The following is a 45000-nucleotide window of genomic DNA, read 5'->3' on the forward strand; positions in this document are numbered from 1 at the left end:
AAGTGATGATGGCAAAGAGGTCACACCCGTTCCCATACCGAACACGGAAGTTAAGCTCTTTAGCGCCGATGGTAGTTGGGGGCTTCCCCCTGTGAGAGTAGGACGTCGCTTCGCACACGCAAAACCACTGAGGAATCAGTGGTTTTTTTTGTTTTAAAAACCTCATTTAAATTTATGAGGAGCTCTAACTTGAAAATAAAATGCAGTTTCGTTAAAGTACATACATAGCAAAAGGGAGGAATTGTAATGAAAGCACTTTTTGAAAAGTTTAAATTAAATGAACAGGTTGAGTTACGTAATCGTTTAGTAATGGCACCTATGACAACTTACTCTGCAAATGAAGATGATACAGTTTCCGATGAGGAAATCACATATTATAAAGAACGTGCTGAAGGAGCAGGAATGATCATTACAGCATGCGCATATGTTGCAGCAAACGGAAAAGCATTCCCAGGACAAATCGCCGCTCATGAAGATCGCTATATTCCAAGCTTGCGAAGAATTGCACAGGCTATTCAACAAGGGGGTGCTAAAGCGGTTTTACAAATTCATCATGGAGGCCGACAATCACTACAACATTTAGTACCAAATGGAGATGTTGTTAGTGCAAGTACAGCTGTTACAATTGAGAAAAAAGAAGCACGTGCATTAACTCTTGAAGAAACAAAAGAAATGGTTAAAGCATATGCTGAAGCAACAAGAAGAGCTGTTGAAGCAGGTTTTGACGGCGTTGAAATCCATGGTGCAAATACGTATTTAATTCAACAGTATTTCTCTGCCTTTACAAATAAAAGAGCAGATGAATACGGGGGAACATTTGAAAATAGATTGCGTTTCCCATTGGAAGTTGTAGAAGAAGTAATTAAAGTGAAAAACAAATATGCTGATGAAAAATTTATTGTCGGTTACCGTTTCAGCCCGGAAGAGCCTGAAGAAGATGGTATTACGATGGATGATACAGTAAGATTAGTAGATGAATTAGCGAAAACAGCGCTAACATATTTGCATATTTCACTTGGAGATTTTAAATCTGAAACACATCGTTATAAAAACGGCCAACAAAATCGTATTTCTGTAATTCACAGCTTGTTAAATGGCCGTAAACCATTAATTGGTGTAGGTTCAATTTATACTCGTGAAGAAGCAGATCAGGCATTACAGTTAGGAGCAGATTTAGTAGCACTTGGTCGTGCCTTATTAATTGAACCTCATTGGGTGGAAAAGGTACAGAATGAGGAAAGTGTAGTAACAGCTTATGATAAGGAAATCGATACTGTAATTCCAGGTCCTTTAATGGAGAAAATACTGTCAAGACCAGGTTGGATTCCCGGTATATAAGTTAATAAAGGCTAGTTCATGAATATAAGAGTTTAAGTTTATTTAAATAAGGAGGATGCGAATACGTTCGTATTCTCCTTTTCATTTTAGTAATGTTTGAACCACTTAATTTCGGGAATGGTTTTATAAGGATAATTGAGGGGGATACGAATGAATAAAAAGGGTTTTTATGTCTTCCTATCTATTTGTCTCGTTATGTTGCTGACAATGCTAATAACAGCTTGTCATGATGAAGTTTTAGAGATAGAAGAAAGCAATACATACGTATGGCAAAAATACATGAATGAAGAAGAGTATAAAGAAGTAAAAGAAGGGATGTCTTATTTAGACGTAGTGCGTATTTCTGGGGGTGCCGGTCAGCAAATTAATAACGGTACTTATGAATGGAATGATGAAATTCTTCTGACGAAAGGATATCGCCTAAAATTTGAGGATGATGTATTGGTAAAAAAAGAAATAGTGGAACGCAAAGGAAAATCAAAGCGTTAGTGATTGCAGAAAATAAGGTTACACGTATGTTCTCATAATACTTCTTCACTATCCTTATTGTTCCAGATAATGAAAATTAAATAAAAGAAAGTTCAGGAACATTCACTTTTTCTCAGAAAAAAATGAGTGTTTTTCTTTTTTTCATAGCTACTTTATATTAACGTTATTGAGTAAGGTCAATATAAAAGTGATACATTTTGAACAATTGCCTCAGTTCAAGTAAACTAGAGATAATGGATTTTTTTGTGGAAGGAAGCAATCAAATGATATTTGAAAAAGATATAAATACGCTGGAAGAAACGCAAGCACTTGCGATGAGACTGGCAGAATTAGTCGAGCCACAGTATACGATTACACTTGAAGGTGATTTAGGGGCGGGCAAAACGACATTTACACAGAGCTTTGCAAAAGGGCTTGGAGTAAAACGAACGGTCAATAGCCCGACATTTACAATTATGAAGCAATATGTAGGACGTATACCACTTAATCACCTGGATGTATATCGTCTGGAAGATAGCGATGAAGATTTAGGCTGGGCAGAAATTTTTTATGGGGATGCTGTAACAGTTGTGGAATGGGCACATCTTATTCAGGAAGATTTGCCTGAAGAGCGTTTAGCAATTGAAATTATACGCATCGACGAAACGAAACGTAAATTTGTATTGAAACCGATAGGCGAAAAATATGATCGTCTTTGTGAGGAGTTATTAAAATGATTTGGTTAGGAATAGAGACAGCAAATGCACCGCTTTCTGTCGCCATAGTACAAGATAATAAAGTAATTGCAGAAGTCGTGCAAAATATAAAATTAACACATTCGGTTGGTGCCATGCCGGCAATTGAAGAAGTAATAAACAAGGCAGGCATTACCCCGGTACAGATTGATGCAATTGCCGTTTCTGAAGGTCCCGGCTCTTATACAGGAGTGCGTATTGGTGTCACTCTTGCCAAAACTTTGGCATGGTCACTGCAAAAGCCATTGGTAGGCGTATCAAGCTTGAAAGCATTGGCTGCGAATGCCCGTACTGCTAATTATGCAATCTGTTCATTAATCGATGCCCGTCGTCAAAATGTATATGCCGGTATATATAAAGCAGATACTATGGAACCGATTATTGAAGATCACCATGATCATATAGACGGATTATTACAGAAGCTTCAGCAATTACAACAGCCAATATTCTTTGTCGGAATAGATGTCGATTTGTACATGGGAAAAATTCAGCAAGTATTAGGTGATTTCGCTATCCGTGCTCCATTTACGATGGATTTACCGCGTGCGTCCGAATTAATTGGTTTAGCACAGCAAATGCCATTACCGACAATTGAGGCTGTTCATGCTTTTGTTCCCCAATATCGCCGTATTGCAGAAGCAGAAGCGAATTGGATAAAGGAACAGAAAAAGGAGCAACTTTAATGGTACGGTATCGCAGAATGACAATAGATGATGTTCAGGCCGTTCATAAAATTGAGCTCGCATCATTTCCTACACCATGGACATTGGATTCGTTTTATTACGAAATGACGGAAAACCAGTATGCACATTATTTAGTCGCTGAAGACGAAACAGGTGAAATTATCGGCTTCTGTGGAGTTTGGCTTGTTATTGATGCAGCACAGATTACAAACGTAGCGGTTGTAAAGTCTGTACGTGGTCAAGGCATTGGTGAAACACTTATGCGTGAAGCGATGCGAGTAGCGAAAGAAGCAAATATGGATGTCATGAGTTTAGAAGTACGTGTAACGAATACTGTTGCACAAAATTTATATCGCAAACTTGGTTTCCTAGACGGAGGTCTTCGTAAAGGCTACTATACGGATAACCAGGAAGATGCGTTAGTAATGTGGGTGAATTTATAATGGATAACTATATATTAGCAATTGAAACAAGTTGTGATGAAACAGCAGCGGCCATCATTAAAAATGGCACGGAGATTATTTCGAATGTAGTATCATCGCAAATTGAGAGTCATAAGCGTTTTGGCGGGGTTGTCCCGGAAATTGCATCACGTCATCATGTTGAACAAATGACGATTGTTTTAGAAGAAGCATTAAAACAGGCAAATATGGAACCGAAAGATTTAACCGCTGTTGCCGTAACAGAAGGGCCGGGGTTAGTCGGTGCATTGTTAATCGGTATTAATGCGGCTAAGGCTTTCGCTTTTGTACACGGATTGCCATTGATCGGGACACATCATATTGCCGGGCATATTTATGCGAACAATCTAGTACAGCCAATGGAATTTCCGCTGTTGGCACTCGTTGTATCAGGTGGACATACAGAGCTTGTCCTAATGCGTGAACATGGTTCTTTTGAAGTTATTGGTGAAACACGTGATGATGCGGCAGGTGAAGCATATGACAAAGTAGCCCGTGTCTTGAATATGCCATATCCAGGTGGTCCTCATATTGATCGTCTTGCCCATGAAGCAACAGAAGCCGTACCTTTCCCTCGTGTATGGTTGGAGGAGGATTCATACGACTTTAGCTTCAGTGGCTTAAAATCTGCAGTGATTAACTATAAACATAATATGGATCAGCGCGGTGAAGAAATTATTGCCGAGCATGTTGCAAAAGGCTTCCAAGACAGTGTAGTGGAAGTATTGACGGGTAAAACAGTACGAGCAGCACGTGAGTTTCAGGTAAAACAAGTAATTGCAGCTGGCGGTGTATCAGCGAATAAAGGATTACGGACAGCATTGGAACAAGCGTTTAAAGAAGAAGGTATTCCATTTTATGTGCCACCTTTAAAATTATGTACAGATAATGCTGCAATGATTGGTGCAGCTGCGTATGAAATGTATGAAGCAGGGATTCGTGGGAATTTAGCAATGAATGGGCGACCTGGCATGGAGCTCATGAGCTGGAAATAGGGTATAGAAGCATGGTGAAAGGATGTAGCAGTACATCCTTTCACCATGCTTTTTTTTATAGAAAAAATAACGATCATTTAATTTGTTTTCTTTCAATAATATAAAAAAGTCGAATCTAGTAATTTATGATGGATAAATCTCATTTATAACAAGTTTTTATTGACTGTTCAACTTTTCTGAAAATTATCCACAGATAAAGTTAAATACCCACAAAAAAACTTGCGAACATGCGTACTTATACACAAAGTGTGAATAACTTGTGGGTAACATGTGACTTATCTATATATAGTAGTGTCTTTTTCACACAGCAATGTGCATAACTTTGATTTTAAATGTGGATAATGTGGAAAACTATGTTGATATGTTGATATTACTAGATTTATATTGTGAATAAAATTGTGGAGAAATTTGTTGAAATTTGGCGTATTGACCTATATATATGATTATTATGTAGATTGGATGATAGAAAGGGTTAATATTATACAATAGCAATAAATAAACATAAATTTTTGGAGAAACAAGCTTTTCGTCTGCCTCTAAAAAAAGAGTGCCCATATGTTGATGGACACTCCAAAATTATAGCTGTTCGAGCTCTTCGTTTAGTTCAAGCCATTCCATTTCAAATGTTTCATGCTGTTCTTTCAAATCATTCAGCTCAGATTGAATCGATAATGTCTTTTCATGATCTGAAAAAATGGCAGGATCACAAAGTTGTTCCTCAAAGACGGCGATTTTTTCATCTAAAGCCCCCATCTGCTTTTCAATATCCTCAATAGCACGCCGAATTTGACGTTCTCTTTTTTTCGCGTCCTTATCAATCATCGATGTAGACTTTGTTTGAGCGGTCGATTCAGTCGTATTTTTTTCAATGGCTGCGGCTTTCATTGCAGCTAATTCTTCAAGTTCCTCTTTCTTTTCAACATAATAATCATAGTCACCTAAATATTCGAACGAACCCGTACTTGATAGTTCAACAACTTTAGTGGCAATACGATTAATGAAATAACGGTCATGTGAAACGAATAGCAACGTTCCAGGATAATCAATTAAAGCATTTTCCAATATTTCTTTACTATCCAAGTCTAAATGGTTCGTCGGCTCATCAAGTACTAGGAAATTTGATTTTTGCATCATTAATTTTGCAAGTGCAAGACGCGCTTTTTCTCCACCAGATAGGGAGTTCACTGATTTTGACACATCATCCCCGCTAAAAAGGAAGCGGCCTAAGATGTTGCGGATATCCTTTTCATTTAATAACGGCCATTCATCCCAAAGTTCATTAAGAACAGATTTATTTGAATGAAGTTTCGCCTGTTCCTGGTCATAGTAGCCAATTTGCACATTCGTACCGTAACGGATATCTCCGGCAAGTGCCTCGATATCTTGAACGATTGTTTTCAATAAAGTAGATTTCCCAACACCGTTTGGACCGACAAGTGCAATACGGTCTTCTCTAAAGACACGCATTCCAATATTTTCGGAAATCGCCTTTTTCGTGAACCCAATTGTTAAATTATCCACCGACAGTACATCATTTCCGCTTTGGCGCTCAATAGTAAAGCCGAAGTTGGCACTTTTTTCATCGCCATCAGGAGATTCCATCCAACTAGTCTTTTCCAAAACTTTGCGACGTGACTGTGCCATCTTTGTAGTTGAAGCCCGGGCAAGGTTTTTTTGAATAAAAGTTTCGAGCTTGGCTTTTTCATCCATTTGACGTTCATACATTTTTAAATCACGTTCATAGTTCTTTGCCTTTTCATCTAGATAAGCACTGTAGTTCCCTGCATATTTCGACACTTTTGTTCTGGATACTTCATAAACGATCGACACGACCTGATCTAGGAAATAACGGTCATGCGAGACGATTAAAATAGCTCCATCATAACCTTTTAAATAGCCTTCCAGCCATGACAGTGTTTCAATATCAAGATGGTTGGTCGGTTCATCTAAAATAAGGAGGTCGGGCTTTGACAAAAGAAGCTTTGCGAGGGCCAGTCGTGTCCGTTGTCCCCCGGATAGAGAACGAATCGGCTTTTGATAATCTTCAGGGAAAAATTGCATACCATGCAAAACAGAACGGGTATCGGCTTCATACTGATAACCGCCTGCATCTTTGAAATCATGCTGCAACTGGTCATACTCTGCCATGATACGTGCATATTGTTCGCTATCTTCATAAATGGCAGGATCGGCCATTTGCTGTTCAAGTTGACGCAGCGTTTGTTCCTGGTTTTGCAAGTTTGCGAAAATTGTCATCATTTCGTCCCAAATTGAAAGTTCAGAGTCGATGCCTGCATGCTGCTCCAAATAGCCGACTTGAATATCTTTTGGAATAATAATTTCACCAGAGTCGTAGCTCATTTGTCCGGCAATTATTTTTAATAATGTGGACTTGCCGGCACCGTTTCGCCCTACTAATGCCACACGATCACGGTGCTGCACTTCTAATTTTACACCGCTTAATATTTCATCTGTAATAAAGGATTTATATAATTGATTTACTTGTAAGACAATCATTGTTTACACCTCAGTTTCTCCTATTTAGTTTAATGGATGGGAACATTGTACGCAACGATGGATACTTTACTTGTCGCTCCTTGTTTAGTAAGATTAACTTGCTTCTGCACAAAGAGTGGGGTTTATGTTAAGCGTGTCATATCGCTTGGCGACAACTACTTGATCAAATCGTGTAGGTCATCTTGACACGTTATACAGAGGCATTATTTGAAAAAGATTTCCAAATGTACATAGGAGGAGAATGTGTGAAACAAGAAGTAAAAATTCCACAAGCAACAACAAAAAGACTTCCTCTTTATTATCGATTTTTGAAAAACTTCGCAACTGAAGGTAAAAAGCGTATTTCTTCACAGGAATTAAGTGATGCGATGAAAATAGATTCTGCTACGATTCGACGTGACTTTTCTTACTTTGGGGCACTCGGTAAAAAGGGGTATGGATATGATGTCCAGTACTTACTGGAGTTTTTCCGACAAACTTTAGACCAGGACGAGGTAATGAATGTTGCATTAATAGGAGTCGGGAATCTGGGGAATGGCTTATTAAAGTATAACTTCCAAAAAAATCACAACACGCGTATCGTTGTTGCATTTGATTCGAAAGCACCGATGGAAGGAACGACGATAAGTGATATTCCAGTATTCCATCCAGATCGTTTGGAGGAAATGTATGAGGAATTTGGCGCGGAGTTAGCAATATTGACGGTATCTTCCCGCTCAGCACAAATGATGACAGACCGACTCGTTAAAATAAATGCAAAAGGTATATTAAATTTCACACCAGTACGATTATCTGTTCCTGACACGATTAAAGTGATGAACATCGATCTATCGGTAGAATTACAGGCACTTACGTATTTAGTACGAAACTCAGGTAAGTAACAAAATGTTCATTACTATAAATAGCAAATTCTAGTTAATTAATGTAAAATATACATAATAATAGAGGAGGTGGCTATAGTGATTGTACATTTAAATGCGATTACACCTGTGAGCCTAATAATCATTGGACTGATTGCTTTGCTAATATTCGGTCCCAAAAAATTGCCATCATTAGGTCGTGCAATGGGGACAACTTTACGTGAATTCCGTAGCGCTACGAAAGGCTTGACGGACGACGACGACGATTTCGATACAAAGAAAAAAGTGATTGAACATAAAGAGAACGAAAAAAACGAAGTTAAGTAAAATAAGGATGTATTGCTATGAATTCAAGAGAATTAACCGTAGTTGAACATATGGAAGAGCTTAGAAAACGCTTATTTTTTGTGGCGATTTTCTTCGTGATGGCTCTTTTCGTCGGATTCTATACGGCGAAACCGCTTATTCGATACATTCAACGCAGCGATTTAGCTGCCAGTTTTTCGATGAATGCATTTAGTCCGGCAGATCCTTTAACCGTGTATTTACAAGTCACATTTATTGTAGCTGCCGTTATTGTATCGCCAATACTGCTATACCAGCTATGGGCTTTTATAACACCTGGTTTGCATGAGGCTGAACGTAAGGCAACATTGAAATATATTCCGTATGCTTTTGCGCTGTGTATAGGGGGAATAGCCTTTGCTTATTTTGTGTTATTTCCATTTATTATGCGCTTTATGACGGAATTATCCAATGATTTGAATATTACGCAAACAATCGGTATTAATGAATTCTTCTCATTTTTAATTAAGTTAATAGTGCCTTTTGCGGTGCTATTTCAATTGCCTGTTTTAACGCTGTTTCTTTCACGTCTCGGAATTATTAACCCGAAACTCATGGTGAAATTCCGAAAATATGCGTATTTTGTATTAATCGTGATTTCGGTATTGCTGGCGCCGCCTGATTTAGTATCGAATATCATTATTGCAATACCACTATTTATTTTATATGAAGTAAGTATTGTCATTGCACGTCTTGGTTATCGAAAATATGAAGTGGCTGAAAAAGAGCGGATTTTAGCAGAAGAGGAACGAGGGCGTGAGCTGCAGGTAGAAGAGCTACTCGAAATGCAGCGTCGGCAAATGGAGCAGATGAATAACAGTTAATGGTAACGCTATCGAATTTGGTAGCGTTTTTTTTATTTCCTTTAAAGAAGGTTATATAAAAAACCCGCTATGTAAAATAGCGGGTAAAAGTTATATTTGAAACTTATCGGCATTCATTTGGATAAATGTGACGAAACCATTTAATAAAATATGCGCGATAATCGGTGTGAGAAGGCGCTTTGTTTTATGATATAAAAATGCGAAGATCATACCGCAAATTGTATACAGTAAAATATGCGTAAAATCCATATGAATCGCAGCAAATACAATTGCACTAATAATGCTCGCAATCCAGAAATTATAGTTTTGTATAATTGAACCGAAAATTACACGACGGAATACAAGCTCTTCCAAGATTGGTCCTAATAAGACAGTCGCAATGATCATAACCGGCGCCACCTTTGTGACACTCATAATGGCTTCGGTATTTTCCGATCCCATATCAATTCCTAAAGCAAGTTCAATGTATGCGCCGATTGTCTGCCCTAAAAAGACAAGGAAGAAACCGATGATACCCCATCCAATAGAAGCACCAATTGATGCCTTTTCCCCTTTAAATACATCCCAAAATTGCTTATTGCGGGAGATTAATATAAAACTCACAATAAAGGCAACCGCAAATGAAATAGTTGACCACCAAGCAGATAATTTTATAAGTTGATCCTGCTCAGACATACCAGAAAATAGTTGTAAAAGGGAATCTTTTAAGCCTGGGATGAATATAAGTAATAAGACTGATAACTGACAGATGATATAAGTTATTAACACATAAAATGCGGTCTTCTGCGTTTTGAACTTATCTGATGAACGGGAAGTCACGGATGAAAAACCTTCTTTCTCTTACTGACTAGTAGAATTACACATCCCAAAAAAGTATGTGGAATGCTGTACCTTCTATTATAGAGTTTAATATGGGCTATTATGATAGCCCACTGTTATACATTTAACATTATTGTAGAGGAATTTGCCAATAAATCAAAATTTTTTAGTGCACATACTTGCAAAAAAATATGGAATTCATTAAACTAATAAATGTGTTAGCACTCGACAAATGAGAGTGCTAAAAATAGAAAATTTCTTAGGAGGTTGTTTCAATTGTTAAGACCATTAGGAGATCGCATCATTATCGAACTTGTTGAGGTAGAGGAAAAAACTGCATTTGGTATTGTTTTACCCGACTCAGCAAAAGAAAAACCACAAACTGGTAAAGTAGTGGCAGTAGGTACAGGTCGTGTTCTTGACAACGGCACTCGTCTTGAGCTTGACGTAAAAGAAGGCGACGAAATTATCTTCTCTAAATTCTCTGGTACGGAAGTGAAGTACGACGGCGTAGAATATTTAATCCTGCGTGAGAGCGATGTACTTGCAATTGTCGGATAATTACAAAATCAAAAGAAAATTGCAGCTAGTTATACATACTAAGCATTGCTAGCTGCACATCTTCATAAACAATAAATCAAAAAAATAGATCGTAAAATTTAGGAGGAAAATGAATTATGGCAAAAGATATTAAGTTTTCAGAAGAAGCACGTTCATTAATGGCATCTGGTGTAGATAAATTAGCTAACGCTGTAAAAGTAACTTTAGGACCTAAAGGACGTAACGTTGTTTTAGAGAAAAAATTCGGTTCTCCCCTTATTACAAATGACGGTGTATCCATCGCAAAAGAAATTGAGTTAGAAAACGCATATGAAAATATGGGGGCAAAATTAGTAGCGGAAGTAGCTTCTAAGACGAATGAAATCGCAGGTGATGGTACAACAACTGCAACAGTACTGGCACAAGCTATGATTCGTGAAGGACTTAAAAACGTAACAGCTGGTGCTAACCCAGTAGGTATTCGTAAAGGTATGGATAAAGCGGTTGCTGCTGCATTAACAGAGCTTCAGGCAATTGCACGTCCAGTTGAAAATAAAGAATCTATCGCACAAGTAGCGGCAATTTCTTCGGCTGATGAAGAAATCGGTCAATACATTGCGGATGCGATGGAGCGCGTAGGAAACGACGGCGTTATTACAATTGAAGAATCAAAAGGTTTTACAACAGAATTAGATGTAGTAGAAGGTATGCAATTTGACCGTGGTTATGCATCACACTATATGGTAACAGATACGGATAAAATGGAAGCAGTACTTGATAATCCATTCGTTTTAATTACAGACAAAAAAATCTCAAACATTCAGGAGATTTTACCAGTATTAGAACAAGTGGTTCAACAAGGTCGTCCAATTTTAATTATTGCTGAAGATGTTGAAGGTGAAGCACTTGCAACATTGGTAGTAAATAAATTACGTGGTACATTCAATGCTGTAGCAGTAAAAGCTCCAGGCTTCGGTGACCGTCGTAAAGCAATGTTAGAGGATATTGCAGTATTAACTGGGGGTCAAGTAATTACACAAGATCTTGGCTTAGATTTAAAATCAGCTGATTTATCAACTTTAGGTCGTGCTGCTAAAGTTATCGTATCAAAAGATAACACAACAATCGTTGAAGGTGCTGGTAACACTGATGCAGTAGCTGGTCGTGTAAACCAAATCCGTGCACAACTTGCTGAAACAACTTCTGAATTTGATAAAGAAAAATTACAAGAGCGCTTAGCAAAATTAGCTGGCGGTGTTGCAGTTATTAAAGTTGGTGCTGCAACAGAAACAGAATTAAAAGAGCGCAAATTACGTATTGAAGACGCATTGAACTCAACTCGTGCAGCAGTAGAAGAAGGTATCGTATCAGGTGGTGGTACAGCACTTCTAAATGTTTATGCGGCAGTTGAAAGAGTATTGGATCAAGTAGAAGGCGATGTAGCAACAGGTGTACGTATTATTTTACGTGCTTTAGAAGAACCAGTTCGTCAAATTGCTGAAAACGCTGGTTTAGAAGGTTCAATTATCGTTGACCGTTTAAAACGTGAAGAAGTAGGTATTGGCTTCAATGCGGCAACAGGCGAGTGGGTAAACATGGTTGATGCAGGCGTAGTTGACCCAGCGAAAGTGACACGTTCAGCATTACAAAATGCAGCGTCAGTAGCTTCTCTATTCTTAACAACAGAAGCAGTAGTTGCAGATATTCCAGAACCAGCAGGCAGCGGTATGCCGGACATGGGTGGCATGGGTATGCCAGGAATGATGTAATTCCAATAAGAATCCGACATATTTATAAAAATCGATTGTTTTGTTCTTTGCAAAGCAATCGATTTTTTATTGTTTTGTATTTTAATAATTGATAAATTATAATGTAGAAATGTTCCAAAATAAGGGGGAATTGGATGAAAAAGTTTTCGGTTTTACTTGCACTTGTGCTCGTTTTACAACTCGTTTTACCATTCACAAATATAGTGCAGGCAGAAGATGAAAGTAAGTCGTTTCATTATGTAGCGCTTGGTGACTCACTGGCAGCGGGAATGAATGAAAACGGTGAAATTGGTTTTGGTTATGCAGACTTACTTGCTAAACAGTACCAAGATCAGAAAAGCCAGATTGTATTCAATAAAGGTTTTTCTTATCCAGGTTATACAACAGTCGACGTTTTAAAGGGTATTGAAGAAAATGTCACTAAACCTATTTACGATTTAAATGGTGTTTCGCAAAAATCAGTAGCAATCCAGGAAGCGATTCATCAGGCAGACCTGATTACATTAAGTGTTGGAGCAAATGATATTTTAAAGAATGTAAATCGCTCTGAAACGGGTGAGTTTAGTTTTGATACAGCAGGTGTTATTAAGAGCATTCAGGATGTAGCGGTAAACTATAAAAAGATTTTCGACGGCATTTATAAAATTAATCCTGAAGTTGATATGATCGTCATGGGACTTTACAATCCGTTTCCTTATATTGAAGATCCGGCAATTCAGAAACAGCTAAACATGCTAGTAACGAATTTGAATAATTCAATGAAGCGTATTGTAGAAGATAATGGGGGTATATTTACTGAAGTGGCAGCACAGATTGCAACGGACGCAAAAACGTATTTACCGAACCCTAAAAATATTCATTTAAGTGAAGCAGGTTATCAAGTCGTTGCGGATGCGATGATGAAGGATTATTTGAATGCTTTGTTCAAAGAAACAGAAGAAGATACAACGGATAGCGAGATTGCAAAAGCGCCATTTACTGATATTCAAAACCATTGGGGCAAAGATTATATTGATGTTGTCTATGCAAAGGGTATTATGAATGGGTATGAGGATGGTACATTCCAGCCGAATGCTAATATGACGCGTGCTCAAGTAATATCTGTCATTTCACAGGCTTTTGGATTAACTGCAAAAAATAAAGCACCTTTTAATGATATTAGTCATTATGCACAGCAAACTCAAAATGGGATTGCCGCTGCATATGAAGCGGGGCTAATTAAAGAAAACAACGGGATTTTTAATCCGCAGGGCAAAATTACACGTTCACAGTTAGCATTAATTTTAATGCGTCTATCAACTGTTCAAGCTGGGCATCAATACGAACCGGCAAAACTGGCGCCTTTCCAAGATATAGCGAACTATGATCGTGAAGCACAGTTAGCGATTACTTTTTTATATGATACGGGCGTAGTGCAGGGAACAAGTGCTACAACATTTTCACCTAAAGGCAATGTCACACGTGCTCAAATAGCGAAAATTTTAGTGCTGGCAATAAATAAACAATAAAAAACAAGCGTTAAATGGACGGGGATCCATTTAACGCTCGTTTTTTGCTGACGAGTAAACAAAAGCAAACTCGTCTATATCATTGCAAAAACGGGGATTTTTGCAAGGGGACACAATGTCAATTATCAGCTAAAGTGGTAATAATTATTCTTTCCACTTTAACCCTTCAAAGAAACGGTAAATTTCTTCAAACACTAATTCGCGTTCTTTCCCTAATGTTAATATATGTCCGGAATTAATGAAAGTTTTAACTGATTTAATTCGTGAATTTACTGAACTATAAATTAGATCAGCACTTTCACAATAATATTCATCATCTTCCAAGCCACGTAAAATGTGGACCGGAGTGTTGATAACATTTAGTTTTTCACTTGTTTCATTAATCATATTTTGTAAATAGTTTAATGAAGGCATTTTCACGAGTTCAGCAATTTTATTACGGCTATCAACTGATTCATCATAAGTGCCCGATAACTTTTTATAGTTAATAGCATAGTCAATAATCCGATTTTGTAAACTATCTGTTGATTTGGCTGTTGCTGGAGCAGACATTGTAACAATCGCTTTTGTCGGACGTTCTTCGCCAAGCTTTAAAGAGAAGATGCCGCCGAGAGAAACACCTGCTACTGCAATTTCTTCATAGCCACGATTACGCAATTCATCATAGCCTTCTATAACACTGTCCCACCATTCAGCGGGTTGAGATTGAATTAATAAGTCAGGGCCACCACCATGGCCTTTATATAATGGTGCATGTACTGTATAGTTACGATCCGCTAAATATTTTCCTAAACGTTTTACATCATTTGTATTGCCGGTAAAGCCATGCAGCAATAATACGGCACGTTTTCCGGATTCAATTGTAAAAGGTTTCGGCGCGATGAGTTTCATTGTCAATTAGACTCCTTTTTTTATGTCAATTTTACAAAACTTCAAAAAAACACTTGAAATTTAAAAATAATTTTGATATGAAAACCTGTTGTTATCGACTATTATAAAGAGTATAAACATATAAGTACAATTTATTATTTTTATTATATTGATGCAAAAAAGTTATGAATGATGTGAGGTATGTAAAATGGAGATTGAACAGCTTCAATATTTCAAAACCGTTGCTACAATGCAACATATGACTCGTGCGGCAGAGGTTTTAGCAATTTCCCAACCGGCGTTAAGTAAATCGATTGCGAACATCGAACAACATCTAGGTGTACCGCTTTTTAACCGTGAAGGAAGATCGATTTATCTGAACCGTTTTGGCGAGCTTTTTCTGCAAAGTGTCAATGTCATTTTGGATGAATACGATCGGATTAAAGAAGAATTTGAAGATATTATCAAACCGGGTTCTGGAGAAGTGTCATTTGGCTTTATTCATACACTAGGTATGGAAATAGTGCCAGAACTGATTGCTTCAACGAGCGAGGCGTTTCCGAACATGCAGTTTTCTTTAACGCAGGCGACTTCGTTAAGCTTATTAAAGCGGCTTGAAGAGGGGGCCATCGATTTATGTCTTTCCCAAAAAATAGAATCAAGGGTAATTGAAATAGAGACGGAAGAATTATTTGTGGAAGAACTTTTTGTCATTGTCCCGACAACACATCCGTTAGCACAGCAAGATGCTGTTAAATATGATGAAGTGAAGAATGAACCGTTTATTGCGATTAAAAAGGGAAATTCGCTCCGTCAATTAGTGGATGAGCTGTTTTTAGAGCAGGGCATCGTGTTAAATACAACATTTGCTGCTGAAGAAATGCATACAGTAGCAGGATTTGTTGGTGCCGGAATGGGCATATCCGTAATTCCGAATATTAAAGGGCTTGACCACTATAAAGTAAAACGTTTGAAGTTAGATCCGCCTTGCTACCGCTCCGTTTGTGTTTCATGGGCAAAAAATCGCTATTTGCCTCCAGCAGCATCCGAGTTTAAACAATATTTACTGCAGTATTTTCAGCAAAGAGAAGAGTGAACAATATGGAGCAAAGTCAATTTAGAATATGGCTCAAACAACATGAAATAGAGCATGAGGAAAAGTGGCTTGAGCAATTTATCTCAGCATGTAATGGAGACGAACAGGCGATGGTTAATACTGCCTTATTATATAAAGAGTATGGTCAATATGACGAAATGTACGGATTGCTGTGTAAGGCGAGTGAGCGGCAGAACAGAGAAGCTATGTATGAACTGGGAAACTGCTATTTTGAGGAGCTTGGTGAAAAAGGGAGTGAGCAGCAGGCATTTTTACTTTATAAAAGTGCTGCACATTTAGGCCACCCTGATGCAATGAATAATTTAGCAGATATGTATTTGAACGGTGAGGGAACAGCAGTCGACGAGCAACAAGCGCTCAGCTGGTTTAAGATGGCTGCGCAATTCGGTATTGCTGAAGCAATGTTTACACTCGGGATCATGTATGAACAAGGATTGGGTACCGAATGTGATGAATCACAAGCCTTTACTTACTATTCCCGCAGTGCAGAAAAGCAAGATGAAGAGGCAATGTACCGAATGGGTATGATTTATTTTTCAGGAGAGCTCGGTCAACAGCAAGATAATGAAAAAGCGTTGGAATGGTTTTTAAAAGCGAGCGGACAGTTTCATGTTGATGCAACATTTAATATCGGCTACTGCTATGAAAATGGTCATGGGGTAGCACGAAATAATGAAAAAGCAATCCATTACTATAAAAAAGCAAGCTTGCTGGGAGACATGGAAGCAACAAAAAAAGTAGTAAGCTACTACGAACAGAGGGATATAGCAGAAGCTGCCAAGTGGCGGGAAAAGCTAAAAGTTCTAAATAACGATATATATGAATAATAATGTAATAGATACTAAAAAGTTTTGATTTTCTATTTCCTTGTCATAAATTAGACCTATTTCATTGATAAATATAGGTTTAATTTTAATGAAAAATAGGAAATATATTATAAGGGGAAAGTATTAAGAAGGGGGAATTTTTATGTATATGTTTGCAGTCCAACAATTCTCTTCTGATCATAATGAGGATAGTATTCAAAAACTACAACAAATGCTATTAGAACAGCGGGAGAATCTGACGACGCTATGTACGATTGTCGAATATTTAAAAAGCTATATCCAAACTGGATTAGACCATAAAGATGTTATTAAATACAAACAAAAAATTCAAATGATGACTGATAAACAAAACAAACGTTACGATCAAATTGATGAGCTTATCAATACGAATATTTTGGAATTGAAAAAAGGTAAAACAACAGACAATACCGCACTTGTATATGGAAAAGAAGTTCGGAAAATTGAATCTGGTGTTCGTACTTTAAAGCTATTTGCCAGCGACGCTGTAAATATGCTAGATCTTAACAAACATTTAGAAAACCGCAGCAGTGAACGTATACGTTATTTTGATAAACGTTCAACATCTTTGGAAGCAGAAATAATTTCCCTGACAAAGCAACTTTCTTATAAGTAAAATAGAGGCCATCCTACCTGGGAATATGTCCGAGGTAGGGTGGCTTTTCTTATGAGGTTCTGAAAATTGTAATACCCAGCTGACCATATTCCGTATGAAAAAGTTTATACTATAAGAAGAGAAGCGAACGAAATAGGAGAGAATGGATATGAAAACAGTAGTAGTTGTAGGTGGAGGGATTACCGGGCTATGTACAATGCATTATCTGAAAAATAAAATGCATGAGCAAAACGTGGAAGCGCGGTTAATACTGATTGAAAAGAACGCATATTTAGGCGGAAAAATTCATTCCGAATACGATAAAGGATTTATTATGGAAACAGGGGCTGATTCAATTGTAGCACGCCATCCAGGGGTATTGGAGCTTATTAAGGAGCTTAATTTTGAATCAGAGCTTGTCTATAACGAAACAGGTATTTCCTACATTCATACGAATAACGAGCTGCATGCTATTCCGGCGGGTTCGACATTCGGTATTCCGATGAGTGTAGAATCGCTCATGTCGAGTACGTTAATTTCCGAAGAAGGAAAGAAAAGGGCCCTTCAGGATTTAGAAATCCCGAATACTAAATTTACTAAAGAAAGCTCTATCGGTACGTTTTTAGAGTATTTTTTAGGTGAAGAAATTGTTCGAAAGCAAATTGCCCCAGTATTGGCAGGAGTTTATTCAGGCGATTTATATCAATTAAGCCTGGCATCTACATTGCCGTATTTAGTGGATTATAAAAACAACTACGGATCGATTATTAAAGGCTTCGAGGCACATCGCGAGCAATTCGAAAAAGCTGCGAATAAGAAGTTTATTTCTTTCCGTCCGGGTTTATCAGCATTAATCAATCGTTTAGAAGAACAGCTGCCGGAAGTTGAATTCATGAAAAATACAGTAACAAAGCAAGTTCTAAAAAAAGGTGACCAGTATGAAGTCGTGCTGGAAGATGAAACAATATTGGCAGATATTGTTGTACTGGCCGTTCCAAATGAGACGGTACGTCATGTAATACAGGATGATTCATTAGAGGAACAGCTGAAAAAGTTCACGACGGCATCTACTTTAACGATGTATGTTGGCTTTGAAGTACCGGACGATATATTACCGGCTGATGGTACCGGCTTTATCGTTTCGCATAATAGTGATTTAGTTTGTAATGCATCGACATGGACGAGCCGTAAATGGAAGCATACGTCAGCAGAAGGCAATTTACTCGTTCGCCTGTTTTATAAAGATATTAATCTGCACTATGAAGAGTTGGCAGCCATGTCAGATGAAGAACTGACAAAAGTTGCATTGGAAGACATTCGTCTCAGCTTAGGTGTTGAAGCGGATCCAACTGTCATTAATGTAACAAAGTGGATTGACCAAATGCCGCGCTATGATTTGGCGCATAATGAAGCCTTATCAAAAGTTATACAGCAACTGGCAACGGATTACCCGAATGTTCTATTAGCGGGATGTGCCTATTTCGGAGTAGGAATCGGTGCTTGTATTCAGAACGGCAAAAAAACAGCTGAACACATTATTAGTCGAATTATGTAAAGAAATACTTCATTCAGCTAAAGGGTATTGACGGACGTATTAGATAACGTTATGATTCATTTAAATATTTCAAAAATTCATATTATTTCTTATCAAGAGAAGTCGAGGGACTGGCCCGATGAAACTTCAGCAACCAACATTAAGTCAGGTGCTAAATCCAGTGGCGAATGCCAGAAGATGAGAAGGGATTAAGTCGATAACTACTATGCCTTCTTTTCTTTAATGAAAGAAGGCTTTTTTGTATCTTTAAAATACTGAAAATACTGTAAATGATGGAGTGAAGGCAATGGGTTTACTTGAAGAATTACAAACACGGGTTTTAACAGCCGACGGAGCAATCGGGACACTTCTTTATTCATATGGGTTGGATTATTGCCATGAAGAAATGAATATTGCCCGTCCTGATATTATAGAGAAAATTCATAGTGAATATATTGCGGCAGGTGCAGATATTATTCAGACCAATACATATGGAGCTAACCGCATTAAGCTTGCACGTTATGGTTATGAAAATCGTGTGAAGGAGTTTAATGAAGCGGCGTTAAAGATCGCAAAGCGGGCAGCTTCCCTGGATGGGCAATATGTTCTGGCAACGATTGGTGGTATTCGGGGAATTCGTAAAAGTGATGCAACATTAGATGAAATTTTAGCTGCGTTCCAAGAACAGGCGGAAGTATTACTAGCAGGTGAACCGGATGGATTTTTATTGGAAACGTATTACGATTTTGAAGAATTATCGCATTGTGTCCATCTATTACGTTCGATGACCGATTTGCCGATCATTGCTCAAGTGACGATGCAGGAACCGGGTGTCCTTCAAAATTTAATGACGTTAAATGAAGCGTTTCAAGACTTGGAAAGGTTAGGTGCAGATATTGTTGGGAGTAACTGCCGATTAGGTCCTTTCCATACAATTCAGGCATTTGAAGGGGTTAATTTACCGAATAAAGCTTTTTTATCAGCTTATCCGAATGCATCATTATTAGACATTGAAGATGGTCGAGTAGTTTATGAGTCGGAAACCGATTATTTCGCACGTGCAGCAGTTGAACTCGTAAACCAAGGTGTCCGTTTAATTGGCGGATGCTGCGGGACGACACCGAAGCATATTGCAGCCGTAAAAAAACGTTTGGCGAATATGCAGCCAATTGAAACAAAAGAAGAAAAACACAGGTCTACACAATTTGTCCGAATTCCGGAGCCGCGTAAACAGGAGCCGCTCCACGAAAAAGCAAAACGTGAACGTTCAGTTATAGTGGAACTGGATACGCCACGTCATCTGGAAATTGACGGATTTGTAGAAGGGGCAAAACAGTTATCTAAAGCAGGAGCCGATGTCATTATGATGGCAGATAACTCACTTGCTTCACCGCGCATCAGTAATATCGCGATGGCTGCGATTTTAAAAGAGCACGGAATTCGTTCATTGCCGCATTTAACGTGCCGTGACCGAAATTTAATTGGGCTTCAGTCACATTTAATGGGACTTGATGCACTGGAACTTCATGATATTCTTGTCGTGACAGGAGACCCGACAAAAGTAGGGGATTTCCCGGGGGCGACGAGCGTATATGATGTTTCATCAATGGAACTGATCTCTCTAATTAAGCAGTTAAATAAAGGTGGTTCTTTTACTGGGAAATCGCTGCGTAAACAGGCAAATTTCTCGGTAGCCGCTGCCTTTAATCCGAATGTTCGTGTATTGGACCGTGCTGTAGCCCGTTTAGAAAAGAAAATCGAGCATGGAGCAGATTACTTTATTTCACAGCCGGTTTATACGAAAGAAAAGATTATCGAAATCTATGAGGCGACGAAGCATTTGGAAACACCGATTTATATCGGGATTATGCCACTAACATCTTCACGCAGCGCGGAATTTTTACATCATGAAGTACCGGGCATTAAACTGTCCGATGAAGTACTTGCAAGGATGGCTGCCTGTGGGGATGACAAGGAAGCATCGACAGCAGAAGGAATCGCGATTGCTAAAGAGCTGCTCGATACAGCATGTGAATACTTTAATGGTATTTATTTAATTACACCGTTTTTACGCTATGATATGACGCTGGAATTAATGGACTATGTAAAACAATATGATGTGGAAAGTAAAGGAGTTCAGTCGAATGTATAATCACCCGATTCATGAGCAATTACAAAAAAGAATACTTATCATCGATGGTGCCATGGGGACGATGCTTCAGGCAGAAAACCTAACATATGAAGATTTTGGCGGAGAAGACTTAGACGGTTGTAATGAAAACCTGGTGCTGACAAGACCTGATGTGTTGAGTAAAATTCATCGTGCCTATTTAGCTGCAGGCGCTGATATTATTTGTACAAATACGTTTGGCGGTACACCACTCGTACTGGATGAGTATGACTTAGGGGACAAGGCAGTTGAAATAAATAAGCGAGCGGTTGAAATTGCACTAGAGGCAGCAAAAGAATTTTCGACACCGGAATGGCCGCGATTTGTTGCAGGTGCAATCGGACCTACGACAAAAACATTGTCGGTAACAGGCGGTATTACATTTGAAGAGTTGGAAGAAAACTTTTATATACAGGCAAAAGCGCTAATCGAAGCTGGGACGGATTTGATCTTAATGGAAACTTCTCAGGATATGCTTAATGTTAAAGCAGGGACGATTGCGATTCACCGTGCATTCGAAGAGCTTGGCAAAGAGCTGCCTGTCATGATTTCAGGGACAATAGAGCCAATGGGAACAACGCTTGCCGGGCAATCAATCGAAGCATTTTATATTTCTATTGAGCATATTAAGCCGTTGTCTGTCGGATTAAACTGTGCAACAGGTCCGGAATTTATGACTGATCATATCCGCTCGTTGGCAGAGCTTTCAAATGGTTATATTAGCTGTTATCCGAATGCCGGTTTACCGGACGAGGAAGGCTGCTATCATGAAACACCGGAGTCATTATCAAAAAAACTGCAAGGCTTTGCTGAAAAAGGCTGGTTGAACATCGTCGGCGGCTGCTGTGGTACAACGCCTGCACATATCGCAGCAATCCGCGAAGCTGTGGATGGCTATAAACCACGCGAGCCGAAAGATGTAACGCACGGACATGTCGTATCAGGTATCGAGCCATTGCAATACGATGAATCGATGCGTCCATTATTTATCGGAGAGCGTACGAATGTAATCGGATCCCGTAAATTCAAAAACCTGATTGTTGACGGAAAGTTTGAAGAAGCAGCAGAAATTGCACGTGCACAAGTAAAAAATGGGGCACATGTCATCGATATTTGTTTAGCGAACCCTGACCGTGATGAAGTAGAAGATATGAAAAACTTCATGCAGGAAGTTGTAAAAAAAGTAAAAGTGCCGCTTGTAATTGATTCTACAGATGAAAAAGTAATGGAAGTAGCACTTAAGTTTTCGCAAGGGAAGGCCATTATTAACTCGATTAACTTGGAAGATGGGGAAGAGCGTTTCGATGCCGTTATGCCACTTGTGAAAAAATATGGGGCTTCACTTGTTGTCGGTACGATTGATGAAACTGGAATGGCTATTACACGTGAGCAAAAGCTTGAAGTAGCGAAGCGTTCTTATCAGCTCTTAACAGAAAAATGGGGCATGTCGGCAGAAGACATTATCTTTGACCCGTTAATGTTCCCGGTAGGTACAGGTGATGAACAATATATCGGTGCCGCTGAAGAAACAATCGAAGGAATTCGCCTCATTAAAGAACATTTACCTGGCTGCTTAACAGTGCTCGGTGTAAGTAATGTTTCGTTCGGCTTACCGCCAGTTGGACGTGAAGTATTAAATGCGGTGTATTTATATCACTGTACACAAGCAGGCCTGGACTATGCGATCGTAAATACTGAAAAACTGGAGCGCTATGCATCGATTCCTGAAGAAGAAATCAAGCTGGCGAACGATTTAATCTTCAATACAAATGATGAAACACTCGCTGTATTTACTGACTTTTACCGTGATAAAAAGAAAGATGCAGTCGTAAAAGAATTACCGGCGACAGTGGAAGAACGTCTTGCGTATTACATATTGGAAGGTACGAAGGAAGGGTTAATTGAAGATTTAAATGCAGCACTCGAAAAGTTCGATACACCGCTTGATATTATTAATGGACCATTAATGGCAGGGATGGCGGAAGTCGGCAAGCTGTTTAACGAAAACCAGTTGATTGTAGCGGAAGTGCTACAAAGTGCCGGTGTCATGAAAGCAGCGGTCGCTCATCTAGAGCAGTTTATGGAGAAGGGCGATACGAGTGCCAATAAAGGGACAATGGTTTTGGCGACAGTAAAAGGCGATGTTCATGATATCGGGAAAAACCTGGTCGACATTATTTTAAGCAATAACGGCTATCGTGTTGTAGATTTAGGGATTAAAGTAACACCTGCACAGCTGATTGAAACGATTCGAAGAGAAAAACCCGACTTTATTGGATTGTCAGGTTTACTTGTAAAATCGGCTCAGCAAATGGTCATTACGGCACAAGACTTTAAAGAAGCCGGTATTGATATTCCGATATTAGTAGGAGGCGCGGCATTGTCACGTCGCTTTACTGAGACGAAAATTGCCGATCAGTATGATGGACCGGTAATCTATTCAAAAGATGCAATGCAAGGTTTAGAACAGGCGAATCGCTTAATGAATACTAACGAGCGTCATGTATTCATAGAAGAGCTGCGCGATGCACGAGAAAAGCGTCTGGAATCAGATGCGAAACGTGCGGCACGTCCAGCGGTGGCGGTTCTCGAAAAGCCGGTACGAACAGTTGGGGATGCGGCGGTATGGAAGCCAAAAGATTTAGTACCGCATATTAAACCGGATTATTCGGTAGCCCATTTACATCCGTATGTGAATATGCGTACATTGATCGGACACCATTTAGGGCTTAAAGGGAACTTGGAACAATTGCTTGCCGACCAAGATGAACGCGCGATTTTATTAACGGATTTAGTAAATGGTTATTTAAAAAGCGGCGGATTAAGTGCTTCTGGTATGTATCAATTCTTCCCGGCGCAATCCGATGGCGATGATGTTGTCGTATACAGTCCGGACGATGCAAAAACTGAAATCAAACGCTTTACATTCCCTCGCCAGCAAGCAGCCCCATTTTTATGTTTGTCGGATTATTTAAAGCCGGTAGACAGCGGTGAAATGGACTATATTGCGTTAATGGTCGTTACAGCAGGTAAAGGGGTAAGCGAAAAAGCAAATGAACTGAAACAAGCAGGGAAGTTCTTGGAAAGCCATGCATTACAAGCGACTGCACTTGAACTTGCGGAAGGATTTGCGGAGCGTATTCACCAGGAAATTCGTGACCAGTGGGGCTTCCCGGATGCAACAGACTTTACGATGCGTGATCGATTTGCGGCAAAATACCAAGGGCAGCGATTCAGCTTCGGCTATCCGGCGTGTCCGAACCTGGAAGATCAGGAGAAGCTGTTCTCTCTATTAAAACCGGAAAAGATTGGCGTACATTTAACAGAAGGCTTTATGATGGAGCCGGAAGCAAGTGTATCAGCTATTGTATTTGCCCACCCGGATGCTCGTTATTTTAATGTATAATTGATTTAAAAATACCGCTTTACCTTATTATTAGAGGTAAGGCGGTTTTGCGACCTTTAGGAGGAAGAAATGATGATTCGACGTGCAATAAAAGAAGATATACCGACGATTTTGGAAATATTTAACGATAATATTCTTAATTCCACAGCGATTTACATGTACAAGGAACAGACATTGGAAGACCGTTTGCAATGGTTTGAAGAAAAGCAGGCTTCAGATTATCCGCTATTCGTATTTGAAGATGACGGAGAGGTTGCGGGCTATGCGACATACGGAAGTTTCCGTGCTTATCCAGCCAACCAATATACAGTAGAGCATTCAGTATACGTTCATAAAAATCATTATAAAAAAGGGATTGCGAGTAAACTGATGAATGCAATTATTGAAGAAGCAAAAGCAAAAGGTGTAAAGACGATGGTTGGCTGTATTGATAAAGAAAATATCGCCAGTATTAAAATACATGAGAAATTCGGATTTTTATATAGCGGAACAATCCGCAATGCGGGTTATAAATTCGGGAAATGGCTGGATCTGGTGTTTTACCAGTTAGATTTGGATGGACCAAAAATTCCACAGGAGAAGTAGAGGGGATACTTGTTGTTACCAGGTCATATGACAACTGTCATAAAAAATATATGATGTTTGAGCATTTTATCATGATCCTTCTTTTTATATGATTAGGTTAATAATTTTTGTGGAAAGAGGGATTGACACATGGTAAGCACACATGCAGATAAAACAAAGCAGCTGAGAAAAGATGTTGCACCGTTCGCAAAGTCAGAAACGCGACTTAGTATTCAACAAATATTAAATACGCTTGTACCACTTTTATTAATTTGGGGAGCAGGTTATGTATTACTGCAGTACTCTCCGTGGTATACGGCGTTATGTAGTATCCTTGCTTCAGGATTTGTTATTCGTGCATTTATTATTTTCCATGACTGTACACACGGTTCATTCTTCAAAAGCAAAAAGGCGAATGCCATTATCGGAAATATTACAGGTATTGTGACATCTTTCCCTTACGAAAAGTGGAAACGTGAGCATACGATTCACCACGCAACAAGTTCAAATTTGGATAAGCGCGGGATTGGCGATATCGATATGCTGACAGTTGATGAATACCTTGAAAAGTCAAAATTAGGTCGTTTAGGTTATCGTTTATATCGTAACCCGATTGTCCTGTTCGGTTTAGGACCACTATTTATGGTACTTATATTGAATCGTTTTAATCGTAAAGATGCAAAGCGTAAAGAGCGCTTAAACACGTATTTCAATAACATCGTATTATTAGTTATTTGTACAACCCTTATTTTAATATTTGGTTGGTCAACATTCTTACTAGTACATGGTTTAACATTGTTTGTTGCAGGTTCATTAGGGATCTGGCTGTTCTATATTCAGCATACTTACGAAGATTCATACTTTGAAGTTGATTCGGAGTGGGATTATGTAAAAGCTGCAGTAGAAGGAAGTTCATACTACAAATTACCGAAAGTACTGCAATGGATTACAGGAAATATCGGATTCCACCACGTCCACCATTTGTCACCGCGTGTACCGAACTATAAGCTGGAAGATGCACATGAATCGATTAAGCCGCTTCAACAGGCAACGACGATTACATTAAAGACAAGCTTAGAATCAATTCGCTACAAATTATACGATGCCGACAATTACCGCTTTATTACATTTAAAGAAGCGGCAGAACTTGAGGCAACACGTGACCGAACTGTTACGAACTAACTTTATACAAAAGTTAAGGTACCTCAATTTATAGCTTGAGGTACCTGTTTTATTATAGAATATAGGTAAAAAGAGAATCGAGGCAATTATGCAAACATGGTATAGTATCATCCCGAAAAGTCCGATGTTGAGTATATATATATGGATAATCTTTTGTATAATGCCATTTTTCTTCATTATACAATCGTTCGCATTATGGCAGATTATTTTAGGGATCACTTTAATTTTGAGTTATTTCTTATGTCATTATTTCTCTTTCAGTGCAAGACCTGGGCTGAAATATATGTGGATCAGCTTTCAAATGTTGCTGAATATCGTAATGACACTAGTTTTTGGTTACGTATATTTGGCATTGTTTACGGCATTTTTCATTGGTAATATTAAACAGCCGGTTGGATTTTATATTATGTATGGCTTACATATAGGATTTACCGTTATTTCTATTGTTGGGGGGTATTTCATTTTCCTTGACTTATTTTTATCGCAAACGCCATTTATTATTATTAATATGCTAGGTGTTGTGCTATTACCGTTTACGCTCTTTTCAAGAACGAGACGGGAAAACTTGGAAGGTGAGCTGGAAACAGCGCGGGAACGTATTTCTGAATTGACTGTGTTTGAGGAACGTCAGCGTATTGCCCGTGATTTACATGATACACTTGGTCAAAAACTTTCTATGATTGGTTTAAAAAGTGATTTAGCTGCACGACTGGTGGAAAAAAATCCTGAACAAGCCATTTTGGAAATAAGGGATATTCGTCAAACCGCAAGTGTCGCGTTAAAAGAAGTACGTGAGCTTGTCGCTGATATGCGCGCTGTGAGGGTTGAAGAAGAGCTTTACCGGGTCGAACAAATCTTAAAAGCAGCACAGATTAAGCTGCGGTTAAATGGAGATAAAAGTGAAATTCAAATGCCGGTTTTAGCGGAAAATGTTATTAGTATGTGCTTGAAAGAAGCAGTTACAAATATCGTCAAACATAGTGAAGCAACGATTTGCCGTATTAGCTTTTATCAAAGCGAAGATGAATTCAAGATGACGATTCAGGATAATGGGATTGGCTTTGAACGCTCCAATACATTAATTGGTGGAAATGGTTTAAAAGGGATGTACGAGCGTATTGAATTTATCAATGGTTCACTTGAAATAGAGAGCGATGAAGGGACGACGGTCGTGCTGAAAATACCGTTGGCAATCACGCATCAAAAGGGAGAGAACGTGAAATGATTCGAATTGTAATTGCAGAAGATCAAGGAATGCTGCTTGGGGCGATGAAGTCACTGCTTAGTATGGAAGAGGATATGGAAGTAGTCGGGCTTGCCAAAAATGGGGAAGAAGCCATCGAGATGGTGACAGAACTGAATCCGGACATTTGTATTATGGATATAGAAATGCCGATTAAAACGGGGTTGGATGCTGCCGAAGCGTTAAGAGGAAGCGAATGCAAAATTATTATTTTAACAACGTTTGCGCGACCAGGTTATTTTGAACGTGCAAGAAAAGCGGGAGTGCGCGGCTATTTATTGAAAGACAGTCCAATTGAGGAGCTTGTCAATTCCATACGGATCATTATGGATGGACGTCGCATTTACGCGCCGGAGCTAGTGGATTTTGTTTATGAAGACGACAGTGAAAATCCGCTGACGGAACGAGAAAGCCAAGTGCTGGAACTTGTTGCCGAAGGGAAGACAACAAAGGAAATTGCCGCAGAGCTCTATTTATCTGCAGGTACTGTGCGAAACTATATTTCCGTCATACTTGATAAGCTTGGTGTCGGCAACCGAATCGAAGCAATCGCCCGCTTCAAAGAAAAAGGCTGGAATAAAAAGAAAATGTGATTGTTGTAAGCGCATGAAATTAATTCACTGCTAAATAACCCCTCGTTTTGTCTGTGAACAAAATGAGGGGTCTTTTTAAATTGAGGCAAGGCCAGTTATTTCTTTTTCGTTAATCGTCCAAGGAGGTATGCTCCAGCTGCTACTGCCAGTAAAGTGTTTGTCTTTTTATTGAATACTTGTTTTGTCACTAGGCTAATATTTTGTGGACGTTCAGCTAAGCGGCGCATGAAATAGCCGTACCAGTCTTTACCGTAGGGTACATACACACATACTTGATAGCCTTCACGTGCAAGTTCCAGCTGCAAGTCTTTACGGAACCCGTAAAGCATCTGAAATTCGAATTTTTCTTTCGGAATATCATATTGCTCGACGTAATACTTCACATGCTTAATAATATTGTGGTCATGTGTGGCAATCGATGTAAAATGTCCGTGTGCCAAATGGTATTCAATCAGCTCAATAAAGTTAATATCAATATCAAGCTTATCCTGGTACGCTACTTCTTCCGATTCTTTATAGGCACCCTTTACAACTCGAAGGCGGTAATCCTTAAAGTTTTCTATATCGTCCTTTGCACGGTGGAAGTATGCTTGAATAACTGTTCCGACATTATCGAATGACTTTGCAAGTTCCTCCAGTATATCGAAGGATGGCTGAAGTCGCTTATAATCTTCCATATCAAAATTGACGAAGATTCCATATTCATGGGCGCGTTCTACAATTTCATACAAGTTGTCGTAGCAGAAATCGATATCGATATCCAACCCTAGCTGTGAAGGTTTCAAGGAAATATGTGCATCCAATTCTTTAACCTGAATGGCTTCGATCATAGCTAAAATTTCTTCTTTTGCTTGTGTTGCCTCTGATTCATCAGTAACATATTCGCCTAAATTATCGACGGTGCAAGAAATTCCTTGCTCGTTTAATTTTCGAATGCTTTCGATTACTTCTTCAATTGTTGTCCCTGCAACAACGCTTTGTGCGCCTAATTTTAAACCGTATTGCCCTGCTGCATTGCTAAGAGTTTGGTTTTCAGATAATGAAATGAAAAAGTCACGTAATGCCATAAAAAACATCTCCTTAAAATTCGTCATTTTCTTAAAATTATACCATAGTGCTATTCTCGTAAATTACTCGAAGTGGTCTTAGTCTATACCCCTTTTGATTTTCTGCATGCGATTATTAAATAATTAGGATAAATAGTTTTTGATTGATTCACTTCAAACGATACATTGTTAAAGTGAATAGCTTGTTCAATTATATGTTGCTCCTTCACTGTCAATTTCTATATATTTATTAAGTGTAGAAAGCAAAATAACAAGGAGCTGTCTGAAAAACTTTTCAGAACAGCTCCTTGTTCAGCTCATAATTTATTGAAAGAATGGTTCGAAAATGTGTGGGGGAAGGGGGCACACATTTCGCTTTTAGCTCTTTGTAGAGCTTAAAGAATTCGGGAACCCGGTTTTAGTTTTAGCCCCGCTATCCTGTACATTGGAAGTAGATGATACTCTTCCTAGGTTCGTTAGACGTTGGGCAAAACTGTCATTTGTTTTTGTAAGACCTTTAAAAGTTTCCTGCATTTCATAAGCGTATGCGCCATGTTCGGAAATATCCAAACCTTGGACTTCTTCTTCATGTGTAACACGTAGAGGAATAAATGCTTTAATAATGTAGGTTGCAATGGCAACAGTACTTGCAGTCCATGCGATTACTGCGACAACACCTAATGCCTGCACGCCTAGTAATTCAGCCCCGCCGCCGTAAAATAGACCACCGCCAGCAGTATCGAATAATCCGACTGCTAATGTACCCCAAATACCAGCAACACCATGTACAGCAACAGCACCAACCGGATCATCCACTTTTAGTTTGTGTTCAATAAAGCGGACGGCTTCTACTAACACAGCACCACCTACAGCACCTGCGATAATAGATCCAACGATGCTTAAGTTAGCAGCGCCGGCAGTAATACTTACTAAACCGGCTAGGGCACCGTTTAATGTTAAAGAACCATCGATAAAGCCGTAACGAAGTCTTGTATAAAGGGCGGTAGCAATTACACCGGCAGATGCGGATAAGAAAGTATTTGCAATAACGCCTGGAACTAATGCCGGATCCGCTGCCAATGTTGATGCGCCATTAAAGCCGTACCAACCTAACCAAAGGATGAAAACACCTAATGCGCCAAGTGGAATGGAGTGACCTGGAATAACGTTTACGACACCTTTAGCATATTTCCCGATACGAGGACCAACGATTGCTGCGACCACTAGAGCACCAACAGCGCCGGTTAAATGTACGACTGTTGATCCGGCAAAATCGACGAAGCCTAAAGAAGTTAACCATCCATCACCTTGCCATACCCAATGTCCGACAACAGGATAAATAATAGCTGTCATGATAACGACCAATGCGACATACGCCGTAATATTTGTACGTTCAGCAACAGCACCTGAGATGATTGTTGCACATGTCGCAGCAAACATTGCCTGGAAAACGAAAAATGCGATATCATCTACACCGTTTAAAGCAAAACCGGAAGAACCAATCAATCCACCTGAACTTTCACCGAACATAATGGCATATCCGACTGCAAAGTAGACAAGGCCTCCGATTGAAATCGTTAAAATGTTTTTCATTAAAATATTGACTGCATTTTTTGAGCGTGTAAACCCTGCCTCTACCATCGCGAATCCCGCATGCATGAAGAATACGAAAAACGCCCCGAGCATTACCCAAACTAGGTTAATCGATAATTCCAATGCTTCATTCGTCATTAAAAACTCCTCCTTTTAGGAACATTTTTAGTCAATTGCAATTGAACCAAGTTCTTTAGTGCGGATACGTATCGCCTGTTCTACAGGGTAGATAAAGATCTTACCGTCACCAACTTCCCCTGTAGAAGCTTCGCGCAATAATACATCAATAATCGGTTGAACTTTGGCATTATCAACAACCATTTCGAGTTTGAGCTTTTGCGAAAATTCCATTGAGAAAGAATTTCCGCGAAACAATCCGATTTTACCTTCCTGTCGCCCAGCTCCAGCAATCTCGGAAATACTTAAACCATCAATTCCTTCAAGAGCCAACCCTTCTCGAACTTGTGGAAACACCTCAGGTCGAATAATCGCTTCAATCTTTTTCATGCTCAACAACTCCTTGTGTTATGTTATCTAACATGATAAATTGAATTTTAGGATAAATCAATAACTAATGTAAGGAAAATTAACATGTATTTTCGATTGGTTTTATCGCATTGCGAGATGATGTCAAAAAAAGGAAGAAGGAATAGAGCTTTTAACCAGGTGAAATCCGGTAGTAGGCTGCCCGACAAAATTCCGAGACGTTTTTTATTTAGTCAATTGGGGAAAACTATATAACCAGCACAGCAAAATTAACTACCATGTAAAAGTAGATAACATGGAAGAAAGAATCTTCATACTTCGAATTAATTCAAGATGGTGTATACTATGACTAAATTATGTTTTGGAAGAAGGGAACTTACGATGAACGAAAAGTATGTAGATGACAGTTTTGCTTTGCATACCGATTTATATCAAATCAATATGGCGGAAAGCTATTGGGCAGACGGGATGCATAACCGTAAAGCTGTATTTGAGTTGTATTTCAGACAATTGCCGTTTGGGAATGGCTATGCAATTTTTGCGGGTTTGGAGCGCATGTTGAATTATTTAAAAGACTTTCGATTCAGTGAAACAGATATCGCTTATTTACGTGATGAACTCCATTATAAAGAGGATTTTATCGAATACTTAAAAACAATTCGTTTTACGGGTTCTATGTATTCGATGGAAGAAGGGGAACTTGTTTTTGCTAATGAACCAATTGTACGAATCGAAGCACCGCTAGTGGAAGCACAGCTGATTGAAACAGCTCTATTGAACATTGTAAACTACCAAACGCTGATTGCGACAAAAGCAAGCCGTATCAAGCAAGTTGTCCAAAAGGAAATTGCGATGGAATTCGGTACACGTCGTGCGCAAGAGATGGACGCAGCTGTTTGGGGAGCACGTGCAGCAGTGATCGGCGGTTTTGAATCGACTTCCAATGTTCGGGCTGGGAAGCTGTTTAATATTCCTGTATCAGGTACACATGCACATGCATTGGTTCAAGCGTATAAGAACGATTATGATGCATTCCATTCTTATGCGAAGCGTCATAAAGACTGTGTGTTTTTGGTGGATACGTACAATACATTAAAGTCAGGTGTCCCGACGGCAATTCAGGTAGCTAAAGAACTTGGCGATAAAATTAACTTTATCGGAATTCGTTTAGATAGCGGGGATATTGCCTTCCTTTCAAAAGAGTCACGCCGAATGCTTGATGAAGCAGGGTTCCCGGATGCAAAAATTATCGTTTCAAACGACTTGGATGAATATACAATTTTAAACTTAAAAGCGCAAGGTGCCCGAGTGGATATGTGGGGAATTGGTACAAAACTCATCACTGCATATGACCAGCCTGCTTTAGGTGCTGTCTATAAAATGGTTTCCATTGAAAATGATCATGGTGAAATGGAAGATACGATCAAAATTTCAGCCAATGCTGAAAAAGTAACGACACCTGGTTTAAAAAGAGTTTACCGGATTATTAATAAGAAAAGCGGGAAATCAGAAGGGGACTATATCGCAATGGCTGATGAAAATCCTGCTGCTGAAGAACGAATTAAAATGTTCCATCCGGTGCATACATTTGTCTCGAAATTCGTAACAAACTTTGAAGCGAAGGAATTGCATCGGAAAGTGATTGACAAAGGTGAGATTGTTTATGAAAATCCAACGTTAATGGAGATCCGTCAATATGCGTCCAATAACTTGGATTTACTTTGGGATGAGTATAAACGTTCATTAAATCCTGAGGAATATCCGGTCGATTTAAGCCAAAAATGCTGGGATAATAAAATGCGAAATATCCAGGAAGTGCGCGATATGGTAACAGAACTCGAAGAACGATAAGGAGTGAGGACATTGGCTATGTTGCAACAACAAATTATTGAAGAGTTAAAAGTACAGCCGACAATCGATGTAGAACAGGAAATCCGTAAGTCCATTGATTTTTTAAAGGAATATGCAAAATATCATCCTTTCTTAAAAGGGTTTGTGCTTGGAATTAGCGGTGGGCAAGACTCAACGTTAACGGGTAAGCTTGCGCAAATGGCTATCGATGAGCTGAACGAAGAAGCGGGAGCATCCGCTTACTCGTTTTGGGCGGTAAGATTACCTTATGGCAAACAATTTGATGAAAAGGATTGCCAAGATGCACTCGATTTCATTCAGCCGACAAAAGTGTATACGGTTAATATCAAAAATGCTGTAGATGCAAGTGTAAATGCACTTTTGGATGCTGGAATTACGTTAAGTGATTTCGCCAAAGGAAATGAAAAAGCGCGTGAAAGAATGAAAGTACAATATTCGATAGCAGCATCGAATGATGGTGTCGTACTTGGAACAGATCATGCTGCAGAAGCAGTAACAGGCTTTTATACAAAGTATGGCGACGGTGGTGCAGATTTAATGCCGATTTTCCGTTTAAATAAACGCCAAGGTCGTGCGATGTTAAAACATTTAAACTGTCCTGTACATTTATATGAAAAAGTTCCGACTGCAGATTTAGAGGAAAACCGCCCTGCATTGCCGGATGAAGTGGCGCTTGGTGTAACGTACGAACAAATTGATGATTATTTGGAAGGTAAGGAAATCCCGGAGCAGGCTCGTGAAAAGCTTGAAGGACATTACTTGCGCTCCATGCATAAACGCAATATGCCGATTACAGTTTTCGATGATTTCTGGAAACGATAGTATTCGATAAAATCTGATAAATCACCTTACTTCTCTCTGGAAAAGTAAGGTGATTTTCCAATTTCCGGGTAAACTAGTTGTGCTCGCATTTTGTTTTCGTTATGCTTAAACTACATATAAAAGATGCAACGATTTCAGGTAGGAGGACTATTCATGAATGAGCAGATCGAAGGAATAATTAAAAATATCGAAAAAGTAATGATAGGAAAAAGAGAGATTGCCGAGCTAAGTATTGTTTCATTATTAGCAGGAGGGCATGTATTACTGGAAGACGTGCCGGGCGTTGGGAAAACAATGATGGTACGTGCACTTTCAAAGTCACTGGGTGCAAGCTTTAAACGTATTCAATTTACACCGGATTTACTGCCATCTGATGTAATTGGCGTTTCGATATATAATCCGAAAACATTGCAGTTTGAGTTCCGTCCGGGGCCGATTGTCGGCAATATTGTGTTAGCGGACGAAATTAACCGTACCTCACCAAAAACACAGGCCGCTCTGTTGGAAAGTATGGAGGAGGGGTCAATTACGGTGGATGGTGAAACGATTCAGCTGCCAAAGCCGTTTTTTGTAATGGCAACGCAAAACCCGATTGAATATGAAGGGACATATCCGCTTCCGGAAGCGCAACTAGACCGCTTTTTACTGAAAATAAAGATGGGCTATCCTACGAAGGAAGAGGAAATTGAAGTGCTGAATCGTGCCGAAAAGTCGGTTCCGATAGATGACCTTTTCCCGGTATTAACAATCGAGCAGTTGAACGATTTAAGAGAACAAGCAAAACAAGTACATGTAGAAAATAATATTAAAGAGTATATTGTGTCCATCGCACAACATACACGTCATCATGAAAATGTGTATTTAGGTGTAAGTCCCCGTGCTTCAATCGCATTAATGCGTGCTGCGCAAAGCTATGCCTTTATGAAAGGGAGAGATTATGTTATTCCGGATGATGTTCAATATTTAGCGAAATTCGTTTTCGGCCACCGAATTATTTTAAAACCAGAAACACGCTATGAAGGAATTACGGAAGAACAAGTGATTGAAAGTGTTCTTCGTTATGTCCATGTTCCTGTAAAAAGGTACGTGCCGTAATGAAGGGAATCAAGCAGTTTCTAAAGCATGGCGGGCGTTTAATTACCGTTGTTTCGTTGCTTATAATTACGTATTGCTATGCAATGTTCCAAGGGGGCTTTGTTAGCTGGTTTGTTTTCTTCACGATTTTACCGTTTTTGGTCTATTCGATTTTACTGGCAATTATTCCGATTCGTTTTAAAGAAATATCCCGTACTTTATCGAAAGAACGAGTTGAACGTGGGAGCAATGTTCAAGTTACCGTAACATTCCGCAATACGAGCTGGTTTCCGTTTGTTTTTATGATGGTCCGAGAATTGCCGATGAGGGAGGAACATTTTGAAAAACCGAACGGAAATGTAACGAAACTATTTTTGGTTGGGTGGAAGCGTGAGTTTAAGTGGACTTATGAATTAAAGGAGTTAAAACGAGGAGAGCATCATTTTAGAGGATTGCTGTTTACATGTACGGACTTTTTTGGATGGACAATACGGAATGTTGTAATGAATCACCCGCAGCTGTTTTTAGTATATCCAAAAGTATCCGATGTCAAATTATTGCCGATTGGAATGCAATATGACCAAGGTACAAGTCAATCGCGCTATTCTTTAATTAAGGATACGACGGTTGCGACTGGTGTCCGTGAATATGTACCAGGTGACCGCTTTTCTTGGATTCACTGGAAATCCTTTGCGAAAAATGGGGAACTGCGTACAAAGGAATTTGAAGATCAAAAATCACAAAATACATTTGTGCTAATCGATCGCGCAGTACAGAAGAACTTCGATGATGTTGTCGATTACACGGCATCCTATATTAATAAAATTGTAAAGAAACAGGGCGATGTTTCATTTTTAAGTGTCGGGGTCGACCGTTATTTTACGCCGGTGATTAAAACAGGTAAACAGTATGAAACGGTCCTGCAGCATTTAGCAACGGTCGTACCGGATGCGCAGTTTGGTGTAGAACGTTTATTGTTTGAAGAACAGAAAATGATGAGCCGCTCTGTTGTTGTTATCATTACTGGCGAAATGACTCCGGAACTGCAGGAAGTATTAAATGCCGGAACGAAATATGCTCGTAAAATTATATGTTTTGTCGTAAGTGACCAAAAAGATCCGGTGCAGCATATAAGCCAAAATAATGAAGTGCATTATGTCGGTATGGACGAGTTACAGCGAACGTATTCGGAGGTGAAGCACGCATGAGACGCAGCACAGCCGAAAAAATAGAACTCGCTATTTTTTATTTCATTGTTTTTCTGATTTTACGAGAATGGTTAATACCGGTAATGGAGTTAACGAACACAGGCTACTTTACGCAGTTTGTATTATTCATAGGGATATGTTTAGTACTGGGGATCTTTTCACTGCCGTTTATTGTTAATTGGTTTATTAAGTTTGCATACATTATCTGGTTTGTTGTCAGTGTGTATAAAGATGAAGCATTGACGACAACGCAATTTTTATCGGAAGAACTGAAATACAATTTGGATATATTGCTTGCAGGTGAGTGGATTTATGTGAGTGATCCATTTCGGACAAGTTTGTTTTTTATATTGATCTGGATGCTTATTTATTTAATTCAGCATTGGGTGAGTGTGCGCTATAGCATTTACTATTTCCTGCTGCTTACAGTATTTTTCATCGGGACACTCGATACTTTTACAGAATACGATGGCACAGCGGCGATTATTAAAGTAATGTTACTAGGTCTTGTGCTTACATCGTTGCTGTTTATAAAACGACTTATGCAGGCTGCGGAAATGCAAAAAGATTGGATGAACTACTTGAAGTATGCGACTCCGATTATCATTTTTGTTATGATTGCAGGAATTGTTGCAACAGTCATGCCGAAAACAGAGCCTCAATGGTCGGACCCGGTTCCTTATGTAAAAAATATTGCAGGTATTGGGGGTAATGCCAGTCAATCGGTTGCAACAGTTGGTTACGGGGAAAATGATGAGCGACTGGGCGGACCGTTTGCGGGAGATACTACAATTGTCTATGAAATAAAAACACCGATCCGTCAATATTGGCGTGTTGAGACGAAAGATTTTTATACGTCTAAAGGGTGGGAGCAATCAGATGATGAGTCATTGCAACAAACGCTTCAGTTTGCAGATCCTCTCCCGCTTTCAATCAAGCCTGGAAGTGAAGAACCTCAGTCGGTGGAAGTGCAGGCTGTAAATGAAGAATACTTGTTTTTATTGCAGGCATATGGCATTACTTCCTATAATCTACACGGTACACAAACTGGATTGAGATTTAATACAGGCAATGAAAAAATTCTGCCTCTTATAAACAGTGATGTTGTAGCCCCTGCATCATACGAGATGACATTTCAACAGCCGGAGTATAGTTACGTTGCTTTGAAAGAATCATTATCCTCAACTGAAAATAGTTCGCGCTATTTACAGCTTCCGGATAATTTGCCACAGCGTGTAACCGATTTAGCTCTTGAAATTACCGACATGTATGACAGTGTATATGACAAGGCTCGTGCAATTGAAGGTTACTTTGCGCGTAGTGGCTTTCAATATGAAACGACAAATGTACAAGTTCCATCAGCAGATCAAGACTATGTAGATCAGTTTTTATTTGAAACAAGGCTTGGTTATTGTGATAACTTCTCTACTTCGATGGTCGTCATGCTTCGTTCGATAGGGATTCAGGCTCGTTGGGTAAAAGGTTTTTCGAGTGGAGAACGAATCGATTCACAAGACGGTATTGTTACGTATCAAGTGACGAATAATGATGCCCATTCATGGGTGGAAGCGTATATTGACGGTATTGGTTGGATGCCGTTTGAGCCGACAATTGGCTTTAGTAATCCGATGAATATTAATTATGATGTAGATTTCGAAGCTCCCGAAGAAGAGCAGCTACCTGATATGGAAGAACCGGAAGCACCAAAGCCGGAGTTGGAAGAGCAGGATACAACTAAGCAATCAACTAATGGGACAAGTAGAGTGGACTGGTCAAAATTTAAATGGGTGCTGTACGGATTACTGGCTCTTGTTGTGATTGGGTTAATTGTTGCTTGGAAAAAACGCGGAAAATGGCAACCAAAACTTGCTGTTCAAATGAACAGATCGAAATTAGATAAAGCAGCAACATTTGAAGAAGCTTATTTTGTGTTATTAAAACAGTTGGAGCGGGTTCATTTGAAACGAGGACAAGACGAAACATTGCAACAGTTTGCAATGCGTGTTGATCGACAGCTGGATACCACTAAAATGAGTGAGTTGACGGCATTTTATGAGCGACTTATTTATGCAAAACAGACCGATCAAATGAACACGACTGAAATGAAAGAAATTTGGGAATATTTAATCAATCGTACGAGTGGTTGATTTTAACTCGACGAAAGAGTAAAATTTAGAAAAATAAATAGTATTGTGCCTTCATATAAGTCTGGTAATATGGTCCAGATGTTTCTACTAAGTTACCCTAAATAACTTATCTATGACGGTGGGTCCCACTATATCCTTATAAGGGATAGGTATACCCACTTGAAGAAGAGATGAAATATGAACGCGTAGAAATTATTTTCTTACGCGTTTTTTTTCTTAATATAGGCCGCAAAAAATTAGAAGAGGTGGAAATAGTGTCAACTCCTTTGTTAAAAGAACAAGAAAAGATTGTCGTTCTTGATTTCGGTAGTCAGTTCAACCAATTAATTACTCGTCGTATTCGTGAATTCGGTGTATTCTCTGAATTACATCCACATACGATTACTGCTGAAGAAATTAAAGAAATGAATGCTGTAGGTATTGTATTTTCAGGTGGTCCAAACTCTGTATATGATGAATCAGCATTCCATGTAGATCCGGCGATTTTTGAATTAGGTTTACCGATTTTAGGTATTTGCTATGGCATGCAGTTAATGGCCCAAACACATGGCGGTAAAGTGGAAGGCGCAGCAACTCGTGAGTACGGGAAAGCTGAAATTAACATTACTTCAGATAATAAATTATTTGCGGAATTACCAAAAAATCAAGTTGTATGGATGAGTCACGGTGACCATGTAACAGCAGTGCCGGAAGGTTTTGAAGTAATTGCGACAAGTCCGGCATGCCCGATCGCGGCAATGGCTGATGCTTCTCGTAAATTTTATGCAGTACAATTCCACCCGGAAGTACGCCACTCTGTATACGGAAATGATTTATTGAAAAACTTCGTATTCAATGTTTGTGAAGCAAAAGGCGACTGGTCGATGGCGAACTTCATTGAAATTGAAATTGCGAAAATCCGTGAGCAAGTTGGAGATAAGCAAGTACTTTGTGCATTATCAGGCGGAGTTGATTCATCTGTAGTAGCAGTGTTAATCCACAAAGCAATCGGTGACCAATTAACTTGTATGTTCGTGGACCACAACTTAAACCGTAAAGGTGAAGTTGAACAGGTAATGAAAACTTTCACAGAAGACTTCGATATGAAACTGATCAAAATCGATGCTCGTGAGCGTTTCATGAATAAACTTGCCGGTGTTTCTGACCCTGAGCAAAAACGTAAAATTATCGGTAACGAATTCATTTACGTATTTGATGAAGAGTCATCAAAGCTAAAAGATATGGACTTCTTAGCGCAAGGTACGCTTTACACAGATATTATTGAATCAGGTACAGCAACTGCACAAACAATTAAATCACACCATAATGTTGGTGGTTTACCGGAAGATATGAAGTTCGAATTAATCGAACCATTAAATACACTATTCAAAGACGAAGTACGCGCTTTAGGCCTTGAATTAGGTCTACCTGAAGAAGTTGTATGGCGTCAGCCTTTCCCGGGTCCTGGTTTAGGTATCCGTGTACTTGGTGAAGTAACAGAAGAAAAACTGGAAATCGTTCGTGAAGCAGACTACATCCTGCGCGAAGAAATTAAAAACGCTGGCCTGGAGCGCGACATTTGGCAATACTTCGCTGTATTACCTGACATCCGTTCAGTAGGTGTAATGGGCGATGGCCGTACGTACGACTACGCAATCGGTATCCGCGGTGTAACATCAATCGACGGCATGACATCAGACTGGGCACGTATCCCTTACGATGTACTAGAGAAGATTTCTGTACGTATCGTAAACGAAGTGAAGCACGTAAACCGCGTGCTGTATGACATTACTTCTAAGCCACCAGCAACGATTGAGTGGGAATAGTACTGATTAACGTTTAGCTTTCTAAACTCTCTTTTAGTTATTGATAAAAATAACTAAAAGGGGGTTTTTAATTTTTTGAAATTGGGATGTGAAGTTCGTGATGCACTAATTTAAGGTTTACTTCAGTGAAATGAGGTATATTATATTGAATAGGTTCTCTGTGAAGACAGGAAAAGTAGGTGAACAAAATGGGGAAATATCAATTGGATAGTAAAGGTAAAGCAGCTGTTACAAAGTATCATGAAAAAAACAAGCCTTCCCAATTCGATAAAAAGCAGCAACTTGAAAAATTGCGTGCACAGTATTTGGAAAAGAAACAAAAGCAAAACGATGAATAGGTTGAATGGGCAACATAGGAAGAATAACATCTTTCTATGTTTTTTTTGTCCTCTGATTTCGCATTACCCTTATTCATAATAAATTATTGTCATAGCAGTGTATCATTTTCTTTCATTTTTATTACAGAATGTTAAATTTACTATCCTCACGTTTATTATTTAGGAGGAAAGGTATTGTATAGTATGCCAAATCAGTATAGACATTAGGTATACAAAATTAAATTAATGAAACTGGAGGAATGAAACATGGAAACACGTGATAACAAATTATATGGTATTTATGATAATGAAGCAGAATTACAGGCAGAAATGGATCGCCTTCGTGCACAAGGTTATGGTGAAGAGGATATGTATATTGTATCTAATCGCAATGATCAACTATCGATGTACCGAAACTCAAAAGGTTACAGCACTAACACGGATGGTTATGGCACTGATTACAAAGAAGGTTCTTGGTGGGATCGCTTTAAAGCATTCATGATGGGTGAAGACTTAGTACGCGATCAGCACTTTACGCAAATGGGTATCTCTGAGGACGAACGAAATCGTTACTATGATGAATTACAGGCTGGGAAATACTTATTGTATGTAGATAAGGATTATGGTACTTATTTTGATGAAGGTACTAAAAATTATGGCGTGAATGATCATTATGAGCGTGATTATGAGAAAACGGATGAAGAACGTTTAGCGCTTCATGAAGAACGCTTGCAAGTAGATAAAAAACGCGTGCAAACGGGTGAGGTACAGGTCGATAAACATGTAGTCGAAGAGCAGCAAACGATTGAGGTGCCGGTAGAACATGAAGAAGTTTATGTGGAAAGACGTCCTGTTAATGAGGACACAACACTTAATGCAAATGGTCAGCTGCGTGACGGAATCACTCATGCTTATGAAGAGCAGGGAAAAATCCATATCCCTGTAACTGAAGAACAGGTAGAGGTTACGAAAAAAGATGTCGTGACAGAAGAAATTGTTGTCGGCAAACGAAAAGTAACAGATACGGAAACTGTATCAGATACGGTTCGTCGCGAAGAAGCGGATGTTAAGGATACGACTAATACTACGAATCATTTAAATGATTTGGACCATTTGGATAATGATCCGTTAAAACGTACTAACCGCGGATTATAAAATAACCATAAAAAAGAAGCCTGTTTAGCGCAGGCTTCTTTTTTTTGTATGTTAGTTACATTATAGTAAGTCGTTTAAGCTTAAATTATTCTTCAACCGTGGCTTTTTCGCGAGATTTCCACTCAATTCCACTAGTAACACATCCAAAAGTAACGATTATTAAAAGTACAAATAATGTGTTATGTAACCAATAGGGCATTTAAAAACCTCCTTTAACATTTTCGATATTACTTTTATTATTTTAACATATTAAAGGAAAACGCACTTAATTAATATAGCTAGATATAATTAATTTTCTTTCTTTTCGACAAAAAATGTCACAATTATAAATAGGAAAAATGCGATTAGTAAAAGTGTACCGCCTACGATGAAGAACACCATGTTGAATGTTTCATTTGTGTCCAGCGGGTTTAAATAATGTAACCACATTCCTATACATAAACCAAAAGCTCCGATCATGCCTAAAATACTTTGGATTTTAACTAAGATTAGCTTACGGACAGGTACTGAATAATAGAAAATCCCCCAAGCAAAGACTGATAACCAACCTACTAATACAATGTGTGCGTGGACTGGCCGTAAAGCGTAGTTCATGTTACCGCTCATAATTGATCCGATTAATACACCGATAAAACCGGAAACAGCTGCAAAGCGAATTAAATGCATTGCCCACTTTCGTTGATGGTGCAAAAAAATCCCCCCTCTATTTGTTCAAACTTTACTATAGAGGAGTTATATAACATTTCTATAAACTTTTTATAAAATTATTTTATTAGTTTAATAAATCTAATACATTATGCAGGGAGAAGTCTTCGATAATCTCTTGCGGCAATAAGGTGAGCAGATCATCCTTTGTCGCCCATAAATATTGTTCGTGTTCATCGGACAGCGTAATTTGCTCTTCTTTTGTATCACATAAAAAAGTGAGTAATACAATTTGGCGTGTTTTGCTCGTATGGAATGTTGTTGAAAATAATTGATTTTTAACAGTAATATTCAGTCCTACTTCTTCTGAAAATTCCCTCTTTAGTGCAGTTTCAAATGACTCGCCGAAATGAAGATTCCCACCGACAGTCTCCCATGTGCCGGCACCGACAGTTTCAATTTGAGAACGCTGCACGATGAGTACTCTATTATTTTTAACAAGAAAACCCTTTACAATAACCTTAATTTCATTCAAGTTAAAGTCCCCCTATTTTGTATGAATATACTAGAATTTTAGATTGAATCTTTGTTTATGCCAAGTTTATTAATAACAAATAAATACATATCAAAGAAGGAAATAGCTAATTTTTAGATGTTTTTACGAACTATGATCTAAAATATATAAAAAATGTTCGGAAATAGCTTGTAATTTAAAAATTGAAATGATATATTACTAACGTAAATTAAATACGTCGTCGTATAATGTCGGGAATATGGCCCGTGAGTTTCTACCGAATCACCGTAAATGATTCGACTACGATTTATAAATAAGTTGTTACAACACTACTATAATTGGAGTGTAATATACTTATTTTCCTTAAATCGTGGACATGCGGCATTTATGCTTTGCGTGTCTTTTTTGTTTTTAAGGTTAAGTGTTCTTTAGATGTTGAAGACGACAACACGGAGGAAAGTTTCTTATGAAAAAGTATTTCGAGTTCGATAAACTTGGAACTAATTATCGCCGAGAAATTTTAGGTGGCTTTACAACATTCTTGGCAATGGCTTACATTTTAGTAGTAAACCCTAGCATTTTAACGCTATCTGATATTGAAGGTTTACCAGATGTACTACGCATGGATTACGGTGCGGTATTTGTGGCAACAGCTGTTTCGGCAGCAATTGGATGTTTCGTTATGGGGATTGTTGCAAGGTATCCTTTAGCTTTAGCACCGGGTCTAGGCTTAAACGCATTTTTTGCTTATACGGTTGTATTAACAAATGGAAGCCCTTGGCAACACGCTTTGGCTGCAGTATTTGTATCAGGCGTATTCTTCTTACTATTAACAGTTACAGGATTACGTGAAAAATTAATCAATGCCATCCCAATGGAACTTAAAATTGCCGTTGGTGCGGGAATCGGATTATTTGTTTCATTCATCGGGTTAAAAAACGCGGGTATTATCGTTGCAAGTGAGGCAACAGTTGTCGGTTTAGGTAACTTGCACGATGCTGAAGTATTGTTAGCCATTTTTGGTATTCTGCTTACAGTCATTTTCTTAGTACGTGGAATGAAAGCTGGCGTATTTATCGCAATGGCCATTACAGCAATAGCCGGTATGATTTTTGGTTTAGTTGATTTACCATCTCAGATTGTTTCGGCACCTCCAAGTGTTGAACCAACTTTCGGTAAATTATTCTCAGCATTCACTGATCCTGAATTCTATACGCTAACAATGGTATCAGTTATTCTATCATTCCTATTCGTAGACTTCTTTGATAACGCGGGTACTTTAATGGCTGTTGCCAACCAAGCGGGATTTGTAAAAAATAATAAATTACCTCGTGCAGGTAAAGCGTTAATCTCAGATTCAATCGCTTCTATTTCAGGCTCGATCTTTGGGACTTCAACAGTAACATCTTATGTAGAATCTTCAGCAGGGGTTGGAGCAGGCGCACGTACAGGGTTCGCTTCAATTGTTACAGGGATCTGTTTCTTGTTGGCACTATTCTTATCTCCAGTATTAAGTGTTGTAACAAACGCAGTTACTGCACCGGCATTAATCGTTGTAGGAATTTTAATGGTATCTTCGCTTGGACAAATTGAGTGGAATAAATTCGAAGTAGCTGTACCAGCATTCTTCACAATGTTAATGATGCCATTAACATCATCAATCGCAACGGGTCTTGCAGTAGGTTTCGTATTTTACCCATTAACAATGGTGTTAAAAGGTAAAGCGAAAGAAGTAAACCCGATTATGTATATTTTTGCAGTACTCTTCCTGATTTATTTAGGTACGGTCGGTTCAATGTAAAATCATTCACCAGTCAACTATAGTTGACTGGTTTTTTTATTTTGCAGGAAAATATAATTTTGAATCGAACTGAATTAAGTAAAGAGGAGGAGAGTTTAATGGGTATCAAAATTGAAGAGGCAACGGAACAACACTATATAGAAGTAAATCGTTTAGTAAGGCAAGGACATGATGATCATGTTAAAGGGGATGGTGCGGTATTTCGCCAAGTAGAGAGTGTTATGCCAGAAGAATATTATATGGAATTGATTGAACAAGAGCAAAGTACATTATTAATTGCACGGGAAGAAAATAAAGTGATAGGCTTTGCGGTCATCAGTATAGAAGTTTCTCCGAAATTCCCTTCATTAGTTCATAGAAGATTTGCATACATTCATGACTTTGGTGTAGACCAGTCAGAAAAACGAAAAGGAATCGGATCGCTGTTATTTGAAGCTTGTCTGAAGTGGGCAAAGGGGATGCATATTGATGAAGTGGAGTTAAATGTATGGGAATTCAATGAAGAGGCCATTGC

40 protein-coding genes, 1 rRNA gene and 3 riboswitches (1 of these 44 only partly in view) are annotated in these 45000 nt (G+C 38.9%); of the genes, 33 read left to right on the forward strand and 8 right to left on the reverse strand.

Annotated elements, in window-relative coordinates; all coding sequences use genetic code 11:
* The 7 genes from rrf to tsaD all read left to right on the forward strand — a co-directional run.
* Positions 1-114 (forward strand): 5S ribosomal RNA (gene rrf / locus CBM15_RS18285); the annotation flags it as partial.
* Between the two features lie 132 nt (positions 115-246).
* Complete coding sequence (locus CBM15_RS18290; RefSeq protein WP_087618575.1) at positions 247-1338, forward strand: NADH-dependent flavin oxidoreductase; 1092 nt, start codon at positions 247-249, stop codon at positions 1336-1338.
* A 150-nt stretch (positions 1339-1488) separates the two neighbouring features.
* Complete coding sequence (locus tag CBM15_RS18295) at positions 1489-1827, forward strand: hypothetical protein (protein WP_087618576.1); 339 nt, start codon at positions 1489-1491, stop codon at positions 1825-1827.
* Positions 1828-2090: 263 nt separating this feature from the next.
* The gene (tsaE, locus tag CBM15_RS18300) at positions 2091-2543 is read left to right on the forward strand and encodes a tRNA (adenosine(37)-N6)-threonylcarbamoyltransferase complex ATPase subunit type 1 TsaE (RefSeq protein WP_087618577.1); all 453 of its coding nucleotides are present in this window, start codon (positions 2091-2093) and stop codon (positions 2541-2543) included.
* Positions 2540-3244 (forward strand): tRNA (adenosine(37)-N6)-threonylcarbamoyltransferase complex dimerization subunit type 1 TsaB, encoded by a 705-nt coding sequence (gene tsaB / locus CBM15_RS18305; RefSeq protein WP_087618578.1) that lies wholly within the window; start codon positions 2540-2542, stop codon positions 3242-3244. The genes tsaE and tsaB overlap by 4 nt, the downstream gene beginning before the upstream one ends.
* Positions 3244-3687 carry a ribosomal protein S18-alanine N-acetyltransferase gene (gene rimI, locus CBM15_RS18310; protein ID WP_087618579.1) on the forward strand — a complete coding sequence of 148 codons (444 nt, stop codon included), beginning with the start codon at positions 3244-3246 and terminating at the stop codon, positions 3685-3687. The genes tsaB and rimI overlap by 1 nt, the downstream gene beginning before the upstream one ends.
* A complete protein-coding gene (gene tsaD, locus CBM15_RS18315) occupies positions 3687-4700 on the forward strand; it encodes a tRNA (adenosine(37)-N6)-threonylcarbamoyltransferase complex transferase subunit TsaD (protein WP_087618580.1) in 1014 nt (337 codons plus the stop codon). The genes rimI and tsaD overlap by 1 nt, the downstream gene beginning before the upstream one ends.
* Positions 4701-5276: 576 nt before the next feature.
* Here the strand turns inward: tsaD and CBM15_RS18320 are convergent.
* A complete protein-coding gene (locus CBM15_RS18320; protein ID WP_087618581.1) occupies positions 5277-7217 on the reverse strand; it encodes an ABC-F family ATP-binding cassette domain-containing protein in 1941 nt (646 codons plus the stop codon).
* A gap of 245 nt (positions 7218-7462) precedes the next feature.
* Here CBM15_RS18320 and CBM15_RS18325 point away from each other — a divergent pair, with 245 nt between their 5' ends.
* The 3 genes from CBM15_RS18325 (at position 7463) to tatC (ending at position 9246) form a co-directional block, all read left to right on the forward strand.
* On the forward strand, positions 7463-8098 hold the full coding sequence (locus CBM15_RS18325) for a redox-sensing transcriptional repressor Rex (RefSeq protein WP_008408482.1): 636 nt from the start codon (positions 7463-7465) through the stop codon (positions 8096-8098).
* A 78-nt stretch (positions 8099-8176) separates the two neighbouring features.
* Positions 8177-8404, forward strand: a complete 228-nt coding sequence (gene tatA / locus CBM15_RS18330; protein WP_008408483.1) for a twin-arginine translocase TatA/TatE family subunit — start codon at positions 8177-8179, stop codon at positions 8402-8404.
* A gap of 17 nt (positions 8405-8421) precedes the next feature.
* Positions 8422-9246 (forward strand): twin-arginine translocase subunit TatC, encoded by an 825-nt coding sequence (gene tatC / locus CBM15_RS18335; protein WP_087618582.1) that lies wholly within the window; start codon positions 8422-8424, stop codon positions 9244-9246.
* Positions 9247-9336: 90 nt separating this feature from the next.
* Here tatC and CBM15_RS18340 read toward each other — a convergent pair whose 3' ends face one another.
* Complete coding sequence (locus CBM15_RS18340; protein ID WP_087618583.1) at positions 9337-10065, reverse strand: CPBP family intramembrane glutamic endopeptidase; 729 nt, start codon at positions 10063-10065, stop codon at positions 9337-9339.
* Between the two features lie 276 nt (positions 10066-10341).
* Here CBM15_RS18340 and groES point away from each other — a divergent pair, with 276 nt between their 5' ends.
* The 3 genes from groES to CBM15_RS18355 all read left to right on the forward strand — a co-directional run bounded on the left by groES (position 10342) and on the right by CBM15_RS18355 (position 13882).
* Positions 10342-10626 (forward strand): co-chaperone GroES, encoded by a 285-nt coding sequence (groES, locus tag CBM15_RS18345; RefSeq protein WP_008408486.1) that lies wholly within the window; start codon positions 10342-10344, stop codon positions 10624-10626.
* A gap of 116 nt (positions 10627-10742) precedes the next feature.
* Positions 10743-12374, forward strand: coding sequence for a chaperonin GroEL (gene groL, locus CBM15_RS18350; protein ID WP_008408487.1), 1632 nt, complete (start codon positions 10743-10745; stop codon positions 12372-12374).
* A gap of 134 nt (positions 12375-12508) precedes the next feature.
* On the forward strand, positions 12509-13882 hold the full coding sequence (locus CBM15_RS18355; RefSeq protein WP_087618584.1) for an S-layer homology domain-containing protein: 1374 nt from the start codon (positions 12509-12511) through the stop codon (positions 13880-13882).
* Between the two features lie 144 nt (positions 13883-14026).
* Here the strand turns inward: CBM15_RS18355 and CBM15_RS18360 are convergent, their stop codons facing one another.
* Positions 14027-14773: an alpha/beta hydrolase gene (locus CBM15_RS18360; protein ID WP_008408489.1), complete on the reverse strand. Its 747-nt coding sequence runs from the start codon at positions 14771-14773 to the stop codon at positions 14027-14029.
* Between the two features lie 187 nt (positions 14774-14960).
* On the opposite strand from CBM15_RS18360, the gene CBM15_RS18365 reads away from it, so the two are divergent.
* The 10 genes from CBM15_RS18365 (at position 14961) to CBM15_RS18410 (ending at position 28001) form a co-directional block, all read left to right on the forward strand.
* Positions 14961-15848 (forward strand): LysR family transcriptional regulator, encoded by an 888-nt coding sequence (locus CBM15_RS18365; protein ID WP_008408490.1) that lies wholly within the window; start codon positions 14961-14963, stop codon positions 15846-15848.
* A 5-nt stretch (positions 15849-15853) separates the two neighbouring features.
* Positions 15854-16696 (forward strand): tetratricopeptide repeat protein, encoded by an 843-nt coding sequence (locus tag CBM15_RS18370; protein ID WP_087618585.1) that lies wholly within the window; start codon positions 15854-15856, stop codon positions 16694-16696.
* A 142-nt stretch (positions 16697-16838) separates the two neighbouring features.
* The gene (locus tag CBM15_RS18375; RefSeq protein WP_087618586.1) at positions 16839-17330 is read left to right on the forward strand and encodes a chemotaxis protein; all 492 of its coding nucleotides are present in this window, start codon (positions 16839-16841) and stop codon (positions 17328-17330) included.
* Between the two features lie 148 nt (positions 17331-17478).
* On the forward strand, positions 17479-18864 hold the full coding sequence (hemG, locus tag CBM15_RS18380; RefSeq protein ID WP_087618587.1) for a protoporphyrinogen oxidase: 1386 nt from the start codon (positions 17479-17481) through the stop codon (positions 18862-18864).
* An 86-nt stretch (positions 18865-18950) separates the two neighbouring features.
* Positions 18951-19048: riboswitch (SAM riboswitch) on the forward strand.
* A 102-nt stretch (positions 19049-19150) separates the two neighbouring features.
* On the forward strand, positions 19151-20995 hold the full coding sequence (locus CBM15_RS18385) for a bifunctional homocysteine S-methyltransferase/methylenetetrahydrofolate reductase (protein ID WP_087618588.1): 1845 nt from the start codon (positions 19151-19153) through the stop codon (positions 20993-20995).
* A complete protein-coding gene (gene metH / locus CBM15_RS18390) occupies positions 20988-24419 on the forward strand; it encodes a methionine synthase (protein ID WP_087618589.1) in 3432 nt (1143 codons plus the stop codon). Before CBM15_RS18385 ends, metH begins: the two co-directional genes overlap by 8 nt.
* A gap of 72 nt (positions 24420-24491) precedes the next feature.
* Positions 24492-25004 (forward strand): GNAT family N-acetyltransferase, encoded by a 513-nt coding sequence (locus CBM15_RS18395; RefSeq protein WP_087618590.1) that lies wholly within the window; start codon positions 24492-24494, stop codon positions 25002-25004.
* Between the two features lie 129 nt (positions 25005-25133).
* Complete coding sequence (gene desA / locus CBM15_RS18400) at positions 25134-26165, forward strand: Delta(5) desaturase DesA (RefSeq protein ID WP_087618591.1); 1032 nt, start codon at positions 25134-25136, stop codon at positions 26163-26165.
* 88 nt (positions 26166-26253) lie between these two features.
* Positions 26254-27390: a sensor histidine kinase gene (locus CBM15_RS18405; RefSeq protein ID WP_193433814.1), complete on the forward strand. Its 1137-nt coding sequence runs from the start codon at positions 26254-26256 to the stop codon at positions 27388-27390.
* Entirely contained in the window at positions 27387-28001 is a 615-nt protein-coding gene (locus tag CBM15_RS18410; RefSeq protein WP_065216319.1) for a response regulator transcription factor, read from the forward strand. Before CBM15_RS18405 ends, CBM15_RS18410 begins: the two co-directional genes overlap by 4 nt.
* 95 nt (positions 28002-28096) lie before the next feature.
* On the opposite strand, the gene CBM15_RS18415 is transcribed toward CBM15_RS18410, so the two are convergent.
* The 3 genes from CBM15_RS18415 to CBM15_RS18425 all read right to left on the reverse strand — a co-directional run bounded on the left by CBM15_RS18415 (position 28097) and on the right by CBM15_RS18425 (position 31147).
* The gene (locus CBM15_RS18415; RefSeq protein ID WP_087618593.1) at positions 28097-29068 is read right to left on the reverse strand and encodes a proline dehydrogenase family protein; all 972 of its coding nucleotides are present in this window, start codon (positions 29066-29068) and stop codon (positions 28097-28099) included.
* 357 nt (positions 29069-29425) lie between these two features.
* A complete protein-coding gene (locus tag CBM15_RS18420) occupies positions 29426-30778 on the reverse strand; it encodes an ammonium transporter (RefSeq protein ID WP_087618594.1) in 1353 nt (450 codons plus the stop codon).
* Positions 30779-30805: 27 nt separating this feature from the next.
* Positions 30806-31147 carry a P-II family nitrogen regulator gene (locus tag CBM15_RS18425; RefSeq protein ID WP_008408502.1) on the reverse strand — a complete coding sequence of 114 codons (342 nt, stop codon included), beginning with the start codon at positions 31145-31147 and terminating at the stop codon, positions 30806-30808.
* 360 nt (positions 31148-31507) lie between these two features.
* Here CBM15_RS18425 and CBM15_RS18430 point away from each other — a divergent pair, with 360 nt between their 5' ends.
* The 8 genes from CBM15_RS18430 (at position 31508) to CBM15_RS18465 (ending at position 41526) form a co-directional block, all read left to right on the forward strand.
* Positions 31508-32977 (forward strand): nicotinate phosphoribosyltransferase, encoded by a 1470-nt coding sequence (locus tag CBM15_RS18430; protein ID WP_008408503.1) that lies wholly within the window; start codon positions 31508-31510, stop codon positions 32975-32977.
* An 18-nt stretch (positions 32978-32995) separates the two neighbouring features.
* The gene (nadE, locus tag CBM15_RS18435) at positions 32996-33820 is read left to right on the forward strand and encodes an ammonia-dependent NAD(+) synthetase (protein ID WP_087618603.1); all 825 of its coding nucleotides are present in this window, start codon (positions 32996-32998) and stop codon (positions 33818-33820) included.
* 153 nt (positions 33821-33973) lie between these two features.
* Complete coding sequence (locus CBM15_RS18440; RefSeq protein ID WP_014822562.1) at positions 33974-34915, forward strand: AAA family ATPase; 942 nt, start codon at positions 33974-33976, stop codon at positions 34913-34915.
* Entirely contained in the window at positions 34915-36102 is a 1188-nt protein-coding gene (locus CBM15_RS18445) for a DUF58 domain-containing protein (RefSeq protein WP_087618595.1), read from the forward strand. Before CBM15_RS18440 ends, CBM15_RS18445 begins: the two co-directional genes overlap by 1 nt.
* Complete coding sequence (locus CBM15_RS18450; RefSeq protein ID WP_087618596.1) at positions 36099-38249, forward strand: DUF4129 domain-containing transglutaminase family protein; 2151 nt, start codon at positions 36099-36101, stop codon at positions 38247-38249. The genes CBM15_RS18445 and CBM15_RS18450 overlap by 4 nt, the downstream gene beginning before the upstream one ends.
* Positions 38250-38280: 31 nt before the next feature.
* Positions 38281-38382: riboswitch (purine riboswitch) on the forward strand.
* Between the two features lie 118 nt (positions 38383-38500).
* Complete coding sequence (guaA, locus tag CBM15_RS18455; RefSeq protein ID WP_041865823.1) at positions 38501-40054, forward strand: glutamine-hydrolyzing GMP synthase; 1554 nt, start codon at positions 38501-38503, stop codon at positions 40052-40054.
* Positions 40055-40242: 188 nt separating this feature from the next.
* A complete protein-coding gene (locus CBM15_RS19410) occupies positions 40243-40392 on the forward strand; it encodes a hypothetical protein (protein ID WP_087618597.1) in 150 nt (49 codons plus the stop codon).
* Between the two features lie 246 nt (positions 40393-40638).
* A complete protein-coding gene (locus CBM15_RS18465) occupies positions 40639-41526 on the forward strand; it encodes a DUF2382 domain-containing protein (RefSeq protein WP_087618598.1) in 888 nt (295 codons plus the stop codon).
* Positions 41527-41814: 288 nt separating this feature from the next.
* Here the strand turns inward: CBM15_RS18465 and CBM15_RS18470 are convergent, their stop codons facing one another.
* Together CBM15_RS18470 and CBM15_RS18475 are read right to left on the reverse strand one after the other, a co-directional pair.
* Complete coding sequence (locus CBM15_RS18470; RefSeq protein WP_087618599.1) at positions 41815-42216, reverse strand: hypothetical protein; 402 nt, start codon at positions 42214-42216, stop codon at positions 41815-41817.
* 82 nt (positions 42217-42298) lie between these two features.
* Positions 42299-42706 carry an NUDIX hydrolase gene (locus CBM15_RS18475; RefSeq protein ID WP_087618600.1) on the reverse strand — a complete coding sequence of 136 codons (408 nt, stop codon included), beginning with the start codon at positions 42704-42706 and terminating at the stop codon, positions 42299-42301.
* A gap of 200 nt (positions 42707-42906) precedes the next feature.
* Positions 42907-43008: riboswitch (purine riboswitch) on the forward strand.
* Positions 43009-43151: 143 nt separating this feature from the next.
* Here CBM15_RS18475 and CBM15_RS18480 point away from each other — a divergent pair.
* Together CBM15_RS18480 and CBM15_RS18485 are read left to right on the forward strand one after the other, a co-directional pair.
* Positions 43152-44486: an NCS2 family permease gene (locus CBM15_RS18480; RefSeq protein WP_087618601.1), complete on the forward strand. Its 1335-nt coding sequence runs from the start codon at positions 43152-43154 to the stop codon at positions 44484-44486.
* A gap of 98 nt (positions 44487-44584) precedes the next feature.
* Positions 44585-45000 carry the 5' portion of a GNAT family N-acetyltransferase gene (locus tag CBM15_RS18485; RefSeq protein ID WP_087618602.1) on the forward strand. It continues 61 nt past the right edge of the window, so 416 of the gene's 477 nt are visible here — the first part of the coding sequence; the start codon lies at positions 44585-44587; the stop codon falls past the right edge of the window.

Origin of the sequence: Solibacillus kalamii, from assembly GCF_002174535.1 — a bacterium.
In the GTDB taxonomy this organism is placed as follows: Bacteria; Bacillota; Bacilli; order Bacillales_A; family Planococcaceae; genus Solibacillus; species Solibacillus silvestris.

Excerpts from the sequence above, each read along its gene's own strand:
- tsaD (WP_087618580.1), top strand. The coding sequence starts at position 3,687 with ATGGATAACTATATATTAGCAATTGAAACAAGTTGTGATGAAACAGCA.
- CBM15_RS18425 (WP_008408502.1), bottom strand. The coding sequence starts at position 31,147 with ATGAAAAAGATTGAAGCGATTATTCGACCTGAGGTGTTTCCACAAGTT.
- CBM15_RS18365 (WP_008408490.1), top strand. The coding sequence starts at position 14,961 with ATGGAGATTGAACAGCTTCAATATTTCAAAACCGTTGCTACAATGCAA.
- CBM15_RS18440 (WP_014822562.1), top strand. The coding sequence starts at position 33,974 with ATGAATGAGCAGATCGAAGGAATAATTAAAAATATCGAAAAAGTAATG.
- CBM15_RS18420 (WP_087618594.1), bottom strand. The coding sequence starts at position 30,778 with ATGACGAATGAAGCATTGGAATTATCGATTAACCTAGTTTGGGTAATG.
- CBM15_RS18370 (WP_087618585.1), top strand. The coding sequence starts at position 15,854 with ATGGAGCAAAGTCAATTTAGAATATGGCTCAAACAACATGAAATAGAG.
- hemG (WP_087618587.1), top strand. The coding sequence starts at position 17,479 with ATGAAAACAGTAGTAGTTGTAGGTGGAGGGATTACCGGGCTATGTACA.
- desA (WP_087618591.1), top strand. The coding sequence starts at position 25,134 with ATGGTAAGCACACATGCAGATAAAACAAAGCAGCTGAGAAAAGATGTT.
- rimI (WP_087618579.1), top strand. The coding sequence starts at position 3,244 with ATGGTACGGTATCGCAGAATGACAATAGATGATGTTCAGGCCGTTCAT.
- CBM15_RS18445 (WP_087618595.1), top strand. The coding sequence starts at position 34,915 with ATGAAGGGAATCAAGCAGTTTCTAAAGCATGGCGGGCGTTTAATTACC.
- tsaB (WP_087618578.1), top strand. The coding sequence starts at position 2,540 with ATGATTTGGTTAGGAATAGAGACAGCAAATGCACCGCTTTCTGTCGCC.
- CBM15_RS18385 (WP_087618588.1), top strand. The coding sequence starts at position 19,151 with ATGGGTTTACTTGAAGAATTACAAACACGGGTTTTAACAGCCGACGGA.
- CBM15_RS19410 (WP_087618597.1), top strand. The coding sequence starts at position 40,243 with ATGGGGAAATATCAATTGGATAGTAAAGGTAAAGCAGCTGTTACAAAG.
- tatC (WP_087618582.1), top strand. The coding sequence starts at position 8,422 with ATGAATTCAAGAGAATTAACCGTAGTTGAACATATGGAAGAGCTTAGA.
- groL (WP_008408487.1), top strand. The coding sequence starts at position 10,743 with ATGGCAAAAGATATTAAGTTTTCAGAAGAAGCACGTTCATTAATGGCA.
- CBM15_RS18480 (WP_087618601.1), top strand. The coding sequence starts at position 43,152 with ATGAAAAAGTATTTCGAGTTCGATAAACTTGGAACTAATTATCGCCGA.
- CBM15_RS18395 (WP_087618590.1), top strand. The coding sequence starts at position 24,492 with ATGATTCGACGTGCAATAAAAGAAGATATACCGACGATTTTGGAAATA.
- CBM15_RS18465 (WP_087618598.1), top strand. The coding sequence starts at position 40,639 with ATGGAAACACGTGATAACAAATTATATGGTATTTATGATAATGAAGCA.
- CBM15_RS18410 (WP_065216319.1), top strand. The coding sequence starts at position 27,387 with ATGATTCGAATTGTAATTGCAGAAGATCAAGGAATGCTGCTTGGGGCG.
- CBM15_RS18355 (WP_087618584.1), top strand. The coding sequence starts at position 12,509 with ATGAAAAAGTTTTCGGTTTTACTTGCACTTGTGCTCGTTTTACAACTC.
- CBM15_RS18415 (WP_087618593.1), bottom strand. The coding sequence starts at position 29,068 with ATGGCATTACGTGACTTTTTCATTTCATTATCTGAAAACCAAACTCTT.
- CBM15_RS18295 (WP_087618576.1), top strand. The coding sequence starts at position 1,489 with ATGAATAAAAAGGGTTTTTATGTCTTCCTATCTATTTGTCTCGTTATG.
- CBM15_RS18375 (WP_087618586.1), top strand. The coding sequence starts at position 16,839 with ATGTATATGTTTGCAGTCCAACAATTCTCTTCTGATCATAATGAGGAT.
- CBM15_RS18430 (WP_008408503.1), top strand. The coding sequence starts at position 31,508 with ATGAACGAAAAGTATGTAGATGACAGTTTTGCTTTGCATACCGATTTA.
- tsaE (WP_087618577.1), top strand. The coding sequence starts at position 2,091 with ATGATATTTGAAAAAGATATAAATACGCTGGAAGAAACGCAAGCACTT.
- metH (WP_087618589.1), top strand. The coding sequence starts at position 20,988 with ATGTATAATCACCCGATTCATGAGCAATTACAAAAAAGAATACTTATC.
- CBM15_RS18290 (WP_087618575.1), top strand. The coding sequence starts at position 247 with ATGAAAGCACTTTTTGAAAAGTTTAAATTAAATGAACAGGTTGAGTTA.
- CBM15_RS18450 (WP_087618596.1), top strand. The coding sequence starts at position 36,099 with ATGAGACGCAGCACAGCCGAAAAAATAGAACTCGCTATTTTTTATTTC.
- CBM15_RS18405 (WP_193433814.1), top strand. The coding sequence starts at position 26,254 with ATGCAAACATGGTATAGTATCATCCCGAAAAGTCCGATGTTGAGTATA.
- CBM15_RS18360 (WP_008408489.1), bottom strand. The coding sequence starts at position 14,773 with ATGAAACTCATCGCGCCGAAACCTTTTACAATTGAATCCGGAAAACGT.
- CBM15_RS18320 (WP_087618581.1), bottom strand. The coding sequence starts at position 7,217 with ATGATTGTCTTACAAGTAAATCAATTATATAAATCCTTTATTACAGAT.
- nadE (WP_087618603.1), top strand. The coding sequence starts at position 32,996 with ATGTTGCAACAACAAATTATTGAAGAGTTAAAAGTACAGCCGACAATC.